A 57,671-nucleotide genomic window follows, 5' to 3' on the forward strand; every position below is an offset into this window, starting at 1 on the left:
CCTACCCAAGCATATTCTGTAGTAAATGGTCCTGTTTGAGAGGTACTAACACCTACATTTAAAGTTCCAATATCATCACCAAACGCATGCATGTAAAACGATAGCTCTGCACCATCTACAGCTGTAGATAAGTCGATTGCTGGTGTGATTGCTGATGCAATAGTTGTTGCGTTTCCTGACGCTTCATATTCTAGATGCATGCCTCCTGCAACACCATCCCAAGTAATGTTTGGTCCTGTACCTGTTGAGTTACCACTTACTGCAGTGATGTCCCAATTTCCATTAGACCCATCAAAACCTGTCCCAGTCCATCCTGACGGGTTGGTGTTAGTGTCAGTTCCAAAGTCTTCTGTAAAAACAAAGGTTGACGCACCACTTGCACAAGTTACTCCTACTGGTGGTGGTGGTGGTGTGTTAAAGGTTGTAAAGTTTACTGGTCCTATCCAATTACTAAAACCATCTGTACCACAATTACCTCTTACATATACTTCATACGCTGTACTTGGTGTTAATCCTGTTGCTGGGTATGGTGCATTTAATGTCGTAACTGTTCCATCTGTAGTTGGCACACCTGTTCCTGCTGGTTGTACCCAAATTTGCCACTCGGTTTCTGTACCTCCTGCATTCCATGAGATGTCTGCAGTACTATCTCCAGTTGTTGTAGCTGTTAAACCTGTAATATCTGGACAGGTTGGAGGCGCTTGAGAGGTTACTGTTGGAGAATTTATACAAAATCCCCATCCCCAAATGCCACCATCATCATAAAATAAACGGTATTTAAATCCTGATAATTGTGTCGCAGTAAAGCCTGCAATGTTTAATTGTTCTGAGGTAAAAGCTTCTGTAGTACCAGAACAAAAATTATCTGTTGGTGCTCCAGCAGTATCGGCTTGTATTGGTGCTCCCCATGGATTCCATGTGCCTGCATCTGCATCCCAATACTCTGCACCAATAGCATCTGCACTTATCCAATTAAAAACATAATCAAAATCTACAAACAACCACGTCTCTCCAGCAGTAAATGCTGCAGTCAAATCTATGATTGGTGATTCTGCTTGGATATTATCCGAACTGGTACTACCAGCATCATCATCGTCAAATGCAAAGTTTGCGGTAGTAGTTGGATCTGCTTCAAAAGCTGCAGGAGCTGTGTTGTAAGTTCCTGTAACTGTCCAGTTGGTATTTGGCCAATTGGCTGGCTGATTAAGTACTTGTGAATTAGCTTGCCAGCCTATTAATGACAGTAGCAAAACTAAAATAAAGGTAGTTTTTTTCATTGTTATGAAATTGATGTGTTAGTTTAAATTTTATATGAAAAATATTGTGTGAAACATTAGTTTAGTCATTTAAAGGTATACTATTAAATAGACTATTATATCACAGATAGATGTAATGCTTTTTTTTTCGATGAAGTGATGATATTTTGTTAAAAAATTATCAGTTCTGTAGTGAGTGAAGATGATTTATTTAGAAATAGTAAGTTTTCTTTGTATTTCGTTGCCATATTCATCAATGATGGTCACTGTATGTTGACCAATTTCAGGAATTATTGCCATATTATGAATATCAGTAGTTTGACCTATGTAAGTTTTATCAATGTACCAAAAAAGGGTGCTGTTTTTTTTAGAATGTGCAACTTTAATAATAAGCTCGTTGACTATTTCATCAAAATCTTTAGGAAGAAAAATGGTGCTTGACTCTTTTGGGTAAATAAACTGCATTCCGACTTCATTTTCACTTAAACAATCAACCCTATAAGGAGGAAGTGATTTATAAAAAGGATTTTTTTTCTTGTAGTAGTATTCTATTAAAGGTGGTAAAACAAACCATGATTGATGATTAATTAGACTAATATCTTCACATGAAGAATTAACTTGATAAGTCAAATTGGCATCTAAATGTATAAGTTTGTGATAGGGACAAGGTTTTGTTTTTAAACCGCTTTGCTGTACAAATTGAAGTTTTTTCTCTAGACAATTAGCAGAAGCTCTGTAACCACTTTTAGAACAAATTTCAATTTCTAGCATTTCATCAAAAGGTTTGTTAAACCAATCACTGTTTGGTAATAAATCAAAAACATCAAATAAAATTGGCGCTGCAGCTTGTACACCAACTAAACCAGGACGACCTTCTCCATCAGCATTTCCAACCCAAACGCCAACCACATAGTCTTTGGTAGTTCCAATTGCCCAAGCATCTCTAAACCCATAGCTGGTTCCTGTTTTCCATGCAATTTGTTTGGAGTCATCAAAAAACTCCCAATTATCATCACCTTCTGGACGGTTAACCTCTTTTAAACTCTCATATGTTAAATAGATAGATGCTGCATCAAACACAGTTTTTTCTGATGATTTTTTTCCAAAGTCTATGATAGTTGAATCAAAAAATGAAGGTTCACAAAATTCATTAGAAAAATACTCAGAAGACGTTTCGTTAAAATGATTAATTGTTGATGAAAATGCTGCATAACTTTTGCATAAATCCCACAAGTTACTTTCTGCACCTCCAAGAATTAATGACAAACCATAATGATTTGCATTGTACCTAATATCTTTTAATTCTAAAGCCTTTAAATAATGATGAAATCTATCCAAGCCAAACTCCTGCAACATTCTTACAGCTGGTACATTTAAAGATCGAGACAATGCACGTTTTGCAGGGACAGCTCCATCAAACTCTTTATTAAAATTTTCTGGTGAATAATTACCAAATTGCGAAGGGACATCTGCCACTAAAGTATTTGGTAGAATATCTCCAGCATCTAACATTGCTGCGTATAAAAATGGCTTTAATATACTTCCTGTACTTCTTGGTTTATTAATAATATCAACACTGTTTTGATGTGCTTTGTCAGTTGGTGCATTGCCAATATAAGTTAAAACTTTTCTGGTTTTTACATTCAGTACTAAAACGGAAATGTTATAAATTTCGTTCTGCTTTAAAGTATTGTAATGATTGTGAACAATAGTATTTGCTTGTTCTTGTAAACGTTTGTCAATAGTTGTTTTTATGCGTTCACCTTTATTAGTTTTAGAAATATTTTGTAATAAATGAGGCGCAATTTGTGGTAAGGCATATGGTTTTTGCGGTAAGCCTTCAGCAATTGAAAGATTATAAGTTAGAGAATCTATAGATTTATTTTCTAATAATTTTTGGAGTAATCTATTTCGTTTTTTAAGTAATAGTTCTTGATTTTTTCCCGGATATATCAAACTAGGTGCATTGGGTAAAACTGCTAATGTCGCACTTTCTGCCCAAGATAAATTGTGCGCCTCTCTATTAAAATAGCGCCATGAGGCTGCATCAATACCAACAACATTTCCACCAAAAGGAGCATGACTTGCATAAAGCGACAGGATTTTTTCCTTGCTATATCTTAATTCCAAGCGAGTTGCAAGTATGATTTCTTTAATTTTTTCAAGATAGGTTCTGGATTGTCCTTTTCTAGATAATCTAATAACTTGTTGTGTAATGGTACTTCCACCACGTTTAATTTCTCCGGAAGTTATATTTTCTTGAAACGCTTTAAAAATAGAAACTGGATTAAAACCAGGATGCCTGTAAAAGTATTCGTCTTCAAAAGCAATAATACACGTTTTAAATTTTTCTGGAATACTGTCATTTTCGGGAAACCTCCATTGACCATCTTTTGCAATTTGTGCTCCTAATAATAGATTATTGCTACTTGTTATTACTGTTGCGGTAGGATCTTTAAAAAGTTGTTTTGGCAAACAGAAAAAATACATAACTAATACTACTAATAGTAATACAGATTTTTTCTTATTCCTTTTAATAAGGTTTATTAGCCTATACATAAACTATACAATAGTGTTTTAGTAGCTTTAATAATTGTGAATTTAAATAAATACATTTATACTTGATAAGTAACTTAATAATAAAACGTGAAAAAACACAAGTACATTCTTAATTTAATCATAATATTTTGTGTTTTTTTTAGCTCAAAGTTAGCATTCGCACAATTAGGGTTTTGTAACGGAAATTCTGGAGACCCTATTTTTACTGAAACCTTTGGGACAGGTACTGTAAATAGTACTTTACCAGCAGGAACAACTACCTACAGCTATGCAAACGGATTTCCAAATGATGGCTTTTACACAGTAGATAATGGTACTTTTGGAAATGTATACGATTGGCATCAAACTGAAGACCATACTCCAGGAGACACAAACGGAAAATGTTTGATAGTTAATGCAGGATTTTCTGCAGGCGAATTTTACAGAACAAACGTTTCTGGACTTTGCGAATCCACTACTTACGAGTTCTCTGCATGGCTACTTAATCTAGTTATTGCAGGAACTTTTTGCTCTACACAACCTTCAGGTTCTATTCCAGTAAACGTGAGGTTTGAAATTTGGGACAATACAGATACCAACCTGTTAGCTTCAGGAGATACAGGTAACATAACAGAAACAGCTTCGCCAAATTGGCAAGAATTTGGTTTAGTTTTTCAGACTTTACCAGGACAAACCGCTGTTATTTTAAAAATGATAAATAATGGAAATGGTGGATGTGGAAATGACTTAGCAATTGATGATATCGAGTTTAAAACTTGTGGCGACTTTATTTCTATAAATGATACGTCAAGTTTTGATACAGTTACTCTTTGTAGTAGTCAAACACCTTACAGTACAACGCTAACAGTAACACCGGACAACTCTGTGTTTAGCTCCTATTTTTATCAATGGGAAACCAGTATAGACGGAACAACGTGGATAGATATTACTGGTGAAACCTCACAAAGTATTACATTAACAGGAATTATTACATCAGGTTATTATAGAGCCAAAGTTGCAGAATCTGCAGTAAATTTAAGTAATACGTCTTGTTATGTCACTTCAGAAATTTTTGAAGTTATTGTCAACCAATTACCTGCAGCTCCAACTGTAGAATGTTGGGAAACCGCAACGGTTAATACTGCAACTTGTTCGTGGGAAGTCACAGGTACCCAACCAATCCAACCTACTTTAGAATGTTGGGAAATCGCAACCTTTAATACTACAACCTGCGTTTGGGATGTAACAGGTACGCAACCAGTTCAACCAACCATAGAATGTTGGGAAACAGTAACATTTAATAATACGACTTGCGTTTGGGATATTACTGGTACACAACCTACCCAACCAACAATAGAGTGTTGGGAAACCGCAACTTTCAACAATTCTGCCTGTTTATGGGAAGTCACAGGTACTCAACCAGCGCAACCAATAGGGTTAGAATGTTGGGAAGTAGCAACTTTTAATACTACATCCTGCGTTTGGGATATCACAGGTACTCAACCAATACAACCCACTTTAGAGTGTTGGGAAACCGCAACCTTTAATAATACGACTTGTGTTTGGGATGTAACAGGCACGCAACCAGCACAACCTACAGGATTAGAATGTTGGGAAATAGCAACTTTTAATAATACAACATGCGTTTGGGATATTACAGGTACACAACCAACCCAACCCACTTTAGAGTGTTGGGAAACCGCAACCTTTAATACTACAACCTGTGTTTGGGATGTAACAGGCACCCAACCAGCACAACCTACAGGATTAGCGTGTTGGGAAACCGCAATGTTTAATAACACCTCTTGTGCTTGGGAAGTTTCAGGAACCCAACCTGTAGCACCAACAGGGTTAGAATGTTGGGAAGTAGCAACGTTTAATGATACAACGTGCCAGTGGGAAGTCTCAGGAGATCAACCAATAGATGTAACAGAAGAAGATGTTGCTTTTTGCGAAAATGAAGATATAGATTTACAAGCAGTTTCCACCATCACTAATCCAATGTATACTTGGAGTACTGGTGAAATGACCGAATTTATAACAGTAGATCAACCAGGAGTTTATACGGTAGAAATCACAGATGGATGTTCTACAACTAATAGTACTTTTAATGTCGAAGAGATTGAAACTCCAATTATTAGCACTATTGAATCAGTTGGAAATTCAATAGTTGTAACAACTAGTAATTTTGGAAATTTTGAATACTCTTTAGATGGTATTTCGTTTCAGTCTTCTAATGTTTTTGAACCTGTTGAAGGTGGACAATATACTATTTATGTAAGAAGTTTTGGCTGCGATACATTTGTGACTAATACTTTCATTCATTTTTATATACCTCAATTTTTCACACCAAATGGAGATACTAAAAATGAAACTTTTAATATAAAAGGTCTGGAATATTATCAGTCTTCTGAAGTCTATATTTTTGACCGTTATGGAAAGCTTTTAAAAAGCATTAAAAACGCACCAGTCTCTTGGGATGGTACGTTTAATGGTAGTCCTTTACCAACGTCTGATTATTGGTATGTTATAATAATTGATGGTCAACGTCGTGTTGGACACTTTACTTTAAAGCGTTAAAATTCCCACTTTCGTGGGAATGTATTACTTGTCCACTTCAACCCATTGTCCTTTATTTCTAACTAAAAAGTCATTATCGTACATGGCTTCCGCTTGTATTCCTGGTAAATAATAAGTTCCTAAATATGATGCATTAAGCATAACATTGAAGGTTTTGGTTTGATTTTTTCCTAAATCGAAATAAAAGTTAACGCGATCATCTCTAATATCTGTAAATCGTGCTTGACTAGACGTAGATGCTCCAAAAGCGGTAAAACGTGTGTTTACAATTTCCCAACCAGAAGGGAATATTTGTGTTAATGCTACATCGTTTACACTGTAGTTTTTAGTATTAGTAACTTGTACTGTAGCTACAAAATCTTGACCTTGTTGAAGGTTGGAAATGTCAATTTTATTGCCTTTTAAATCTTTGTAAACCACATTAGCGGTTAAGCCTCTTTGTTCTTCTAATTCTTGACTTAAAGGTAATTTTCCAGAATTTAAAACAGTAACGTAAACCCTGTTCTCTCTATCGTTTTTAATGGTAATACTATTGTTACCATCATTAACCACTAATGGTCTTACTGCAATTGCACTTTTGGTATCTATACTTTCTGTTTTGCCATTTATGGTAAAATTTAACTTCATTGCTTTTCCGCCATTAGCATTAACCATTTTAGCCATAGCTAATAAGCTGTAAGCTGTACTTTGTGTGCTCATCCAATGGTCGCTAGATAGTGATCTTGCAATGGTTTCTGATAAGTCTTTAACGCGTTTATCCTTGGTTAATATCATAGTTTCTAAAGCCATAGCTCGGTTTCTATCCACAGAACCATAGGTGTAATAATTATATCTTGGTGCTTTAAATTCGATATTAGCTGTACTTGACACTTTGTTACTCGCTTCGGTCTGTCCAGCTAATGCGTAAGCTGCTGCTAAACGCCATTTAGCTTCGTTAGAAATCTCTGAAAATTCTCGTAAGCGGTTCATTGCAGCTAAATCAGGACTTCCAGCCAATGCTAAGGTGTATAATCTATACGCTTGAGCTAAGTCAGAATTATAAGTTCTGTAGCTTGGTCGCCAATTTTGCGCAGCTTCTTTTTGATAGCGCAACCAATTACTTTTAAACGTCAGTGGTAATACAAAGCCTTTCTTTTCTGCTTCAAGCATAAAATGTCCAGCATAACTTGTTCCCCAATCATTAGCATTATTTTCTCCCATCCAATAACTCATGCCACCATTTGGTCTTTGAAAATGCCCCAAACGCTTAATTCCGTTTTCTATATTAGATTGGATATTTTGCTTTTGTTTATAAGGAATATCAAAAATATCCTGTAAAAATAATTGCGGAAATACACTAGACGTGGTTTGCTCCACACAACCATGAGGATAACGAATGAGATACTCTAAACGACGTGTAAAATCCATTGGAGGTAATGTTGAAAACTCTACAGTTGCACTATTGGTTCCTGCAACACCAAAGGTTGAAAAATCTATCGTTTTAGTGCTATTAGCTTCTAAAGTTTCGTTTGATCCTTTAGAGGTCATTGGATTGACATTTTCTACATCTAATTCTACTTTATAGGTCGAAGACTCGCCATTACCATTGGCAATAACTTCAACTGTATTAATCCCATTAGCTTTGCTAACGTCTAATTCAAAATACGCCATTTGTTCATCTGGACGTGCAAATGTTAAGGATTTGGTTTTGTCACCAACCACTGTAATACCGTTACTTAACTTAAGCTTGATTGATACGTTTTTCACTTTAGGCTCCATTGCAAAAACAGTCACTGGAAGTGTTACTTTTTCGCCTGGACTTAATTTTCTAGGTAAGGTTGCTAAAACCATTAATGGTTTTTTGACTTGTACGGATTTGTCTGTACTACCATAAGCTTCGGTGTTGTTATTACCAGCTACAACCATAGTTCTAACAGCACCAACGTAGTTAGGTAGTTTAATTTTGTGGATTTGCCTTCCACCAGCTTTTAGCTTAAATGGACCTAAAAACTTGACTACAGGTTTAAATCTGTTGGCTTTTTTGTTTTTACCAGCAGCAGCATTTCCGTCTCCTCCAATTGCAAACACTTGCTCAATGCTACCGCTATATGCACCAACGACATCATCAAAAACATCCCAAGTTTTAACACCTAAAGCTTCTCTAGCATAAAACGATTGCCACGCATTTGGTGTTTTAAATCGTGTTAAATCTAGTAAGCCTTCCTCAACCATAGCAATTGTATACGTCATGGCTTTATTGTTTTTTTCAGACACAAAAACTTCAAATTCTTGTTCTGGTTTTAAAACACTAGGCATCTTAATTTCTGGCTCTAATTTGGTGTTTGGATCTTCTACTAATATTGGAATCACCCCAAATAAACGCAATGGTAAATCGTTAGCAGTAGACGCATGAGGTTGTAATAAGGAAATATTGACAAACACATTTGGAGCCATGTCTTTGGTAATAGGAATATCTACTGTAGTTTCTCCTTTTTTAGTTTTCACCCATTTGTGTTGTAAAACGTCAGAACCGTTTTCTATACTAACTAATGCACGACCTTCTGTTCCAGAAGGAAACGTGATTTTTGCAGTTTCGCCTACATTATAATTTTCTTTATCTGCTGCAAATACTAACATTTTAGCAGTTTCTTTATCTCCAGAAGGTTGACGTTGCCACCAGTTTTTGTAGAAATAGGCTGTACGACCTGTCATATGTCCAGACACAGGATCTTTAATGGTTATGTAATAACGACCTCCTTCGTTATCTGGCACTTTAATAGTAAAGGACGCTTTTCCGTTTGAACTTGTATTGATTTTACTATTTAAAAAGGGTTTATGGTAACTGCTGGATGTGTATTGTGATAGATTGTCGTAAGACGAATTCCACCACCAACGCCATTCTATTTTATAAACTTTTAATTCTAAATTATTACTTTTTATAGGTTTGCCTTGATCGTCAACTGTCACTAAGTCAAACGTGTGACTTTCATCTGTAAAAAAGGAACCATAGGCTTTTCCTTGAGGCGATTTTAAGCCAACAAAGGACTTGTAAGGTGCGTAAGGCATAGTAAAGGCGTCCATAGAAAAATCACCACCATTTTCAAAAGCACGTACTAAAAATTGTGCGTTTAACATACCAGGAGCATCTTGACCAATGCTGAGGTTTTTAGTAATGTTAGCTAAACCTTCTGCATCTACATTGCCTTCAAAAACGGTAACCTCTTCCGTATTAAATGTTTTAGAAGGGTCTCTAAAAATATAATCTTTGTAATTCTCAAAACCAGAGTAAGATGTGCTAAACTTAGCTTTTACTTCTGCTTTAATATTTTTTGCTGGTGCACCATGCAACCAGTTTACTGCTAATTTTCCGTTTAAAGGCGAGTTGGATTTAAGGACGTCGTCTTCAAAATCTATTTTAATTTTTAATCGGTTTGGTTTAACCGTTTCAACTTTAAGTCCTTTGTAGAATTTTGCACCACCAACACTAACTTTAGCATTCCAATTTCCTGTTTTATCTTCTGTTGCAGTTGGGATAGTAAACTGATAGAAATTATTAACGCTATTATTAGTAATGTTTTTAAAAGCTAACTTTCCGTTAGCATCAGTGACTTCTAATTTAACAGGATGGTTTTTAGGTAATTTATTTGCATTATCATTTAGCATAAACGTTAAATGAATAGAATCTCCTGGTCGCCACACACCACGTTCGGTATAAATGTAGCCTTTTAATCCGCGTTGTAGGGTTGTACCAGACACATCAAATTTACTTAATGAAAGTGAGTTCCCGTCACGTAATTTCACGTAAGTGTAATTATTATTTTTAGAAATGATTGCAAAAGCTGCAAGGTTATTGGTTTTGATTTTTGCTAAACCATCGCTATCAGAATTAGTTGACGCTAATTCTTGTTGCTGAAAGTTATATAGGGTGATTTTTGCTCCAGATTCTGGATTAGTATTTAAAATATTAGTGACTGCAAAGTGATATGTGTTACTGGCACCTTTTTTTACAATTGCACCTAAGTTAGAGCCAATTAAATTTTGAGAAATCACTTTATTAGAGCTATAATACGCCTCATGACATGGGTTATTGCGCTCTTGCCAATTATAGTTATTATTACGATAGCTGTAAGTGATATTATCCCAATATTCTTCTTCTTTTAAGTCTTCATCTTCGGTGTCTGTATAGCTGTAATCACCACCATAATAGTAGTCGTCTTCGTAATAATATTCGTCTTCATAGTATTCGTCTTCATCTTCATTGTTAGATATATTAGTATTTGCTTCGCAATCGTATAAAGAATAGTCTTTTTTATAATCTAATTCTACTCTGTAAATTGCTCCAGGATCTGCCTTAATGTATTTAGACAGGTCAATGCTGTATGTTTTCCATTTACCATCATTTTCTAATGGATTTTCAATCAGTGTTATGGTATGTTTTGCTATACGTCTTCCCACACGTCTAATTTGATTAGAATTATTACTTTCTAAATTATTGTCTTGTAAAAATTGCAAAACATTGTCCTCAAAAATCTTAATAATTCTAACATCTACTGCACTTAAATTAACTGCTTCGAAGTTGAATTTTAATTCTTGAGAGTTTGGTAATATCACACCACTATTAACCAGTTTTACTTGTGGTTTAACATCTTCAAAAGCAATAGTTTCGCTAAATAGTGTTTTTAATTTATAGCCTTCTGTATTTTGGATTCCTTGAAATACATCAACCTGTACATTACCAGTAATTTTAGATTCTGGATAGACTTTTAAAATGTTACCATTGACAATAAACTTTGGATTTTTACTATTTTGAATAGTTACTAAACCGTCAAAATTTTGTTGCTTTTTTATTGGGTCTGAAAAGTTAATAGATAAGTATTGTTCCGGAGTTTGTATAACAGTAACATTAGTTATTTTGAAGTTGTTTTTTCCAGGAATTGCAACTGTATTTTCGCCAGAATTATCTGCTTTTATAGGTTTTCCGTTCCATTTTACTAAAATTTCAGAGTCATTTACCAAACGGTTGATACTGTCTATTTTAAATTGGAAATATTTTGAAGGTTGACTTTTTTCATTCCATTCAATCTTTAAATTTTTACCTTTTTGCGAGGCTTCAATTAATTGTTTTGCTTGGTCTAAAGTAATGACATCAGATGCTTTTACAACTCCTAATAAGTATTGCCATTCTTTAGAATACGATTGCAAATCGTTAGTTTCGATATTAAAATTTGGAGTGATAGTTTTAAACTGAAAGGTGTATTTATCAAACTCTTTTGGAAGGTCATTATACAGTTCGGCTAAATTAATGGTAACAGTATATTCTGTATCTGGTTTTAGGTTTTCATCAGGAACAAATTTTATTGAATGGTCATTAACCACAATTGCTTTTCCTTCTACATAAGGTGAGATTTTAAAAATACCATTTTCTAATATTTGATCCGCTTCCCAGCCTTCAACCACTTTAGATAAGTTAATATTTATGTTGTCTGTAACAGAAATTCTACCAGAAGTAGTATAACTAATATAATCTCTAAATTTAAATAGGTTATCTGTTTCGGTTTCTTTTTGTTTACATGAAATAAATAAAGTAAAGATTAAAAGGGTGGAGAAAAACGATTTTAATTGCATAAGTGGAGAAGATTAAAATGATGAATATATTTAACAGGAAGATACTTGTTAAATAAATTACGTTGGTTTTTCAGGTTTTAGCCTGAAACTGTTTGTTAAAGTTATTATAAAGTTGAAATTACTCCTTGTAAATTCCAATGTACAGCTGGCCTTTATCGTCCATGGATGCCCTGTACATTCCTGCAGTATTAAAGTCCATGACCATGTTACCGTTTTTATCTACAGCAATAATTCCTCCATTACCTCCTAAGTTTGGTACTTTGTTTTGGATAACTTCATTTGCAGCGTCCTGAAGCGTCAACCCTTTATATTCCATCAAAGCAGAAATATCATGCGCTACCGTTGCACGTATAAAAAACTCGCCCCAACCAGTTCCAGAAACAGCACAAGTGGCATTATTGGCATAAGTACCTGCACCAATTATTGGGACATCACCAACACGTCCAAAACGTTTATTGGTCATGCCTCCTGTAGAAGTTCCTGCAGCTAAATTTCCTGATTTATCTAAAGCTACACAACCTACAGTTCCAAATTTTGAATCTTTGATTTCTGCATCATAAAACGCTATTGTTTTTTCATTTTTTGCTTCTCTTTCTTTAACTTTTTTTAGAGAATTTAACCTGTTTTCAGTTTTAAAATAGTCTTGTTCAACCAATTCTAATCCCTGTTCTTTAGCATAGTCTTCTGCACCATCTCCTGCCATCATAACATGAGGAGAGACTTCCATAATTGTTCTAGCCAAATTAATTGGATTTTTAACATGTTTAGTACCTGCAGAAGCACCAGCGTTTAATGTTTTGCCATCCATGATTGAAGCATCCAACTCAATAGTTTCAGAATTGGTAAAAACAGCACCTTTTCCTGCGTTAAATAAAGGCGAATCTTCTAAAACGTTTATTGTTTTTTCTACAGCGTCTAAACTAGAACCGCCTTGTTTTAAAATGTCATATCCAACTCTAATAGCTTCTTCTAATTTAGCTTTGTATTCTGCTTCTTTTTCATCGGACATATTTTGTTTTAAAATGGTTCCTGCTCCTCCGTGAATAACTATTGCAAATTCATTAGTTTTTGTAGCTATTTGCTTAGAAGTTTCTGCTTTGTTTTCATCATTATTTTTACAATTAAATGCAAGAAGAAATAAACAGACTATTAAATGGTAATGTTTCATTTTTTGAAGGTTTTAAAGGTGCATTAAAGTTAGCAATTTTTGAAGTGTATTACGTCTTAAAAATCAAGGAAATATTAGTATCTTCGCTAAAAATTAAATAATTCGTAAAAAATAGAGAAATATGCAAGCAGTTTCAGCTGATTTCGGAATTAAAGACGCCTTAAAACAATTAGGTCTTAAAGATATAAATGAAGGAACCTCTACAGGTTCTAACAACTTTGGAAGTGGAGAATTAATCGCTTCATATTCTCCAACAGATGGTCAATTAATTGGTAAAGTTTCAACAACAACCAAGGATGATTATGAAAAAGTGATACAAGCAGCGCAAGATGCTTTTTTAATGTTTAGAGCTATGCCAGCACCACAACGTGGTGAGATAGTTAGACAATTTGGAAACAAATTAAGAGAGCTAAAAGAACCATTAGGTAAATTAGTGTCTTACGAGATGGGTAAATCATTACAAGAAGGTTACGGAGAAGTACAAGAGATGATTGACATCTGCGATTTTGCTGTAGGTTTATCAAGGCAGTTAAACGGACAAACTATTCCGTCTGAACGTCCAGGTCATGTCATGCGCGAGCAGTGGCACTCGCTAGGAGTTGTTGGAATCATTTCTGCATTTAATTTTCCAGTAGCAGTTTGGGCTTGGAATACCGCTTTAGCTTGGGTTTGTGGCGATACTTGTATTTGGAAAGCGTCAGAGAAAGCTCCACTTTGTGCTGTAGCTTGCCAAAATATTATAGCAGAGGTCTTAAAAGACAACAATTTGCCAGAAGGTATTTCTTGCATCATAAACGGAGATTATAAAGTAGGCGAGTTTATGACTACAGATCACAGAATTCCGTTAATATCTGCAACAGGATCTACTAGAATGGGTCGTATTGTTGGTGCTAAAGTAGCAGAACGTTTTGGAAAATCGTTATTAGAATTAGGAGGAAACAATGCTATAATTATAACACCAACTGCAGACTTAAAAGTCGTAGTGCCAGGAGCTGTTTTTGGAGCAGTTGGAACTTGCGGACAACGTTGTACATCAACACGTCGTCTAATCATTCATGAATCTGTTTACAATAAAGTAAGAGATGCTATTGTTGGTGCTTACAAACAATTAACAATAGGTAATCCATTGGATGAAAAAAACCATATTGGACCTTTAATAGATAAAGATGCGGTAAACACGTATTTAGCTGCAATTGAAAAAGCAAAAGCTGAAGGCGGAAATGTACTAGTTGAAGGAGGCGTTTTAGAAGGTGAAGGTTATGAGTCTGGATGTTATGTAAAACCAGCAATAATTGAAGCTAAAAACGATTTTGAAATCGTACAATCAGAAACTTTTGCACCAATTTTATACTTAATGAAGTATTCAGGAGATGTAGAGCAAGCAATTGCTATGCAAAATGGTGTTGCACAAGGATTATCTTCTGCAATTATGACCAACGAAATGAAAGAAGCAGAAAAATTCTTATCCTTTGCAGGGTCAGATTGCGGAATAGCAAATGTCAATATCGGAACTTCTGGTGCAGAAATTGGAGGTGCTTTTGGAGGTGAAAAAGAAACAGGTGGAGGACGTGAGTCTGGATCTGATGCTTGGAAAATCTATATGAGACGTCAAACAAATACCATAAATTATTCAGATGAGCTGCCTTTAGCACAAGGAATAAAGTTTGATTTATAATATTTTTTCGCTGTAGCGGAAATAAAGCCACATCGTTTTGATGTGGCTTTTTTATTTCCCTCTAGTTTAAGCTCATAATTTATGTAGTTTATCGAATTTTAACCTAAAGATTATTACTTTAATAATATAAGCCTTAAAATTTTATTATTTTTTTAATAACTTGATACTCATTAACTAAAAACCAACTATAATGAGTAAAAAAACCGGTTACCTTCTTGGGATTTTAATAACCATTATTTTAGGTACAATTCTGTATTGGTTTTTCTGTTGTAAACCTTGTCTTGAAACACAAAGTAATACTTTAGTAACTACACCAGAAGCAGAAGACACGCAAGTAGACACAATACCCACACCAGTAACCATTAAGACTTTTAAAATAATGGATGCAGATGGGGATTTAGATTTTAATATTTATGAAAATCTAAACTTTAAAACATCAAGTGCTTCAATACTAACTCCAGTTTCTGCAGCGGTAGATAGTAGCGCAACTATACTTGCTAATTATTATCTAGACAACCCAAGTAAATTATTAGATATTTATGGACATTACCGAAGTGACGAAAGTAATAACTCTGTGTTTCCAACATTAGGATTAGCTAGAGCAAATTCTGCTAAAAATTATCTAGTATCTAAAGGTATGCTATCTAAAACCATTAACACCTATGGTAGATTAGATGATAATTTTAATCCAGATTTAGAAGGCGTGCTTCATGGACCACTTAGCTATGTAGTTAATACTTTAGTGGAAGGTGATACAAGTGGTGAAGCTGAAATGAAACAACTAGGTAGTACCATTAAAGCCAATCCTTTAGTGTTGTATTTTGATACAGCTCAAGCTTCTATAAACCTCACAGATTCACAACGTGAAAAAGTAGCAAACATGATAAGGTATATAGATCATGTAGAAGGCGCATCAATTACTGTAATAGGTCACACAGATAATACTGGAAGCAGAATAACTAATACCAGATTAGGTCTAAACAGAGCTAATTTTGCAAAAAACTATTTAGTACAAAATGGAATTTCTGCAGATCAAATTATTACAACATCCAAAGGACCTGATCAACCAATCGCAGATAATTCAACAGAAGCAGGTAAAGCAAAAAACAGAAGAGTAGTCGTAACTATTAACTAACAAAAAATAAAAAATCATGAATGTATTTTTAGCTATAAGTATTCCTTGCTGGTTAATTCCATTATTAGTAGGAGTCATAAGTGCAATTTTAGGCTATCTTTTAGGAAGGTTTCTTGGAGGTGGTAATAATGATGTAGAAATAGATGTTTATAAAAACAGAATAAGTAAACTAGAAACAGATTTAGCAGCTTGTAGATCCAGTAAAGAGGTAAAGTCTCGCACTTCTGGAGCGGGAAACACTGTAACATCATTAGCTGTAGCAACTTCTAAGTCAAAAAAAGAGACTGCTTTTGATGCAGCAGCTGCTAAAGCAGTTTTTGGTAAAAAAATAAAAGAAAACGACCTTACTGTTGTAGAAGGAATTGGGCCTAAAATTCAAGAATTATTTCATAATCATGATGTAAAAACATGGGCAGCATTGGCTAATTGCAGTGTAGAGAAATGCCAAGATGTTTTAAAAAGTGGTGGTAAACGATTTGAAATGCACAAACCAGGAACTTGGCCAGAACAAGCAGATTTAGCAGCAAAAGGCTTATGGCAAAAGCTAAAAGATTGGCAGGACCGGTTAGATGGTGGAAAGTAAAAGTCTTAAAACAAAAAAAGCCATTAACTAAAATCTTGGTTAATGGCTTTTTTAGTATGTAAAACCCCAATTCAATGCCGAACTTGTATCGGGAGAACTAAGGTTTTTTTGAAGTTGATTAATAGCATACCTAATATAGGAATAAAAACAACAGATTAATCAACTAATTTATAATTGGTAAGAAAAATTGTATAATTGGTCAATTTGCTTACCTCTTTACTTTAACTGTATTTTACTTTTCTCAAAATGCGTAAAACTTCTTTGTATTTAGTATAAATTTCAGGAAACGATTTTAAATAGGGTTTGGCCTCATTTAACTTGTCTATAGCTTCATGAAATAAATTTAAATAACATATTAAATACGTATCAGGTATGTTATTTAGATCATTTAATTCGTTATTATTTAAAACTTGCCCTTTTTTTAGCTTTTCTAAAATAGCATTGTTCGCGTTGTAAATATGATGTAATATTTTTTTATCAAACTGTGGTGGATTAAATATTAACGTGGAGTCTATTTGGTAATTAGCATTGTCACCAAAACTAATAATTGTGCGTTCTAAAGGATAATATTTATAAGATTTTTGAAGTCCAAGCTGAACGTACTCAACAATGGTAAAAGAATCTGCATCATAACTAATAGCAACTTCATCTAAGGTTGAAAAAAATAAACGGACTTGCTCGTTAATAAGTTCAATATCGACTCTGGAGTAAAACGTTTCGTCCTTAACCTGCTTTTTTTCGCCTGACCAACACAACACAAAATATTCTTTAAACACAATGTATTTTGGATTGTAGTCTTGTCGTTTTTGCATAAAATCAAAAACACCATCTAAGGTATATTCAATATTATTTTGTGCATGACTCTCAATAGCTTCTACTATTTTAGAATTTACATCTTTAATGTCGCTTTTAAATACTTTAGGCATGCTCATACTTCCATCTCTAAAAAAGACTGAACCACCATAGTATTTCCAGATATTTTTTCTAAGTGAGGTCAATCCTTCATTAGCACGTATGGTTACTAATCCTACCACTTTATCGTCTGGCAAATGCGGAAATGGAATATTCTCGTACTGTACAATTGGAGGATTGGTTAAATAGGCATTGATGAGGTTTTGGATTTTAGAATCGTCAAAAAAATCCACGCCTATAATCTTATTGTCTTCATCTTCTACACCAATAACGATGTACGAGTTGTTTTTAGGGTTGCTATTGGATAACGCGCAAACATGCTTTAAAAACTTAGCTTTTCCTTCTTTTTGGCTAATATCAATTTTTCGCTTTTTATCATAAAAACTATTCTCATCATTATGAGCTAATAGGTTTTTAATTAAAAGGCGTTTGTTAATCATTGTTTAATTTTTATTTACAATAGTGCTACTAGCCTGTGCAGTACAAAACATCAAAACATCTGCAATATTGACGTGTGCAGGTCGTGATACTGCAAAATAAATAACCTCTGCAATATCTTCTGGTTGTAACGCTTTATAACCTTTATAGACTGTATCTGCTTTAGCATCTCCTTTAAAGCGCACTTTAGAAAATTCGGTTTCTACCAAACCAGGATTTATGGCTGTGACTTTAATACCATATGGATTTAGGTCTATACGCATCCCTTCGGTAACTGCAACTACTGCGTGTTTACTAGCACAGTACACATTTCCGTTTGGATACACTTCTTTTCCTGCAGAGGAGCCTATGTTTATGATTTGTCCTGTTTGACGCTTTGTCATTTGTGGTATTACCGCTTTACTAACATACAGCAAACCTTTAACGTTAATATCCATCATAGCATCCCAATCGTCTAAATCGCCTTCTTGTATTGGGTCTAAGCCATGTGCATTTCCTGCGTTATTTATTAGGATGTCTATTTGTTTAAAGTCTTTAGGTAAAGATTGGATTGCATCAAATACTGCTGTTTTATCGCGAACATCAAAATTTAAAGTGTGGACTTTAGTTTGTTTTTCTAGAGCTTTTTCAATGGTATCTAGGCGTTCTTGTCGTCGTCCACACAGGATGAGGTTAATCCCATGTTTTGCAAACTCGTGTGCAGTTGCGCGTCCTATACCACTAGTTGCTCCTGTTATTAATGCTGTTTTATTACTCATAATTTATTTTTCACTATTCACTATTCACTATTCACTATTAGGGTACTTTATGTCCTTGACAAGCCACTAAAATTAAAAACCAATCTTCTAATTCTAAATCTATGCTAGTAGCTGCATAAGCATCGGTTAATCGTTTTGGATTTGTTGTGCCAACAACAGGTAAAATGTTTGCTGGATGTTTCATAATCCAAGCTAACAATAATTGATCTTCTGTAGCATTGTATTTTTGCAATAATGCACCTAATTGTTTATGTATACGTCTTGTTTGCTCTGTATCTTCTTTAAATACATTACCTAAGGGCGACCAAGACATGGGTTGTATGTTGTGCAGTTGCATATGGTCTAAACTACCATTGTGAATAGCAGTGTGTTGGGTTAACGAAAACTGAATTTGATTCACTTTTACATTAACAGACTTTGACAGTAAATCAATTTGTGATGGTGTAAAATTAGAGACACCAAAATCTTTAATTTTTCCTTGTTGTTTTAATGTAGAAACTGCTTCAGCAACTTCTTCTACTTGCATTAATGGGCTTGGTCTGTGAAGCAATAATACATCTAAATAGTCTGTTTTTAAGTTTTTTAGAGATTGTTCTGCAGACCAAATAATATAGTCTTTACTATAATTATAGTGTTTAACTTTGTTTTCTGGACGCGCTTCACCAAGATATTGAATCCCACATTTAGATATTAATTGGATTTGGTTTCGGTCAATATGGCTTTCCGCGAAAGCGTTACCAAAATCTTTTTCAGTACTATAATCGCCATAGATATCTGCATGGTCAAAGGTTGTTATGTTAGTCTCAACGCAGTGATGCATGAGATTAATCATGTCTTTTTTGCTTAGTTGCTTTCCCCATTTTCCCCAAGTCATTGTGCCTGCAATGATTTTGGAATAATTGTTTTTTGTCATGTGTTAATTTTCTTCTATAAAAGTAAAAAACAAAAAACGCTTATAAGGCTTTTAAATGCTGAATTTTTAACCAATTATTAACACCATAACATCAATTTTTTTTTCAATTTGCACAACTGATTGAAAAAAGATTCATTCCCTTAAAAACAATAGAAGATGGAAGAAACTAGTACAATTGATATCAAATCAATTAATGAAAAAATTGAAAAGGAAAGCGCTTTTGTCGACCTATTAATGCTTGAAATGAACAAGGTTATTGTTGGACAAAAACATATGGTCGAGCGATTACTAATTGGTTTATTAGGACAAGGACATATTTTACTAGAAGGTGTGCCAGGTTTAGCCAAAACATTAGCTATTAATACACTGTCACAAGCTATTGATGCTAGTTTTAGTCGTATACAGTTTACTCCAGATTTATTACCTGCGGATGTTGTTGGGACTTTAATTTTTAATATGAAAGAGAATGATTTCTCGATCAAAAAAGGACCAATATTTGCTAATTTTGTTTTAGCAGACGAGATCAATCGTGCACCTGCAAAAGTGCAATCTGCTTTATTAGAAGCGATGCAAGAAAAACAAGTAACCATTGGAGATGAAACGTTTATTTTAGACAAGCCATTTTTAGTAATGGCTACTCAAAACCCAGTGGAGCAAGAAGGTACCTACCCTTTACCAGAAGCGCAAGTGGATCGTTTTATGCTTAAAACGGTTATTGATTACCCAAAACAAGCTGAAGAGCAATTAATTATGCGTGCTAACTTAAAAGGAAATTGGGACAAGGTTAATCCTGTAGTTTCTGTTGCACAAATTTTAAAAGCACAAGAAGCAGTTAGAGAGGTATATATGGATGAGAAAATTGAAAAATATATCTTAGACATCATCTTTGCGACACGTTATCCAGAAAATTATAAACTAGCCGATTTAAAGCCATTAATTTCTTTTGGAGCTTCACCTCGTGGAAGTATCAATTTAGCTACTGCTGCAAAATGTTATGCATTTATTAAGCGTCGTGGTTATGTTATTCCAGAAGACGTGCGTGCTGTAGTACACGATGTATTACGTCACAGAATAGGCATTACCTATGAAGCTGAAGCAGAAAATGTAACTTCTGAAGACATAATTAACAAGATAGTTAATGAGATTGAAGTACCATAGAATTTTAGATTTTAGAATGTCGAATAACGATTAATAAAAATCGTAAATCAAAAAATCTACTATCGTAAATCAATAAATGGATACTAAAGAATTACTTAAAAAAGTACGTAAAATAGAGATTAAGACACGTCGCTTGTCTGATCATATTTTTGGAGGCGAATACCATTCGACCTTTAAAGGTCGTGGTATGACTTTTTCTGAAGTAAGACAGTACCAGTTTGGTGATGATGTTAGAAATATAGACTGGAATGTTACTGCACGTACCAACCAACCACATATTAAAGTTTTTGAAGAAGAACGTGAATTAACCATGATGCTAATGGTAGATGTGTCTGGTTCAGAATTTTTTGGTACAGAACAACAATTTAAAAACGAAATAGTTACAGAGATTGCTGCAACATTAGCGTTTTCGGCGACTCAAAACAACGATAAAATTGGTTTGATTCTGTTCTCAGATGACATAGAATTGTTTATTCCACCAAAAAAAGGTCGTTCTCATGTATTAAGAATTATTAGAGAATTAATTGAGTTTGAACCTAAAAGTAAACAGACTAATATCGCTGAAGCACTAAAGTTTTTACGAAACGTAATGAAGAAAAAAGCAATTGTTTTTATCATGAGCGACTTTATTGCTGACGATTATAAACAAACGCTTAAAATTGCTGCTGGAAAACATGATATTACAGGAATTAGAGTGTACGATAAGCATGAAGAAAGCATCCCTAACTTAGGAATGGTTCAAATGGAAGACGAGGAAACAGGAGAATTAATGTTAGTTAATACCAGTTCTAAATCAGTCAGAACTAACTATGCTAAGTTTTACAATAGTAAAGTTGACTATTTTAAAGATAGTTTTGCAAAATCTGGTGCTGGAAGTATTGCTTGCAGAACAGACCAAAGCTATGTCAAAAAATTATTAGGATACTTTAAAACCAGAGGGTAATATTTAAGTAAAAAGTAAAAAGTGAGAAGCAAAACGTTTTCAAAAAAAATAAATCAACCTCAAGTTTTAAGGTTAAGCCTTATCGCTTTTGCCTTACTACTTTTACCTTTTATTTCAGTAAGTCAAGTCACTTCATCAATAGATTCTACATCAATAAAAATTGGAGAACAAATTACTTATAAAATTGAAGTAGAAACCGATACCGTCAATCGTGTTGTGTTTCCTGAAGGACAAAGCTTTATGCCTTTAGAGATGATCGAATCTTATAAAACAGATACAACTAAGCAAGATGCTAAATACAAACTCATTAAAAAATACGGGTTAACACAGTTTGACTCTGGACGTTATGTTATCCCAAAACAAAAAGTAATAATTGCTGGTAAACAATTTTTAACAGACTCGTTGTTGGTTGAGGTTAATACTATAGAAGTCGATACCACCAAACAAAAGCTTTTTGATATCAAACCCATGTTAGAGGTCGAAAAACCTGCTAGTAACTGGTGGATATATCTGCTTATAGGATTAGCTATTGTATCTGTGGTAGGATTTTTAATTTATTGGTTTGTTTGGCGTAAAAAACCATTAACAGAAGAAGAGGAAATTGCTTTATTACCTCCTTATGACAGAGCTAAATTGGCATTAAAAAAACTTGATGAAAGCAACTACTTAGAGTATGATAAGTATAAAGAATATTATTCTGAATTGACTCTAGCCATAAGAAAATATTTAGACGAAAAAGTCTATGACAGAGCATTAGAAAGTACTACAGACCAATTAATTACTAGGTTAGAAGTATTAAGCGATGGAAACCAAATAGATTTATCAAGAGACGATATTAAAAAACTAGAAGATGTTTTAAAGCGTGCCGATTTAGTGAAGTTTGCAAAATCTGCTCCAGATAAAGAATTAGCTAAAATTGACAGAACAGTTATAGACCAAGAAATTGATGTGGTAAAAGAAGCTCTTCCAGAACCTACAGAAGAAGAAAAATTACTGGATTTAGAGTATAAAAAACAACAAGAACAAAAAGAGTTTAGACAAAAAATATGGGTAACCATTGCTGCTTTAGTGTTTATGTTAGGCTTAACCTTTGCAGCCTTTAGTTATAGATATGGTTTTAATTATGTAGTAGATACTATTTTACAAAAAGACACTAAACAATTATTAGAAGGACATTGGGTAAATAGTGACTATGGTTATCCTCCAATAACCATTTCTACTCCAGAGGTTTTAAAAAGAGAAGAAGCACCAATTCCTGATGAGTTAAGGGATAAAGTTAAAGTATCAGCATTTGGATATGAGTTAAAAAATAAATTCACAATAGCAACAGCTTCAACCGTATTTTCTGGTATGCCAACCGGAGAAAATGCACCAACTACAGAAGACAATTTGTTAAAAGCAATAGAAGGTAATTTTAAAGCAATGGAAGCAGAAGGTGGGCGAAACATTATCTCTAACAGAGATAAGTTTATAACCCCAAATAATGCAGAGGGTGTTAAAACTTCAGGGACTTTTGAGTTTCCTATAGATGAAGACAAAGAGGACTATGTTAATGGTGAGTTTGTTATACTAAGTTTTGCTAATAAAAATGTTATGCAACAAATTTTAATCACTTATCTAAAAGACGATATCTATTTAGATCAAGTGGTAGAACGTATCTTAGCGTCTGTTGAACTTAATCAAAAAGAAGACTAATGTTAGACGGAATTACATTTTTAAATAAAGAATTTTTCTGGTTATTACTAGCACTACCATTAGCAATTATTTGGTATGTGTTTAAACACAAGCAACAAACAGCAGAACTTAAAATATCTAGTCTTAAAGGTTTTAAAATTACCAACTCTTGGTTGCCTAAACTAAAGCACCTTTTATTTGCATTACGTTTATTAGCTTTAGCGATATTAATTACAGCATTAGCAAGACCACGTACATCAGAAACAAATACCAAAACCAAAACCACTAGAGGTATTGACATTGTTATGGCAATAGATGTGTCTGCAAGTATGTTAGCTAAAGATTTAAGACCAAACCGTCTAGAAGCTTTAAAAAATGTAGCAGCTAAGTTTATTAAGGGTAGACCAAACGACAGAATTGGATTGGTAGAATATGCAGGAGAAAGCTACACTAAAACACCTATAACTAGCGATAAAGCAATTGTATTAAGCTCCTTAGAAGATATTAAGTACAACACCATTATAGATGGTGGAACAGCTATCGGTATGGGTTTAGCAACTTCTGTAAACAGACTAAAAGACAGTAAAGCCAAAAGCAAGGTTATAATTTTGCTAACGGATGGTGTCAATAATTCTGGTGTATTAAATCCAAATATTGCAAGCGAATTAGCTGTAGAGTATGATATAAAAGTGTACACCATTGGATTAGGTACCAATGGGATGGCTTTAACACCTTATTCTATAGACAGAAACGGACAATTTCAATATCAAAGAGCTCAAGTTAAAATTGACGAAGACCTGCTAAAAAACATTGCTAAAGTAACCGGAGGAAAATACTTTAGAGCCACTAATACCCAAAAACTAGAACAGATTTACGCCGAAATTAACAAACTAGAAAAAACAGAAATAGACGAAATTAAATACACCACATATCAAGAACATTTTAGACCTTTTATTTGGGTTGCAGGTATCTTGTTATTGTTAGAATTTTTAATAAGAATCACGCTGTTTAGAAGTTTCATTTAACAGAATTAAGAAGAAGAATGTTTCAATTAGAAGAAAAAATATGGTTTTGGACACTGCTAATTATTCCGGTAATTGTGGTCTTCTTTTTGTTGCTTCAATATTGGAAAAAACGCACCCAAAAAAAGTTTGCTAACAAAACCTTATTAAAGCGTTTAAGTCCTAATCAATCATTATTCAAGTCGGTATTAAAACTTATTGTATTATGTTTAGCATTTGCTAGTTTATCTCTTGCTTTGGTCAACCCTAAAGTTGGTACTAAGCTAGAAACAGTAAAGCGCGAAGGTGTAGATATTGTTTTTGCAGTAGATGTTTCTAAAAGTATGCTTGCAGAAGATATTAAACCTAATAGGTTAGAAAAAGCACAACAATTAGTATCCAAAATTATAGATAATTTGGGCAGCGATCGTGTTGGTATTATTGCTTACGCAGGAAAAGCGTTTCCGCAGTTACCAATTACTACAGACTATTCTGCAGCAAAAATGTTTTTGCAAAACTTAAATACAGACATGTTATCGTCCCAAGGTACTGCTATTAACGAAGCTATTAATTTAGCGAAGACCTATTATGATGATGACGAGCAAACCAATCGTGTATTGGTTATCATTTCCGATGGAGAAGACCACAGCGAAGCTGCAGTACAAGTAGCAGAAGAAGCTAGTAAGGAAGGAATTAAGATTTATACCATCGGAGTGGGAGAAACCGCAGGAGGACCAATACCTATTAAAAGAAACGGAGTATTGCTTAACTACAAAAAAGATAAGGACGGAGAAACGGTTATAACAAGATTAGATGAAGACACCTTAAAAGCAATAGCTAACGAGGCTGATGGTATCTATATTAATGGTGCAATAACAGATAAAGTGGTTAACCAAATGACAGATATTTTAAATAAATTAGATAAAAAAGAATTTGAAGCTAAGCAAGTAGCCGACTTTAAATCTCAATTTCAATGGTTTTTAGGGCTTGCCATTTTATTATTGTTTTTAGATATATTTTTATTAGAAAGAAAAACAGCATGGCTTAAAAAATTAAATCTATTTAACGAGAATTTATAATACTCTTAACACCTACCATTCCAAGCCTTTAGTATATTTACGAGTTATTCAAATACAAATGAAACACCTTTTAGCTTACATATTATTTTTAGTTACTGTAACTACTTTTGCTCAAGATAAAAAAGAAGAAAAGCAAACGTTACAAGCGCAAAGTTATGTCGCAGAAGCTAATGACTTGGCTGTTAACGACGCGTTTATTGAAGCAGAAATGGAATACCGTAAAGCCTTATCTTTAAAGCCAACACAAGTGGCTGGAGCCTACAATTTAGGGCATCAATATTTTAAAAAAGGTAATTTTGAAGAAGCGTTATTTAGACATCAACAAGCTGTTAAAAATGCGACCTCTAAAGAAGAAAAACATCGTGCTTATCACAACATTGGAAACATATTAATGGAAGAAAAAAAGTGTAAAGAAGCTGTAGAAGCTTATAAAAGTGCACTTAGAAACAATCCTTCCGATGACGAAACTAGATATAATTATGCAGTAGCCAAGGAGTGTGCCGTTAATCAAAAAAATGACGAGCCACAAGAGGAGGATAATGAAGGAGATAACAACAAAGATAAAGAAGAAAACAAAGACGAAAACCAGAAAGAGAATAACGAAAAAGAGCAAGAAGATCAAGGCGAGGATGACAAAAAAGAAGGTGATCAGGATAAAGATAAAGATGGAGAACCTAAAGATGAAAAAGAAAATGAACAGAAAGAAGGAGACCAAAAAAACGAACAAAAACAACCACAACCAGGACAGTTGTCGCCTCAACAAATTAAAAATTTGTTAGAAGCCATGAATAATCAAGAACAGAAAGTTCAAGAAAAAATAAATGCCCAAAAAGTTAAAGGAGCTAAATTGCAAACAGAAAAAGATTGGTAGAAAATGCATTAGTGCTAGTTTTTTATTACAAAAAATGAAATTTTTAAAACACATACTCATCCTAATTATATTAAGCGCAACAACTATGGTTATTGCTCAGGACGAAGATGCTGTACAGTTTCAAGCTAAAGTCAGTAAAAAAACGTTAGGACTTAATGAGCGTTTACGTGTAGATTTTCAAATGAATAAAGATGGAGACAATTTTGTGCCTCCAAGCTTTGCAGACTTTATAGTTGTTGGAGGTCCAAATCAGTCTGTTAGCCATTCTTGGGATGGTAAAAGACGAAATTTCACTAAAATATACAGTTATTTTTTAGCGCCTAAACAAATGGGTACATTCACCATTAACCAAGCTAAAATTGAGATAGATGGTCAGGACTATAAAACGTCTCCAATTACAATAAAAGTTACTAAAGCAAAAGAAAAACCTGCAGATCCAAATGATCCGGATTATATCGTTCAGGAATATATCCATCTAGTTACAGAAGTCTCTAACACCAATCCATATTTAAACGAGCCTATTAGTGTAGTTTACAAGCTTTATGTTTCGCCATTAGCCGGAATTAGTAACTACAGAGAGTTAGAAAGCCCAGTATTTAATGGTTTTTGGAGTCAGAGTATGGACGACAAAAGGATTAAAGCACAAAATGGTACGTATAAAGGTGAGGATTATAGATATGTTACCCTTAGAAAAACTATATTATATCCTCAAAAAACAGGTAAACTGGTCATAGAGCCACTTAGTTTAGATTTAACATTAGAAGTTCCAACCAATAGGCGAGATATCTTTGGAAATCAAATAAAAACTCAAGCACACAGAACTGTAACTGCTAGCGTTAGAACTGTTAATGTAAAACCATTACCAGAAGAGGGTAAACCCGAAAATTTTACTGGAGCAGTAGGAGATTTTCAGTTTACTATGGAGACCTCCAAAAATAGTTTAAATGCTACAGAATCGTTACAAGCTAAAATAGAAGTGTCTGGTAAAGGAAATTTAAAATTATTTGAATTGCCAAAATTAAAAACACCAAGTACACTAGAGGTGTACGAGCCAGAACACCAAGAAAACGTCAGAACCACAATGTCTGGGATGCAAGGTAAAATTTCGGACACATATACCATTATTCCGCAGTATAAAGGTAAGTTTCCCATTCCACCAGTCAATTTTTCATACTTTGACTTAAAAACTGAAACCTACAAAGAAATTACATCCGAAGATATTGTAATTAATGTTCTGGAAGGACCTGTTTATGCAGAAGCAGATAACAATTTGCCTTTAACTACTAACGGGAAACAACCTGTAGTATTAAACCAAAATCAATTTGCTTTTATAAAAACCAAAACCAATTTTGAATCGATTACTAAAGATACTTTTTTAAATTCTCCAATATTCTGGACAGGTTTAGTTGGACCATTATTAGCAATACCATTAGCTTTAGTTTTTAGAAGAAAACGTGAAGAACGATTAGCAGATGTTAGTGGTAACAGAGTTAGAAGAGCAGATAAATTAGCTAAAAAATATTTAAGCGAAGCAAAAAAAGCATTAGGCCAAAAAGAAGCCTTTTATATTGCTTTAGAAAAAGCATTGCATAATTACTTAAAAGGAAGATTAAACATTGAAACGTCAGACTTAAGTAAAGATAAAATAAGAACCCTTTTACTTGAAAGACAAGTTGAAAACACAGTTATTAATGATTTTGAAGCTATTCTAGAAAATTCTGACTTAGCACGTTACACACCTATTACTACAGTAACAATGCAGCAGGATTATGACAAAGCAGCAAAAACCATTAACCTAATAGATAAACAAATTAGGTATTAAAATGAAACAGTTCCTTTTCATATTTTTTATTTTTATAGGAAACTTAACAGCGCAAAATAAAACTGTTTTTGATGAAGCTAATATGCTTTATAATAATGGAAATTATACAGAAGCTATTAGTAAATACGAAGCAATTTTAAAAACCAATCAGCACTCTGCAGAGTTGTACTATAATTTAGGAAACGCTCATTATAAGCTTAATAACATTGCACCTAGTATTTATTATTACGAAAAAGCATTACAGCTAAAACCTAACGATAAAGACATATTAAACAATATAGTCTATGCAAAAAAAATGACTGTGGACGATATTCAAACTGTTCCACAATTAGGACTGTCTAAGTTTTTTAATCAACTAACACATGCACTTACTTATGACAATTGGGCAAAATTAGCTATTGGATTAATGGTTGTTTTTGTGGTCTTATTTCTATTCTATTTTTTTACATACAGTACAGTTTATAAGCGTTTAACGTTTGTACTAAGTTTTGTGTTTTTGTTTTTAGCCTTATCTAGTGTTGGATTAGCATTTCAGAAACAAGCATTAGATAAAAAAAATAATCCTGCAATAGTTTTTGCTCAAGAATCTGAGGTAAAAACAGAGCCCAATTTAGGAAGTCCAGAAGCTTTTTTGTTACATGAAGGCACTAAAGTTCAGGTGCTTGATACCATAAACAATTGGAAAAAAATCAAGTTAGAAGATGGCAAAACAGGTTGGATACTAAGTGATGATATTAAACTGTTGAATGTTTTTTAATTATTCCTTAACATTTAATTTCTTACTATGTTCTATATTTGCTTTTCTAACTAAGAAAAATGTTTAAAAAAACAATATCTATATTCTTTACAATATTATTTATGGGCTTAATAACAGCTCCATCTATAATTGTTGCTATTGATGATACTATAGATATTTCTATTTTTTATAGCATTTCTGAAGAAGAGGAAGAAATTAAAAATTTAAAACTATTTCCTTCTTTATTAGATGTAGAATACAATATTTCTGATCGTTTAAATTACAACCAAAATTTAGGATATCATTACAAAACGTATCCTAAACCGCATTTAAATATTATATCTCCACCACCAGAATTCATTTAATAGTTTCAGCAATCGGGACGTCTTTCTGTCCAAACAAATTATTAAAAACTAGCTATTGAGACAACTCAATAGTATTAAATGAATTTATTATATGTTTAAAACATTAAAAAATGACATACCAGCGAGTATTGTCGTATTTTTCGTAGCATTACCATTATGTTTAGGTATTGCTCTAGCAAGTGGTGCGCCACTTTTTTCAGGATTAATTGCAGGAATTGTAGGTGGTATTGTAGTTGGAGCCTTAAGTGGTTCTAAAATTGGAGTTAGTGGTCCTGCAGCAGGATTAGCAGCAATTGTATTAACTGCAATTGGAACATTAGGCGGTTATCAAAACTTTTTGGTAGCTGTAGTTTTAGGAGGTATTATACAAATACTTTTTGGTGTGCTTAAAGCTGGAATTATAGGGTATTATTTCCCATCTTCTGTTATTAAAGGTATGCTAACCGGAATTGGAATTATCATTATTTTAAAACAAATTCCTTACTTTTTTGGACTTGATAAAAACCCAGAAGGAGATTTTGCCTTTTTACAAATTGATGGAGAAAATACTTTTACCGAGTTACTTAAAGCAATCAATGCTTTAATCAGTGGTAATTTTGATCATGGCGCCACACTTATTGCCTTTATTTCATTAGGGATTTTATTATTATGGAGTAACGTCTTAAGTAAAAAAGGAAAGTTTTTTGAAATTGTACAAGGACCTTTAGTCGCTGTAATAGTAGGTATTCTATTTTATGTGATCACGAAATCCAATGACACTTTATCTTTAGAAGCATCACATTTAGTTAGTGTACCAGTACCTGATAGTTTCGATTCATTTATCGGGCAATTCAGTTTCCCAAATTTTAGTGTAATTACAAGCACAGACGTATGGATTGTTGCATTTACCATAGCTTTAGTTGCTAGTTTAGAAACGCTATTATGTGTAGAAGCAACAGATAAACTTGATCCTAATAAAAATGTGACTCCAACTAACAGAGAGCTATTTGCACAAGGAACTGGAAACGTTATTTCTGGTATGATTGGTGGATTACCTATAACACAAGTTATTGTTAGAAGTTCTGCTAACATTCAATCTGGTGGACGTAGTAAATTATCTGCTATAATTCATGGTTTTTTACTTTTAATATCAGTAGTGTCTATACCAAAATTACTTAACATGATACCGCTTTCTGTATTAGCAGCAGTACTATTTATTGTTGGATATAAATTAGCAAAACCAGCATTGTTCAAAAAAATGTATGAATTGGGTTGGAAACAATTTATCCCATTTACAGTAACCGTTTTAGGTATTGTATTTATTGACTTACTTTGGGGAATTGGTTTAGGATTAGCAGTAGGAATTGTTGTTATTTTAATAAAAAGCTACCAAAACTCTCATTTCTTACATATTGAAGATAAAAGTAATGGTAAGCATAAAATAAAAATGACCTTGGCGGAAGAAGTAACTTTCTTTAATAAAGGTGCTATTTTAAAAGAACTAGATAGCATACCTAGAGACACCTATTTAGAGTTAGATGTTAGAAAAACAAGATATTTAGACAATGATATTATTGAAATTTTAGACGATTTTGCTTTTAAAGCTAAAGAGCGAAATATCGATATACAACTTATTTCTGAACGAGGTGTTGAAGAAAACCCAGACAGTTTTATCGAGTTTTTTAAACTTAGACCAAAATCCGCTTAAACTCTCACACCATGAAAAATAATAAATATAAAATATTGGTGTTGTCGGATTTGAAAAAGTCAGCAGAATCAGCATTAAAAAACGCAATTAGTTTAGCCAAATTAGTTGATGGAGAAGTAACACTTTTTCATGTTAAAAAACCAACAGAAGTTGTAGGTAGAGAAAGTCAGTTATCTGCTATGCGATCTATAAATCAAGAGCATATTGACACTAATAAAACTATAGAAAGCTTAATTAATTCAATAACTAAAGACTATGATTTAAATGTGGACTATAAGTTTACAATGGGTAATCTTAAAAATGAAGTTGAAAATTTCATCAATCAATTTCAACCAGATATAATAGTTTTAGGTAAGAGAAACTCTAAAACGCTTAGCTTTATTGGAGATAACTTAATTGATGTTGTTTTAAAAAACCACGATGGTGTAATAATGGTGGCTTCAGATAAGCATCCTTTACAACCAAATCAAGAGATTTCAATTGGATTATTAAATCAAGAACAAAGTACTCCAAATATTTACTTTTTAGATAAATTGATTCATAAAACAAAGCAACCGTTAAAGTCATTTAAAATAGTAGATAACCCAATAACAATTAAAAATACAGATACAACTTCAGAAAAAAACACAATAGTATATGTGTTTGAAAAAGGAGGTGATGCAATTAAAAATGTGTCAAAATATGCATCAAAAAATAAAATAAATTTGTTGTGTGTAAACAATAGTAAGTACCATACAACAAATACTAGTATTAAGGATATTATTAATAACTTTAACGTTTCTCTGTTATTAGCAGGAGACCAAAAACCAGTACTAAACAAATAGAACTGGATTTATAAACTATAAAATATAAAATTATGAAAGCACATACAAAAGAAACTCAAGCTACAATGACCCCTCAAAAGGCATTACAATTTTTAGAAGAGGGAAACCAAAGGTTTCAAGATAATCTAAAAGCAAATAGAAACCTATTAGAGCAGGTTAATGACACCAGAGATGGTCAATTTCCATTTGCAACTATATTAAGTTGTATAGATTCTCGTGTATCTGCCGAGTTGGTTTTTGATCAAGGATTGGGAGACATTTTTAGTGTTCGTATTGCAGGAAACTTTGTAAACGAAGATATTTTAGGAAGTATGGAGTTTGCTTGTAAATTAGCGGGTACAAAACTAATTGTAGTATTAGGACACACGTCTTGTGGTGCAGTAAAGGGTGCTTGTGACCATGCTGAAATGGGCAACTTAACTGCGTTATTGTCTAAAATTACACCTGCAGTAAATGCTGTAAAAGAGCCAACAGATGAAAGCTTAAGAAATTCTAAAAATTTAGATTTTGTTGATGAAGTTTCTAAGAAAAATGTAAAATTAACTATCGACAGGATCCATGCAGAAAGCCCAATTTTATCCGAAATGGAAAAGAATGGTGAAATTAAAATAGTTGGAGCTATGTACGATATATCAACAGGTGCAGTAGAATTTTACAACTAGAAATATCTTTTATGAATATGCTAAAACTGAAAAAGAAAAATTTAATAGCAACACTAGCGTTAGCGTTAGTGTTGCCTTTTTATGGGCTTAGTCAAGATAGTAATTTAGGTAACTGGTTAATTTACATTGGAAGTAAAAAACTAGATAACGGATGGAACTTACATCACGAAGTACAATACCGTAATTACGATGCAATTGGAGATTTAGAACAATTACTGTTACGTACTGGAGTAGGTTACAATTTAACAGAAAACAACAATAATATACTGTTAGGATATGGCTATATATTATCAGAAAACTATGTAGGCGAAACAGATGAAAAAGTGTCAGTTAACGAACACCGAATATTCCAACAATTTACCACTAAACAAAAAGTAGGTAATGTAGGGTTAAGTCATCGTTACCGTTTTGAACAACGCTTTGTAGAAAGTGATTTTAAAATGCGATTCAGATATTTTTTAGGTTTTAAATTACCACTTCAAAACAAGGAGGAAGGTAAAAACCCGCTATATCTTTCGGCATATAACGAGATTTTTTTAAATACAAAATCATCCATATTTGATCGTAATAGATTGTACGGTGGTTTAGGTTATCAATTTTCAGATCATTTAAGACTAGAACTTGGTTATATGAATCAGTTTTTTGAAACATCAAGTCGTGACCAAATTAATATTATTGCATTTGTCAATTTCTAAGAGCTAAAACCTCAAATATTAAAATTTATAAAAAGCTGATACCTTGTTATCAGCTTTTTTAATAAAAATAACTTATTTTAGTAAATCACCATTAAACCAACAACAATGAAGAAATTTTTTGCCCATTTAAAAGGAGACGCTTTTGGAGGAATTACAGCAGGTATAGTCGCTTTACCCTTAGCTTTAGCTTTTGGAGTATCCTCAGGACTTGGTCCTAGTGCAGGATTGTATGGTGCAATTTTTATTAGTTTTTTTGCTGCATTATTTGGTGGTACACCAACGCAAATTTCTGGGCCAACTGCACCAATGACAGCAGTTAGTATGGTGGTTATTGCAGGTATTATTGCAGCAAACGATGGTAGTTTAGAAAAAGCGTTACCTTATATACTAACCGTTTTTTTAATGGCTGGACTCTTTCAAATAGGTTTAGGAGTTTTAGGTTTTGGAAGGTATATAAAGTATATTCCCTATCCAGTAGTTTCTGGGTTTATGACCGCTATTGGAGTTATAATTTTAGTCACACAAATCTTACCTTCTATTGGTTATTATCCAAAAGAAGACGCAGAATATGTCAACCAGTTTAAACCGCAAGCAGAAGAGTTAATTCTAGAAAACATTCTAAAAGAAGAAGCTGGTGAAGATATTTTAGTATTAGAGGATTTTAAAGAAACCATTAGTCGTGCCAGCAAAGTGACAGAAGCAGATATTGCTAAAGAGTCTCAAACACTAGCTAAAAAAGAGGCTTCAGGTGTTTTAGGTACTTTAAAAGTATTGCCTAGAGCTATAAAAAGTATTAATTGGTTAGAGTTAGCATTAGCTTTAGCAACTATATTTATTGTTTATGGCTTTAAACGAATTACCACAAAAATCCCAAGTGCATTAGTCGCCCTTTTAGTTGTTTCTGGGGTTGCGTATGGATTTAATTTAGGGTATAGACCAATTGAAGAAATTCCTTTTGGACTACCTCTACCTAATCTAGAAATTATTACTGGCTTTAGTCTAAAAAGCATTACGCCTTATATATTTACAGCAATTACTTTGGCACTTTTAGGTGCAATAGACTCGTTACTAACAAGTGTCGTTGCAGATAATATGACTAAAACAAAACACAACCCAAATAAAGAATTAGTGGGTCAAGGTATAGGTAATAGTATTGCTTCAGTGTTTGGAGGTATTCCTGGTGCAGGAGCAACTATTAGAACGGTTGTAAACATTAACGCAGGAGGTAAAACAAAATTATCTGGTATGATAGCTGGTGTTATGCTTTTAATAATTACTCTTGGTTTAGGTCCTGTAGCGTCAAAAATTCCTGCAGCAGTATTAGCAGGTATTTTAATTACTGTTGGTATAGGAGTTATGGATTATAAAGGTTTAAAAGCTATTCCAGCTTTACCAAAAGACATAAAAATTGGTCCATTAAAATTAAGTTCTGAGGTGTTAATTATGTTAATAGTATTAGTACTTTCAAGCTTATGGGATTTAATTTATGCTGTAGGAATTGGGTTAGTAATTGCTTCACTTTTATTTATGAAAAAAATTGGCGATTTAACAGCGCAACGGTCTGATGTTAAACCATTAAAAGAAGAAGCTTGGGCAGATGAGGGTGGTTTCCCTGTTAATTTAAAAGAAGAAGTGTTTATTAAGCATATTAAAGGTCCTTTGTTTTTTGGCTCGACTTCAGATTTTCAACAACTTGCACTTCAAATTCCAAGAACAGCAAAAACAGTAATTATAAGATTAGGACGTATGCAATATATGGATCAATCTGGTTTATATGCTATGGAGGATGTCTTGATTGATTTAAAAAAACAAAACATGAATGTCTTGTTTGTTAACCTCTTAAAACAACCAAGATACATGATGGAACGTATAGATATTATTCCAGATTTAATTCCAAAAGAGCACATTTTTAAAGACTTTGACGCTTGTTTAAAATGGGTTAAAGCTAATGTAAAAGACGAGTATTAAGCTTCAGATTCGTTTGTTGGTTCAGCAGGATCTATAATTGGATTATCCTCTTCTTCTCCAGATTTTATGATACTTGGAAATATCATAGGAGCAAGAGATTTTACGGGTTTGTAAAGTATAGAATCCTTAATATCCTCCTCTTCAACAAACGGAATGGTGTTATTCATTTTGTCAAAAACAATTAATAATACGCTTAAAATTAAACCTACTTTTAGCGCTCCAAAAACAGCGCCTAACAGTTTGTTTAAAATTCCTAAAGCTGCAAAATCAGCCAATTTGGTTAAAGCTTTCCCAGCTAAGCTAATTGCAAGTATTATAACCACAAACGTAATAGCAAAAGCGACAATATTAATAGTTTTTTCGTCCCAAGACGTTTTATCTATTAAAAAATTAGCAGCAAAGTAACTAAAATGTATGGCACCATAAACACCAGCAATTAGCGCAACGATAGATGCTAGTTCTACAAAAAGTCCTTTAAATAATCCACGTACTAATCCAAATAAAAGTAAAGCACCTAAAACAATATCTATAACAGCCATAATACTATAATTTAAACAAATATAAACTAACTTTGCAACTTTCAAACTTATACTTTTAACCTAATACATGTCAAGAGACGAACAATTAAAACAACGTTGGGAATTAGTAGTCCAAAAACTATCTAATCAATTTGCAGATGGAGATACTCTAGATTTAGATGCTATAATTTACTTAATTGGTGTGCAGGAACTGGGTCAGTTAGAGCGTAAGTTTAAAAAAGATCACAAATTAGATTTAATGCATATTGCCATTTGTAAACTGTTATCGCCTTATGGGTATTACGAGTTTGATTTTGTGGATGAAGACGGTTGGCCACATTATAAAGTAAAAGAGGCGTTACCACATTTAAAAGCAGGAGAGCAAAGCATTTTAATGAAAGAAGCCATTGTGAACTATTTTATAGAAACCGAATATATAGAGTAGAAATTATTAAATTTGCCAATCATTTTAAGATTATGATAGACAAGATTAAAGAACTAATTGCCGAAGCTGAAGCTTTTAAAGCCCAAACTAAAGAAGAGGTAGAAGCGTTTAGAATTAAATATTTAGGTAAAAAAGGGTTGCTTAACGAGTATTTTGCTGAGTTTAAAAATGTAGCAAACGACCAGAAAAAAGAATTTGGACAAGCCATTAACACCCTTAAAAACACTGCTCAAGATAAAGTAAATGCACTTAAAGCAGAGTTAGAAAATGCATCAGACAATTCGACATCTAATTTAGATTTATCGCGTCCAGGAGAGCCTATTACTATTGGTTCTCGTCATCCTATATCTATCGTAAAAAATCAAATTATAGACATTTTTTCAAACATTGGATTTAATGTTAGTGAAGGACCAGAAATAGAAGACGATTGGCATAACTTTACTGCATTAAATTTGCCAGAATACCATCCAGCTAGAGATATGCAGGACACGTTTTTTATACAAACTAATCCTGATATTTTATTACGTACACATACTAGTTCTGTGCAAGTGCGTTATATGGAAAATAATCCACCTCCAATTCGTACCATATCACCAGGTCGTGTGTATAGAAACGAAGCTATATCTGCTCGATCACATTGTTTTTTCCATCAAGTAGAAGGTTTGTACATAGATAAAGACGTTAGTTTTGCAGATTTAAAACAAACCCTTCAATACTTTACTACCGAGTTATTTGGAAAAGCAAAAATAAGATTACGTCCATCATATTTCCCGTTTACGGAGCCAAGTGCTGAGGTAGATGTATATTGGGGCTTAGAAACCGAAACAGATTACAAAATTACCAAAGGAACTGGTTGGTTAGAAATTGGTGGTTGTGGTATGGTAGATCCAAACGTATTAACTAATTGCGGAATTGATGCAGAAGAATATTCTGGATTTGCATTTGGTGTTGGGATAGACCGTATCGCTATGCTGCTTCATCAAATTAGCGATATTAGATTACTAAGCGAAAATGATGTTAGATTTTTAGAGCAATTTAAATCGGCTTTATAAATTGAAAAAAGACATTCACATCCCAAAAGTTGAAAACGTCTATATAGCAGTTGTTAACGAGTATAATGACATCTATAAGACCCAAGATTGGAATGCCTATATTATAAACGATAAAGACGTTGATTTAGACACGATACTAATTGTAACTAGTGGTTATTCTGAAGATAAAATGACTTCCATATTCAGAAAAAAACTAGATAAATTACCTAAAAAAAGCTACGCTAAGATAGAGTTGATGCAAGAAGACTTATTTGCTTTAAACAACCAGTTTAAAGTGACTTTTTTTGAAGGTAATACGATGTTTGATAAAACCTACACGTTTAGAAAAAACACCATAAATTTAAAAGCGTTACAACCCATACCTTTAATGGAGGCTCGTGGTGTGTTGGTAAAATAAATTCCTGCGTAGGCAGGAATCTCTTGGTAAATAAACCTATATTTTGGTATAAGCAAAAACCTTGGCAGATAATTGCGTTAGGGATTGAACGGTTTGTTTGAGCTCCTCGCAGAGAGCGAGTAGTGAAAGCCCGACCCTTGTGGTAACGCCTAAATAATTTACATTCTATTAGTCAAATTGCTTCACCTTGTTCGCAATGACAAGTCAAAACTAATCCAACCTATCCGTCAGTTTTTTAAATACTTTTTTAGCATCTTTACCTTCGTATAACACTGCGTAAACTGCATCTATAATTGGTGTACGGGTTTTCTTTTTGTTTTTTTCGTTGAGTAGATGTGCAGATTTTGTTGCATAATACCCTTCTGCAACCATACTCATTTCCATTTGGGCAGATTTTACCGTGTATCCTTTACCTATCATATTTCCAAACATACGGTTTCTAGAAAACGTAGAGTAGCCAGTTACTAGTAAATCACCTAAGTAAGCCGAGTTGTTAATGTTACGTTTCATTTTATGCATTTTTTTAATAAAACGCTTCATTTCTCGTATGGCATTACTCATAAGTACGCTTTGGAAGTTATCTCCATAACCCAAACCATGTGCAATTCCTGCAGCAATTGCGTAAATATTTTTAAGCATCACAGCATACTCGGTTCCAATAATATCGTCACTAATTTTAGTTTTGATATAGTCACTAGATAAAACATCTGCAATTGCTTGTGCTTTATCTTGATCTGCACAAGAAATTGTAAGGTAAGATAAACGCTCTAACGCCACCTCTTCTGCGTGACAAGGTCCAGCGATTACACCAATATTTTCAAAAGGGATGTTGTAGTTATCATGAAAATGCTCGCCTAGCAGTAAACCAGATTCTGGTAGTATACCTTTTACCGCAGAAACCACAGTTTTATTAGTAATATCTATGGTTAGTTTTTCTAATTCTGAATGAATAAATGCAGACGGAATAGCAAAAATTAGCACGTCTGCATAAGCAGCCATCTTATTTATATCATTGCTTAGCTTTAATTGTTCTAAATGAAACTCGACAGAGCTTAAATAACTAGGGTTATGTTGTTCTTTAAGTAAATGTTCTTTAGTATATACACTTCGCATATACCATCCAACTTCATTTAGATTTTCACACAGCATTTTTACAATTGCAGTCGCCCAACTTCCAGATCCAAAAACAGCGTATTTTAATTGTTGACTCATATAAAGGATTAATTTCTAGTTCAAAAATACATAAAAATTAACTCTTTAAATTTTACTGATTATCAATAGTTTAACATTTTTGGCACGCCTTTTGAAAATGGTGAAGTATCAATCCTTAAAACGACAGATTATGAAGACGATAAAATTACTTTCGACATTTGCTTTAATAGCAACATTATTTACTTCTTGTTACACAGAAGTGGTAGTAGACAATAATGGGTTTGATTCTGCACCAGTAAGTATTAATCAATTGTTAAATAGCCATGAATTATGGTATGTAGCAATAGATGAAACTATTGGTTTTGGCGAATCTCCTTTTTTACAAATAGCTTTTACCGTATCGTTTAGAAACGGAACACTATATGCTAATAACAACTTAGTTGGTATTGGTAGTCAGGGTAACGGATTTGGTATCCCAATAGGATATTATAATGCTTACGATATGATTTTGGACATTGATCATGACATTGATGGCTATGATAGTTTTGATGTCTATCAAATAGATAATAATACTATAGAATTATATAACCCATTTAATGATACGTCTTATTTTTTACATGGTTACCAGCGTAATAATTTTGATTACGACTATGTATTCTATGACAATATCCAATACTTTTTACAAGAGTATGAAGCTTGGGAAAAAACATACACCAGTAACTATGGTGCTTTAAACGAGTTTGATAACGAAAACTACCTGCAATTTTTATCTGGTGGAAATGACAACACGTTTAGAAGCAGTCAAGATCCAAACGGAATTAATCCAGACAATATATATTGGGATTTTACAGGATTGTATAACGTAGGAAACGTAAGCAATAATATGTATTTAAAAACACTAGTCTTAGATTACGATTATTTTGATAACGAGCAGTTTGAGCTAAGTGTGATAAACGACCAACGTGTTGAATTATATCACCAAAGTTCTGGAACCGTTTATCAGTTTACAGGTAGAGGATACATAGAGTATTTAAAAGTGGGAACAGAAATTAATAAAACTAAATCTTCTGGACTTAAAAAGCGTGTGCAACACACGACAAAAAAAGAAAATACTAGAGAGAACACTAGACAAAACACCAAATCATAAATACATATAGAATTAGTTAGTTAGTTTGTAAAACCGTTTAAAGCAATAGCTTTAGGCGGTTTTCTTTTTCCATCATACTTCTGTTTTTGTATAAAAGTGGTTTAATTATTTAGTAATGTATTAACATAAGAATTGTTAATATAAGTTGCAGTTGGTTTACTAATTTTCTAACTTTAGAACAATATATTCAACATTTAAAACACTAATATAATTATGGGATTATTTTCATTTATTAAAAACGCAGGTGCTAAAGTATTTGGGATCGGGAAAACAGATAAAGAAGAAGAAGCAGAAGCTGCTGCAGCAGAAGTAAAAATGGAAACATTAGCAGCCAGAAAACTGGAACAAACCGCAAGAGATTTAGATTTACACGTAACAGGGTTAAATATTTTTATTGACGATGATGCTGCAACCATTTCTGGTGAAGCAGCAGACCAAGCTACTAGAGAAAAAATAGTTTTATTAGTTGGTAATAGCGAAGGTATTGCTACAGTAGATGATCAAATGACGGTTGCTGAAGTAGCGGAGGTTATATCAGAAGCGCAATTTCATACTGTAGTAAGTGGAGATACATTAGGTAAAATAGCAAAGCAATATTATGGAAATGCTATGAAATACCCAGAGATATTTGAAGCTAATAAACCTATGTTAACAGACCCAGATAAAATTTATCCAGGACAAATGTTACGTATTCCGTCTTTAGACTAAACTAAAAATTTTTAATATTTAAAAACTCAATTAAATTCATTTAATTGAGTTTTTTTGTAGTCTTTTTCTTTGATTTTAATAAATTATTAAGTAATACATCGATTAAATTGTGATACACATCGGATAATCAATACATTTAATAATATTAACCTACTAATTTATTTATTATGAAAAATGTATCCCTTATCTCCTTTGTATTATTAACTTTATTATTTGCAACCAGTTGCGAAACAGAAAAAGTCAACTCTAATGCAGTTAGTAATTTTGAAACTGCAAATCCTAATTTTAGGGTAACTTCTGGAAATGCTTCAATATCTAATTATAGAGCAACCTACGATGACCCTTGTATGACAACAAATTTAATAGCTGGACAGCATCATATTGCTGGGACAGTAACAGTAGATTTTGATGGACAAGATTTAATTATAACCTATGCTACCAATCAAGATTGGTCCATTGAAGGTACTCATTTAAGTATTGGAAATTGTGATGACAGAAGCATACCAACAACTGGGTCTGGTAATCCTAAAATTGGTCATTTTGAGCATTCTACAACACATAGTCAAGATGTGTCAACCGTAAGTTATTATATCGATGCTTCAGTTTTGTCTGAAAATTATTGTTTTGCAGCACATGCTGAAGTAAATGGTCCGACAGGTGGAGAAACTGCTTGGGCAGAAGGATTAGATTTTGATGGTAATAATTGGGCAATGTATGTTGAAGGGTTATTATCGGATTGTAATATAGATGATGATGGTAGTGATAGATAGAATAGCTAACATTAATTAATAAAAAACACCAACTGTGAGGTTGGTGTTTTTTGCTATTAAATTTTCGTTTAACTTATATGATATAAAAACGTTTTAATACTTCGACAAGCTCAGTACAAATGTTTTCAAATCAGTCGTTAATCTAATTTAGTTGAAATTTTTAAAAAAGACAAAATATTGAAAAAAAGTACTTATCTATAAAAATTCATCTCATCCAAATACGACCAAACGTGTTCTGGTAATAATGGTTTTATGTTTTTACCAGCTTTAATACTATTGCGTATTAAGGTTGACGAAATCTCTATAATTGGCGCATCAACATGGTGTATATTTGGGTGATTATCAAATTGGGTTTCTACAGTACCTTCGCTAATTCTTGGGTACACATAAATGTGATGGTTACTTAATATAACTTGATAATTTTTCCATTTATGGAAGCTTTTTAAATTGTCTTCTCCCATAATAAGCGAAAACTCTTTGCTTGGATGCTTTTCGGTTAAATGGGCTAAGGTATTTACAGTGTAATTAGGTTGTGGTAAGTTAAACTCGATATCACTTTCTTTAAGCGTATCGTAGTCTTTGGTGGCTAAATACACCATTTCTAACCGTTGGTGATTATCTAATAGTGAGCTTTTCTTTTTAAACGGATTATGAGGTGTTACTACAAACCAAATTTGATCTAAATCGCTATTTTCAACCAGTTGGTTGGCGATTATTAAATGCCCAACGTGTATTGGGTTAAACGATCCAAAGTATAAGCCTATTTTCATTTGTATTTAATTCTTCTAAAAAGGAAGACTTTTTTAGTTTTAGTTGCACTTTGACTGCGCTCAGTGTGATAATGCAGCTATTTTTTTATAAAATTGCCAACAATAGTTTCTGCTTCTATTAATGCTTTTTCTAGATTATCATTTTCTATAATCACATCAAATAAAGGTGCGGTTGCTAACTCTGCACTAGCTTTAGCAATACGCATGTTTATTTTGTCGTTGCTTTCGGTTTGACGTTTTTTTAGTCTTATTTTAAGCTCGTCAATACTTGGAGGCTTTACAAAAACTGCTAAGGTTTGGTCTGGGAATTTTCGTTTAATACGTAATCCACCAGAAACATCAATATCAAAAATAACATTTTTGCCAAGTGCCCAAAGACGTTCGACTTCTGTTTTTAAAGTGCCATAAAAGTTGTCTCTATACACTTCTTCCCACTCTAAAAAAGCATCGTCTTTTATGTTTTGCTTAAATTGCTTGGCGCTTAAAAAATAATAGTCTTTAGCGTCTACTTCTGTTCCGCGTTTTTCTCTGGACGTTGCAGATATAGAAAATGCTAAATTTAGTTGCTCTTGTTTTAATAAATGCCTTACAATGGTTGTTTTTCCAGACCCTGATGGTGCAGAGAATACAATGAGTTTGCCTTGTTTGGTGTTTTCGTTCATTCTTTAATTAACTTAAGCAGATACTACTAGCTGCTACTGAATACTGCTTACTTTTTACAGCACATTCAATAATTGTTCCTTAATTTTTTCTAACTCGTCTTTCATTTGTACCACCAACTGTTGCATAGGCGCATAATTACTTTTTGAGCCAATGGTATTGATTTCTCGTCCAATTTCTTGAGCGATAAACCCTAATTTTTTTCCGTTAGAATCTTTACTATTTATACTTTCTGTAAAATAGTTTAAATGGTTATCTAAGCGGACTTTTTCTTCGGTAATATCAAATTTTTCGATGTAATAGACTAGTTCCTGCTCAAAACGGTTTTCGTCATATTTTTCTCTAAGCTCTTCAACCCCTTTACGTAAACGCTCTCTAACTCCTTCAATACGCTCTGGATCCATTGCAATAACTTGCTCTAACAAATCTGCAATGTTTTTAATACGGTCGTTAAAATCCTGCTCAAGCACTTTACCCTCGTTTAATCTATAGTCTGTTAAGCTATCTAAAGCAGATTTTATTTCTGTTTCAATTTGTTGCCATTCTTGGTCATCAATTTCCTCTCTAACAGTATTTAAAGCATCAGGAAAACGTACTGCCATTTTTAGTAATTCTTGATCTTCACTAGTATTAAGAAGCTCTCTTAATTGATGCATATATTGCTTTACAACAGGAGCGTTTAATTGAGTAGAGGTATCATCTGCAGTGGTTTCTACGTAGATAGAAAAATCTACTTTTCCTCTTACTAACTGGTTAGCAATAAGTTTACGTAGGTCTAATTCTTTTTCTCTGTAAATTGAAGGCATTCGCGCATTCAAATCTAGGTTTTTGCTGTTAAGCGATTTTAACTCGATTGTTATTTTTTTTGTAGGCAATTGTAATACGGATTTGCCATAACCTGTCATTGAATAAATCATATAAACACTAATTAATTGCTACAAAGGTAAGTAAAATGTTAACGCTTAAGAAATGGAATATTTATTATGCATGCAGAGTAAATAATTGTAATTTTGAAGAAATTAAAACTTATAAAATGTACAGAAAAGATTTTGAAATTAGATGGAGTGATATTGATGCTAACCGACATTTAGCCAACTCGGCTTACATCAATTTTATGTCGCATACGCGTACTGCTTTTTTACAAGATCATGGGTTTTCTTTAATGACTTTAGGAAAAGCTGGTATTGGACCAGTCGTGTTTCATGAACACGTACATTACTTTAAAGAAGCTTTTTTAGGTCAACCTATAACAGTTAGTTTAGAAGTGTCTGGACTAAGTGAAGACGGAATGTTTTTTAAGTTTGACCATAATTTTTATGATAGTAAAGGTCAGAATTTAGCCTTTTGCGAAATTTCTGGAGCTTGGATAGATCTTAATACTAGAAAACTAACTGGTTTGACAGATTCTTTACTAGAACTAGCTAATAAATTTCCAAGAACTAAAGACTTTAAAACCTTAACTAAAGAAGATATGCGTATTCATGGTCGTATGCCTAAGCATTTATCACTTTAGGCTTTTTAGTTACTAAATACACTCCTAAAAAAATAAGTGAAGACGCTAATAGTTTAATACTTGTTAAACTATCAGTTTTCATTATTATAGCAAAAATACCTGCTATTAAAGGTTGCATGTAAATAAATACAGTAACTGTTGAAGCTTTTAAATATTTTAAACCTAATGGATTTAACAAGTAGGTTCCAAAAGTAGCACAGATAACCACAAAAGCAACACAAAACCAAATGTAGTTGGTAAACGAGCTAAAATCTATGGTGGTAAATTCATGATATCCAAATGGTATAACCATAAAAAACCCAAATAAAAACAACCATTTTATAAACGTTAATGGGTGGTATTTTAAGGTTAATTTTTTGACAATAATTATATAAATACTATAGGATGTTGCGTTTAAAAACACCATAATATTACCTAAAAGGACGTTGTCTGCTGGATTGGCAGATTTACCGTAAATAGATAATACTGCAGCTCCTGCAAAACCAAAAATAATTCCTAAAACTTTGATGTTTGTTATTTTTTCCTGTAGATAAAAAGAAGAGAGTATTAGTACAATAATAGGTGCAGTTATCATGATAACTGACGCATGAATAGGTGTAGTATATTCTAATCCTTTAAAAAATAACAACATATTAGCAGCTACACCAAATAACGCAGCAAATACAAAAGTTTTAAAATCTTTTTTCTCAATTTTTTCTTTTGGGCCTAAAAAACTAATTAACCAAAATAGTAGAGCTGTACCACCAACTCTAATTAATATAAAACCAAAGGGTTTAATAAATCCTCCAGCCATGACATCTTTTGCAAACGTGTAATTTAGTCCGTAAAAAACCTGAACAAAAAAGACAGCTAATAAAGCCCAATATCTAGTTTTCATGTAGCGCTTGTTTTGCAGATTCTATGGTTTTTTTAGCACTTCCAATAAATATAGCATTATCAATAACTATAACTGGTCTGCTTAAAAAAGTATAATGGTCTAATAGATAATGTTTGTAATCTTTTTCGGTTAAGGTTTGGTCTTTTAGACCCATTTCTTTGTAAAGCTTTGCACGTCTACTAAATAGGGCTTCATAACTACCAGTTAATGCTTTTAATTCCTCAACTTGTTTGACAGTTAAAGGATTGGCTTTAATGTCCTGTAGCTGAAAATCTGAAGGTAGATTAAGATCGTTTAAGATTCTGGTACAGGTATTACAAGTTTTTAGGTAGTATACTTTTTTCATGGTATCTAAAATTTAGGCAAAGGTCGTTTTTTTTAATAAAAAAAGCATTCTCTTTTTAATGAAAACTATACCTCATAAGGCGAAGCTTCCGCGAAAGCGTTATGCAGTATTGGAAAATTACACGAACGCGCGATAAAACACATCTTGTTGGCTTCATGATGTAATTGATTGGCTTTTTGTATCATGCTTGCATGTGTTACAACCACTTTTGGGTGTAAGGTGACACTTGTAAATTGCCCACTACCATCTTGGTTTTCTTGCATTATACCCTTGGCTTGATCGGTATATTTAGTGACTATTATGTTATTAACAGCGCAAAGATGAAGAAACCAAAGCATGTGGCAAGAGGCAATGGAAGACAGTAAAAGCTCCTCTGGATTATAACGGGTTTTGTCTCCTAAAAAGGCAGGATCTGAACTTGCTAAAATAGGGTTGTCTTTATCAAGAATTGTTATTGTATGATTACGATTATAGCTTTTATAATTAGCAGTTCCGTTACCTAGGTTACCTGTCCAAGTGATGGTTGATTGGTAGTTGTGTGTTTTCATTGCGTTGTTTTAAATCTAAAGTTAAAAATTGAATGCTAATTAGTTTAAGATTTTTTAAATTAGTTTTTTGAATTAAAATTGAAAACTATGGATTTTGCATTTGACACCACAATAAAAAACAGAACATTATTAAAGCATTTTTTAGAAACTTTTACTCTAGAACAATTAAATAAAGTTCCTGAGGGTTATAGCAACAATATTTTTTGGAATGTGGCACATACTGTTGTGACACAACAATTGTTAGTCTATAAATTATCCGGTTTACCCATGATAATTAGTGACGATTTAGTGGATGCTTACAGAAAAGGCACCAAAGTTGTGCGAGATGTTAGTCAAGCAGAAGTGGATTTGGTAAAAGGCTTATTGTTTTCTACTATCGAAAAAACTAAAGAAGATTATAACAATAGGATATTTCAGACATATCATGAATATACTGTAACGACTAAAAGCACACTAACTAATGTTGATGAAGCTATAGCGTTTAACAACTTTCATGAAGGAATCCACTTAGGTTATATTTTAGCCTTAAAGAAAAATATTTAGTAGTTTAAATAAGGATCTACTACAGCAAATGGAACCGTAAATTCTATAATATTTTGGTTTAATTGTCCTAACGCATCATTGCCATAAATAATGATGACACCATCTTCATTAAACCCAATAGTTTCAGGTAGTTTAAATGTATTGGTCTCTTCATTTAGACTAGTATAGGTTGTTAGTAGCTCTTTGTCATAATACTTCTTAATCAAGGCTTTAAATGCTGTCATATCGTTAACTATATCTTCTGTAGATAACGACTTACCATCTGCTAAATCAAAATTAAAAAATTTAGTTTTTAATGTGCTACTTGGTGATCCTGTATTAATACTACCATTCATGGCTATACTAACTATAGTTTCGTTTTGATAAGAGACTTCACCATCTATAAAAGCTTCCCAAGTTGGTAAAATACTGTCAAATTCATTTTCCAATGTCTTGTTAAAATTAACATAAGCCTCATTAAAAGCTTCAGCACTAGCTTCTATAGTTTCTTTTTTACTTTTTGCACTATCAATATTTAGTACATCACAAGCAAAAGTTGTTAGTGTATTATTAATGTTTTTGGCTATTTTAGACGTTCCGTTTGCTTTGGGAATAACCACTTCAACTAAAGTTTCTTTATCTTTTGTGATAAGAGTTTCAGAAAAAGTTAATGGTGCTTTTTTCTGACAAGAGGCCATCATCAAAAAACAAGCAATTACATAAAATAGTAAAGATTTTGGATAAGATAACGTGTTAAACATAGACTAAAGGTATTGTTCTAGTTTTTATACAACGAATTAAAAACTATTTTTGTTGCTAACAAAAGTTTTCAGCATGAAATTTAATACAAAAACCATACATGGTGGCCAATCTCACGACCCAGCATATGGCGCAGTGATGCCTCCAATATATCAAACATCCACTTATGCACAATCTACACCTGGTGGTCACAAAGGATTTGAGTATTCAAGAACACATAACCCTACGCGTCAAGCTCTAGAAAACGCATTAGCGAGCATAGAAAATGGAACTTATGGTTTAGCATTTGCATCTGGACTTGCTGCAATAGATGCAGTGATGAAGCTTTTAAAACCTGGTGATGAGGTAATTTCTACTAACGATTTGTATGGCGGAACCTATCGATTATTCACTAAAATTTTTGAGGATTTTGGAATAAAATTTCATTTTATTGGTATGCAAAATGCTGCTAATATTGAAAATTACATCAATACAAATACAAAACTGATTTGGGTAGAAACACCAACAAATCCAATGATGAATATTATTGACATTATTGCTACTGCAAAAATTGCCAAACAACATCAAGTGCTTTTAGCGGTGGATAATACTTTTGCTACTCCATATTTACAACAACCTTTAGATTTAGGAGCAGATATTGTAATGCATTCTGCTACAAAATACCTTGGTGGACATAGCGATTTAGTTATGGGAGCATTAATTGTTAAAGACAAAGCGTTAGCCAATAAATTATATTTTATACAAAATGCAAGTGGAGCTATTTGTGGTCCACAAGATGCGTTTTTAGCGCTTCGCGGAATTAAAACATTACACGTTAGAATGCAACGTCACTGTGAAAACGGTAAGGCTGTTGCCCATTACTTAGCTGCTCATCCTAAAATTGAAAAGGTCTATTGGCCAGGTTTTGAAACACATCCAAATCATGATATCGCTAAAGCACAAATGAAGGATTTTGGTGGTATGATATCTTTTGTAGCTAATGGCAATAACTTTGAACAAGCTATTAAAATAGTTGAAAATCTTAACGTATTTACTTTAGCAGAATCTTTAGGAGGTGTCGAGTCCCTTTGTGGACATCCAGCAAGTATGACCCATGCTAGCATCCCAAAACAAGAACGCGAAAACATTGGTGTAGTAGATAGCTTGATACGGTTAAGTGTTGGTATAGAAGATGAAGAAGATTTAATAAACGATTTAAAACAAGCCATAGGGTAGGCTAATCTAAAAAGTTGGAAACAAAAAAGCTCAAGTGTACACTTGAGCTTTTGTTATATTTTATTTAAAGATTAATCTAAGTAATAAATGTAACCTACATTTAACCAAACTAACCAATCGTTATATCTATTGTAGTCTTCTAACTTATGGTTTAAACCATCAACCCAATCGCTAAAATAATATTGACCTCTTAAGTCTATCATTAAATCTGAGAGTACAGTTAATTTATACCTAACACCAATACTAGACACGATAGACCATGTGCTTCCGCCACTAACATCAATAGGTACAGGTAAATTGGTTGGGTCATTTACATACCAAGGATTGTAAAAATTATTTAAGTTATTAATATTTCCAGGATCACCTTCTCCAAGATAAGATGTGCTTACCTTTGGGTTAAAAGACACATAGTGAGCTCCTAAACTAATAAATGGTGCAAATTTGTAACCAAATGCTTGAAAAGATCTTATACTTAAAGGAAAATACTCTAATTGCATTCCTATATCTAAATTGTTAGCTTCTCCAGAATGAGCTCTAAGCCTGTCTGCATCTGCACTTGTTTGAGAAGGATCTACAAACTGACCTAAATGGTCTAATCTTGTCTTATTCCAAGAGATTTCTGAACGTAATTTAAAGTGATCATTAAAGTAATTATCTGTTGTGTAACAGTTACAATCTGCTTGATAAGCAAAATTTATATAGTGTACTAAACCAACACCAATTCCAGAGTTACCAGCGTTTGTTTCGTAATCAAAGCGCTCTCCATAGTCAGATTTAAATGCTACAGGTCCAGTAATTATTCCTATTTCATGAGAAAAACCCAATTGAGAATATGCAGTACTAGCACTTAGAAATATAAGTAATGCTAGAGTTAATTGTTTAGGGTTAAGCATAATAAAGCTTTGTTTTTAGAGGCTAATTTATTCAACAAATATATAAAACTACGACGAACATACAAATTTTACAGATAAAATGCAGTGATTAAATGATTTTTTTCTAGTTAGATAAAATTACTATAACGATTGCGAAATTTAAAAAAAAGTAGGTGTAGAATTAAAGATAATGTATCTTTGCCTTACATTTTTATGGATTGTATAACAGTATCGTAATTATTTACATAAATGAAAGATAAAATTGAAGCTTTTTTAGATTTAGTAAAGCAAAAAAATGGTAACGAACCAGAGTTTTTGCAAGCAGTACACGAAGTTGCAGAAACCGTAATTCCGTTTATAGAAGAAAACCCTAAATATCAGGGGAAAATGTTGTTAGAGCGTATGGTAGAACCAGAACGCACTATCATTTTTAGAGTACCATGGATTGATGACAATGGAAACACTCAGGTAAATAGAGCGTTTAGAGTAGAATTTAATTCTGCTATAGGACCTTACAAAGGTGGTTTACGTTTTCATCCATCTGTAAACTTAAGTATTTTAAAGTTTTTAGGATTTGAGCAAGTATTTAAAAACTCATTGACTACTCTACCAATGGGTGGAGGAAAAGGAGGAAGTGACTTTGATCCTAAAGGAAAGAGTGATAACGAGGTTATGCGTTTTTGCCAATCTTTTATGACTGAATTATTTAGACATATAGGTGCTAATACAGATGTGCCAGCAGGTGATATAGGAGTTGGAGGACGTGAAATTGGATACATGTTTGGACAATACAAACGTTTAAAAAATGAATTTACAGGAGTATTAACAGGTAAAGGTTTATCGTACGGAGGATCTTTAATTAGACCTGAAGCTACTGGATATGGCTGCGTCTATTTTGCAAAGAATATGTTAGCAACAAAAGACGATTCTTTTGAAGGAAAAACAGTAGTAATTTCTGGTTCTGGAAATGTAGCACAATATGCTTGCGAAAAAGCAACACAATTAGGAGGTAAAGTGGTTACTATGTCTGATTCTTCTGGATTTATCTACGATAAAGACGGAATAGATGCAGAAAAGCTGGCCTTTATTATGGAGCTTAAAAATGTTAAACGAGGAAGAATTAGCGAATACACAGATAAGTATACTTCTGCTACCTTCCATAAAGGAGAAAGACCTTGGAGTGTTAATTGCGATATTGCAATGCCTTGTGCAACACAAAACGAATTAAATAAAGAAGAAGCTGAAGCTTTAGTTAAAAATAACGTTATAGCAGTTGCAGAAGGGGCTAATATGCCAACTACGCCTGAAGCTATTGAAGTATTTCAAAAATCTAAAGTGTTATTTTCTCCAGGAAAAGCATCTAATGCTGGAGGTGTTGCAACGTCTGGATTAGAAATGAGTCAAAATTCATTACGTTATAACTGGACAAGAGAAGAGGTTGATGCTAAACTTAACCAAATTATGAATGATATTCATGCTTCTTGTGTACAATACGGTAAACAAAAAGATGGTACTGTAGATTACGTTAAAGGTGCAAATGTAGCAGGATTTGTAAAAGTGGCAGATGCTATGTTAGCTCAAGGAGTGGTATAAAACTTTTTAATAAACAATAATAATCCCTCAACTAATTTATTTAGTTGAGGGATTTGTGTTTTATAGTGTTATTTCAATACAATAAATTGTGGTATTTTTGAGTTTTATTAGTTTACTAAAAAAGATGCGCATCAAAAAAGATATACTTAAAATACTAATTTTAATTCTTAGTTTTTCATCTTCAATTAAAGTCTTGGCTCAAGACTTTTCTGATGCTTGGACTGGGCACTTTTCTTATTTAGATGTCAGAGATATTTATCAAGGAACCACAAAGATTTTTTGTGCAGCAGAAAACGCCATCTTTATTTACGATAAAAACACAAACCAAATAGAAACCCTTTCTACAATTAATGGTTTGTCAGGAGAAACCCTTACTACTGTTAGTTATCAAGAAGAGCTTGGTTTAATTTTTATGGGTTTTGAAAATGGTTTAATTCAAATTTATGACGAAGCAGAACAATCTATATTATCTGTTGTAGATATAATTGAAAAACCAACTATAGCACCAAATAACAAAAGAATTAATCATTTAAATATCGTAGAGTATACCTTGTATATTTCTACAGATTATGGAATTTCTATTTATAATATAGACAGATTAGAATTTGGAGATACTTATTTTATTGGACCAAATGGGTCTCAAATTAATATTACGCAATCAACTATTTTAGACGATTATATTTATGCGTCCACTCCAAATGGTGTCAAAAGAGGATTATTAAGTAACCCTAACCTTATAGATTATCAAGAATGGGATCAATTTTTAGCAGGAAATTGGGTAGGTATAGTAGCAATTAATCAAAGTTTATTTATTGCTAGATCAAATAAGACAGTTTATGAATATGTCAATAATACGCTTCAATTAAAAGCGACGTATCAAGATTTTGTAAATGACATTAGAGTAGATAATGGTAAGGTAATAGTTACAACAGAAAGAGAAGCTTATGTTTATAATCCTGTTGGTTTTACAACAATTGCTCAAGTAGTTAACACAGAATTATATGATGTAAAATACACATGTGCAACAGTAGATGAGTTTGATGATATTTTTGTCGGAACTTTTGGTGTAACAATTGATGGGAAAAGAGGATTTGGAATATTAAAAACCAATGCTTTAGATACTTCTATATTTGAAGAAATACATCCAGACAGTCCATTGTTAAATAAGTTTTTTAAAGTTAATACATTGGGTGGGCATATATATGGAGTACATGGAGGTTATAGTATAGACTACAACCCATATTCTGGTGAGGTTTTTAGAAGGACTGGAGTGAGTCATTATTTTGATGAAGCATGGCAAAATATACCATATGATTCTATACAACCACTAGCAGCTTATCCTTGGTCTCTATCTCATATATCAATAAATCCTAATAACCCTAACCTAGCTTACATAAGTTCTTCTGTAGGTGGTCTTTTAGAGGTAGATAACAATGAGGCAACTATAGTTTATGATGGTACAAATAGTACTTTAATTCCGTTTTTTGGTCTTAATCATTTTGTACATGCTTCAACTTATGATAGTGATGGGAGTCTTTGGGTTATGAATAGTAGATACGAAGCGCCTTTAAATAGATTTAAGGATGGACAATGGACCTCTTTTGATTTTTTAGAATTAATTAATCCTGCAACTAGTAATAATGGTTTTTCTAATATAATAGTAGATGAAAATGATAACATATTTTTGGGCTCTTACAATTATGGGATAGTTGGTTTTAACGAAAACGGAGGTAATTATATTTTTCAGAATATAGCTGGAGAAGAAAATGACATGCCAGCAAATAATGTTAGGGGTATGGCATTAGACAAAAACGGACAACTCTGGTTAGGAACTGATAAAGGCTTAAGAGTCATTTATAATACTCAAGAGTTTATGAATGGAACAGGAGAAGTAGATAACATTGTTGTTCTAGACGATGGTATAGCTAGAGAGTTACTGTTTCAGCAGTATATAACAGATATAGAGGTTGATGGAGCTAATAATAAATGGATAGCTACTCTAGATACAGGATTGTATTATTTTTCTTCAGATGGACAAGAAACTATATTTCATTTTACAACAGATAATTCACCTTTACCAACTAACGATATTTTAGATGTAGACATTGATAATGTAAACGGAATTATCTACATCGCTACAGAAAAAGGATTAGTGTCATTTAAATCAGATTCATCAAAACCTAAAGATAATTTACAGAATGCTTTTGTGTTTCCTAACCCAGTAAGACCAGGATTTGATATTGTATCAGAAAAAGTTAAAATTAGAGACATTTCAGATAATGTAAATATTAAAATAGTTGATATTGAAGGAAACTTAGTAGCAGAAGCAGAGTCTAGAACCAATTCTAGATTTAAAGGTTATAATCTGGAAATAGATGGAGGGACTGCTTTATGGAATGGCAAAAATTTAGGTGGAAACATAGTCGCTTCTGGCGTGTACTTAATTATGCTAAACGATTTAGATACCTTTGAAACTAAGGTGCTAAAAGTAATGGTAGTTAGATAATGATAACCACTACAAATGCAATTGTACTTACAAAATTAAGATATAAAGATAACGACCTTATTGTTAAATGTTATACCCAAAAACAAGGTGTAGTTAGTTATTTGTTAAAAGGAATTTTAGCATCTAAAAAAAGTAATAAAAAAGGGGTTTACTTCCAACCGTTATCTCAACTTCAGTTAAATACAGATTATAAACCAACCCGTTCTTTACAGTATATAAAAGATATAAAAACAGAGTTTTTATATACTACATTACACACTCATATTTTAAAAAGTGCAGTTGTTATGTTTCTAGCAGAAATATTGGCTCAAGCTTTACAAGAAGAAGAGCAAAATGACGCATTATATAGTTATTTACAAACCACACTACAATGGTTAGATACAAACGATAAATTTTCTAATTTTCATTTATTGTTTTTATTAGAGTTGACCAAATATTTAGGGTTTTACCCTGATCAGTCTCAGATACAATCCGCTGCTTATTTTAATTTAGTTGATGGCGAGTTCCAGCAAGAAAGCACCTCTAAATATTGCGTAACTGGAGAAAATTTAACACTACTAAAACAGCTCTTAGGCATAACATTTGATGATTTACATAGTATTAAAATTTCAGCAAAACAAAGACAATCATTTTTGGCTCTAATTTTAGTGTATTTTGAATTACATTTGGGCAACTTTAAAAAACCAAAATCTTTACAAATCCTTAATGACGTTTTTAATTAAAAAAATAAAGTTCTTTTTAAGCTTTTGCTTATTGTTTTCTGTTGTTTTTACAGCAACTTCACAAAATATTAAAGTGCTAAACAAAACTACTAACGAGCCAATAGTAGGTGTTGCTATTTACAATAAAGAGCAAAATAAAAGCGCAATTACAGATATTAATGGAGAAGCTAATGTAGATCAGTTTGCTGGAACAGAAATAATCTATTTTCAGCATATTTCGCATCAAACAAAACAGATTAAAAAAAGTAATATAGATAACAATGTCATTTTTTTAATTTCTAGTCAACAAGGTTTGGACGAAATTGTAATTTCGGTTTCTAATTTTGGCCAAAGAAAAAAAGATATTCCAAAAACAATAGCCACCATAAGTGCAAAAGATGTCACTTTTAATAACCCACAAACTAGTGCAGATTTATTAGAAGGTACAGGTCAGGTGTATATTCAAAAAAGTCAATTGGGTGGCGGAAGCCCAATGATAAGAGGGTTTTCAACCAATAGATTGCTTATCACAGTAGATGGTGTACGTATGAATAATGCTATTTTTAGAGGTGGTAATCTTCAAAATGTAATTTCAATAGATCCTTTATCTATACAAAACACAGAAGTTACATTAGGTGCAGGTTCTATAATTTATGGTAGCGATGCTATTGGTGGAGTGATGAGTTTTTATACTAAAAAACCAGAGTTTTCTTTTTCGGATACGTTACATCTTAAAAGTAATGTTTTAGTAAGATATGCAACTGCAAGTCAAGAAAAAACAGCACATATAGATTTAAATTTTGGTCTAAAAAAATGGGCGTTTTTAACTAATGCGAGTTATACAAATTTTAATGATTTAAGAATGGGACGTTATGGTCCTACAGATTATTTAAGACCAGAATTTGTAACAACAGTTAATAATGAAGATGTAATAATTGAAAATAATAACCCTAAAATCCAAAAATATACTGGTTATAGTCAAATTAATTTGATGCAAAAAGTTAGTTATAAAGCTGAGGAAGATTTAGATATTGATTTAGGTGTATTTTACACAGCAACTTCAGATTATCCTAGATACGATAGATTAATACGTTATAGAGGCGAAAATCTACGATCTGCAGAGTGGAATTATGGCCCACAAAAATGGTTTATGTCCAATGTAAGTGTAACTAAACGAAGTAGTAATGCTACATTTTATGACAACATTAAAACCACTTTAGCATATCAAAATTTTCAGGAAAGCAGAATGGATAGAGATTTTCAAGAGGTTGAAAGAAATGTAAGAGCAGAATCTGTTGATGCTTTATCATTTAATATCGATTTTGAAAAAAGCCTAAGTAATAAGTCTTATTTGTTTTATGGTTTTGAATATGTATATAATAAAGTAGGATCTGTAGGGTTTACTGAAAATATTGAAACTAATACTACACAACAAACAGTATCTAGATACCCTGATGGTGCAACTTGGCAAAGTAGTGCAGTATATGCAAGTTATAAGTATAAGCCTAACAGTAAACTTGTATTACAATCTGGTTTAAGATATAATATCATTAATCAAAAAGCAGATTTTACAGAAAACAATCAGTTTTTAAATCTCCCTTTTTCAGAATCAAACAATACTGCTAAAGCGTTAACTGGTACAGCTGGAATGACTTGGTCACCAAATCAAACTTTACAGTGGAAGTTTAATTTGTCTTCAGCTTTTAGAGCACCAAATATTGATGATTTAGGTAAGGTTTTTGATTCAGAACCTGGTTCTGTAGTAGTGCCTAATGATAATTTAGATCCTGAATATGCCTATAGTGGAGAGTTAGGGTTAAAGCTAGATTTTGACAAAGTAGTAGTTTTTGATATGGCAACCTATTATACCTATTTAGACAATGCTTTAGTAAGACGTAATGGCACGTTAAACGGAGAGACACAAATTATGTATGATGGCGAATTAAGTAACGTGCAATCCATACAAAACGCTTCAAAATCTTGGATTTATGGATTTGAAATTGGAGCTTTAGTAAATGTGTCTGAACATTTAAAATTAACCTCTCAGTATAATATTATAGGTGGTACTGAAGAAACAGATGGTATTGAAGTGCCAGTAAGACACGTTGTACCTAATTTTGGTAACACACATGTAGTATGGCAAAAAAACAGTTTTAAAATAGATGGATTTGTTAACTATAATAACGCATTATCTTTTAATCAGTTAGCACCTTCTGAAGCTGAAAAAGATTATATCTATGCATTAGATGATAATGGTAATCCATATTCTCCTTCATGGTATACGTTAAATCTTAGAACACAATACCAAGTAGGAGAAGATGTAGTGATAACTGCTGCTTTAGAAAATATAACAGATCAACGTTATAAAACGTATTCGTCTGGTATTGCTGCACCAGGTAGAAACCTTATTATTTCTTTAAAATATACTTTATAAAAAAAAAGCCTCAATTTAATATTGAGGCTTTTTAATTTTATAAAAGTTGAAACTCTATTTTTTAATAGCTTTCTTACTAATTACTTGTCCATTACTTAATTCTACTTTAGCTACATAAGCTGCTTGAGATAAGTTTGATAGATTGTAAGTTTCGCTACTATTATATCCTTTTAAGTTGTATAATAATCGCCCTAAAGCATCAAATATTTGAACAGACTTAATAGTTAAATCACTACCAGTTGTAAATAATACCTCATTATTCTCTAATTCAATTATTGATAAATTATTCTTGTATAACACATAATCATTTGTTCCTAAACTTGAATTATTAAAGACTACCTCAAAACGATAATTAAACTCTCCCACTTCAGAAGTAAAAGAATAATCAGAGCTTGATAAATCATGAATTGTCGATAATAAATTATCTTTTAAATAAACAGTATTATTGGTTAAGAAATCTCCTTGTACAGACTCTATTGAAATGTTATAAATTGTTGGATTATTTACAGACGTTGAGAAAGCTAAAGGAACAACTTCATTAGTATCTAAAAGATTTAAATCTCTTCCTTGAATAGCAAAGATGTTTGAATTGCTATTAATTGAAGATCCAAATTTAACAGGTGCATTTAATGTAGATGTTTTTGCAGCGTCAAAATATCCTCCATCATAACCATGGGTTGCTTGGTCGCTATAAGCTACAAGTGTTTGACTAAATAAACCTGTGTCAGAAGTTAAGTTTAATCTAAGTTTTTCAATTGTTGTGTTATTACTATTTCTAAAAAATTGGGTATTGTTATCTCTAACACGCATATCGTTATTAAAGACAACCGTTCCGGTTGAAGAAGCTCTAAGATCAGTGTCTACAAATTTTACAAAAAATCCTTGTCCTGAAGGGATATATCTATTTGGTGTAATTCCGTCACCACCTGCAATTTCTCCAGCACCATTAATAATAGCATAATCATCAGAAAAATTAAGTCCTTCATTACCATTAGTTGTTGCACTTGGCGCAGTATTTTGCGACCATAAATAAATAGTCCCATCTAAGGTAGCAGTTGTATTTGTTGAAGTCCAAACATTTTCAGTAAAAAATAAATCTACATCAATAGCTGAAGGGTAAG

The 57,671-nt window shown here is 32.8% G+C and carries 49 protein-coding genes (1 of these 49 running past the window's edge); 31 read left to right on the forward strand and 18 right to left on the reverse strand.

All coding sequences use genetic code 11. The features are described from left to right. Together LY08_RS11525 and pbpC are read right to left on the reverse strand one after the other, a co-directional pair. Positions 1-1,277 (reverse strand): fibronectin type III domain-containing protein (locus LY08_RS11525; RefSeq protein ID WP_317046888.1); only part of this gene is annotated, 1,277 nt, incomplete at its 3' end. 186 nt (positions 1,278-1,463) lie between these two features. Continuing rightward, on the reverse strand, positions 1,464-3,815 hold the full coding sequence (pbpC, locus tag LY08_RS11530) for a penicillin-binding protein 1C (protein ID WP_111660599.1): 2,352 nt from the start codon (positions 3,813-3,815) through the stop codon (positions 1,464-1,466). Positions 3,816-3,902: 87 nt separating this feature from the next. Between pbpC and LY08_RS11535 the strand changes: the two genes are divergently transcribed. Continuing rightward, positions 3,903-6,374, forward strand: coding sequence for a T9SS type B sorting domain-containing protein (locus LY08_RS11535; RefSeq protein ID WP_111660600.1), 2,472 nt, complete (start codon positions 3,903-3,905; stop codon positions 6,372-6,374). A gap of 24 nt (positions 6,375-6,398) precedes the next feature. Here the strand turns inward: LY08_RS11535 and LY08_RS11540 are convergent, their stop codons facing one another. Next, positions 6,399-11,978 carry an Ig-like domain-containing alpha-2-macroglobulin family protein gene (locus LY08_RS11540; protein WP_111660601.1) on the reverse strand — a complete coding sequence of 1,860 codons (5,580 nt, stop codon included), beginning with the start codon at positions 11,976-11,978 and terminating at the stop codon, positions 6,399-6,401. A gap of 118 nt (positions 11,979-12,096) precedes the next feature. Continuing rightward, positions 12,097-13,146, reverse strand: coding sequence for an isoaspartyl peptidase/L-asparaginase family protein (locus tag LY08_RS11545; protein WP_111660602.1), 1,050 nt, complete (start codon positions 13,144-13,146; stop codon positions 12,097-12,099). 121 nt (positions 13,147-13,267) lie between these two features. On the opposite strand from LY08_RS11545, the gene amaB reads away from it, so the two are divergent. From amaB to LY08_RS11560, 3 genes are all read left to right on the forward strand, one after another. Beyond that, complete coding sequence (gene amaB / locus LY08_RS11550) at positions 13,268-14,821, forward strand: L-piperidine-6-carboxylate dehydrogenase (protein ID WP_111660603.1); 1,554 nt, start codon at positions 13,268-13,270, stop codon at positions 14,819-14,821. A 190-nt stretch (positions 14,822-15,011) separates the two neighbouring features. Beyond that, positions 15,012-15,956 (forward strand): OmpA family protein, encoded by a 945-nt coding sequence (locus LY08_RS11555; RefSeq protein ID WP_111660604.1) that lies wholly within the window; start codon positions 15,012-15,014, stop codon positions 15,954-15,956. A gap of 16 nt (positions 15,957-15,972) precedes the next feature. Further along, positions 15,973-16,539 carry a hypothetical protein gene (locus tag LY08_RS11560; RefSeq protein ID WP_111660605.1) on the forward strand — a complete coding sequence of 189 codons (567 nt, stop codon included), beginning with the start codon at positions 15,973-15,975 and terminating at the stop codon, positions 16,537-16,539. 221 nt (positions 16,540-16,760) lie between these two features. On the opposite strand, the gene LY08_RS11565 is transcribed toward LY08_RS11560, so the two are convergent. The 3 genes from LY08_RS11565 to LY08_RS11575 are packed head-to-tail and all read right to left on the reverse strand — an operon-like array spanning position 16,761 to position 19,560. Further along, complete coding sequence (locus LY08_RS11565) at positions 16,761-17,891, reverse strand: ATP-binding protein (protein WP_111660606.1); 1,131 nt, start codon at positions 17,889-17,891, stop codon at positions 16,761-16,763. 3 nt (positions 17,892-17,894) lie between these two features. Next, on the reverse strand, positions 17,895-18,647 hold the full coding sequence (locus LY08_RS11570) for an SDR family NAD(P)-dependent oxidoreductase (RefSeq protein WP_111660607.1): 753 nt from the start codon (positions 18,645-18,647) through the stop codon (positions 17,895-17,897). Positions 18,648-18,684: 37 nt separating this feature from the next. Beyond that, on the reverse strand, positions 18,685-19,560 hold the full coding sequence (locus LY08_RS11575) for an aldo/keto reductase (RefSeq protein WP_111660608.1): 876 nt from the start codon (positions 19,558-19,560) through the stop codon (positions 18,685-18,687). A 156-nt stretch (positions 19,561-19,716) separates the two neighbouring features. Here LY08_RS11575 and LY08_RS11580 point away from each other — a divergent pair, with 156 nt between their 5' ends. The 14 genes from LY08_RS11580 (at position 19,717) to LY08_RS11645 (ending at position 35,045) form a co-directional block, all read left to right on the forward strand. Continuing rightward, a complete protein-coding gene (locus tag LY08_RS11580) occupies positions 19,717-20,718 on the forward strand; it encodes an AAA family ATPase (RefSeq protein ID WP_111660609.1) in 1,002 nt (333 codons plus the stop codon). Positions 20,719-20,794: 76 nt separating this feature from the next. Continuing rightward, positions 20,795-21,661 carry a DUF58 domain-containing protein gene (locus tag LY08_RS11585; RefSeq protein ID WP_111660610.1) on the forward strand — a complete coding sequence of 289 codons (867 nt, stop codon included), beginning with the start codon at positions 20,795-20,797 and terminating at the stop codon, positions 21,659-21,661. Between the two features lie 21 nt (positions 21,662-21,682). Continuing rightward, on the forward strand, positions 21,683-23,356 hold the full coding sequence (locus tag LY08_RS11590) for a hypothetical protein (RefSeq protein WP_111660611.1): 1,674 nt from the start codon (positions 21,683-21,685) through the stop codon (positions 23,354-23,356). After that, positions 23,356-24,360: a VWA domain-containing protein gene (locus LY08_RS11595; protein WP_111660612.1), complete on the forward strand. Its 1,005-nt coding sequence runs from the start codon at positions 23,356-23,358 to the stop codon at positions 24,358-24,360. Before LY08_RS11590 ends, LY08_RS11595 begins: the two co-directional genes overlap by 1 nt. Before the next feature lie 17 nt (positions 24,361-24,377). Continuing rightward, the gene (locus LY08_RS11600; protein WP_111660613.1) at positions 24,378-25,415 is read left to right on the forward strand and encodes a vWA domain-containing protein; all 1,038 of its coding nucleotides are present in this window, start codon (positions 24,378-24,380) and stop codon (positions 25,413-25,415) included. A 58-nt stretch (positions 25,416-25,473) separates the two neighbouring features. Further along, a complete protein-coding gene (locus LY08_RS11605) occupies positions 25,474-26,286 on the forward strand; it encodes a tetratricopeptide repeat protein (RefSeq protein ID WP_111660614.1) in 813 nt (270 codons plus the stop codon). 34 nt (positions 26,287-26,320) lie between these two features. Further along, a complete protein-coding gene (locus LY08_RS11610) occupies positions 26,321-28,108 on the forward strand; it encodes a BatD family protein (protein ID WP_111660615.1) in 1,788 nt (595 codons plus the stop codon). Between the two features lies 1 nt (position 28,109). Then, positions 28,110-28,865, forward strand: a complete 756-nt coding sequence (locus LY08_RS11615) for a tetratricopeptide repeat protein (protein WP_111660616.1) — start codon at positions 28,110-28,112, stop codon at positions 28,863-28,865. A 101-nt stretch (positions 28,866-28,966) separates the two neighbouring features. Then, on the forward strand, positions 28,967-29,209 hold the full coding sequence (locus LY08_RS11620) for a hypothetical protein (RefSeq protein ID WP_245907586.1): 243 nt from the start codon (positions 28,967-28,969) through the stop codon (positions 29,207-29,209). Between the two features lie 91 nt (positions 29,210-29,300). Next, complete coding sequence (locus tag LY08_RS11625) at positions 29,301-30,896, forward strand: SulP family inorganic anion transporter (protein ID WP_111660617.1); 1,596 nt, start codon at positions 29,301-29,303, stop codon at positions 30,894-30,896. Positions 30,897-30,907: 11 nt separating this feature from the next. After that, complete coding sequence (locus tag LY08_RS11630) at positions 30,908-31,720, forward strand: universal stress protein (protein WP_111660618.1); 813 nt, start codon at positions 30,908-30,910, stop codon at positions 31,718-31,720. Positions 31,721-31,752: 32 nt separating this feature from the next. Further along, positions 31,753-32,382 carry a carbonic anhydrase family protein gene (locus LY08_RS11635; protein WP_111660619.1) on the forward strand — a complete coding sequence of 210 codons (630 nt, stop codon included), beginning with the start codon at positions 31,753-31,755 and terminating at the stop codon, positions 32,380-32,382. 11 nt (positions 32,383-32,393) lie between these two features. Then, positions 32,394-33,077, forward strand: a complete 684-nt coding sequence (locus LY08_RS11640) for a DUF2490 domain-containing protein (RefSeq protein WP_245907587.1) — start codon at positions 32,394-32,396, stop codon at positions 33,075-33,077. 105 nt (positions 33,078-33,182) lie between these two features. Then, complete coding sequence (locus LY08_RS11645; RefSeq protein WP_111660620.1) at positions 33,183-35,045, forward strand: SulP family inorganic anion transporter; 1,863 nt, start codon at positions 33,183-33,185, stop codon at positions 35,043-35,045. Here the strand turns inward: LY08_RS11645 and LY08_RS11650 are convergent. After that, the gene (locus tag LY08_RS11650; protein ID WP_111660621.1) at positions 35,042-35,584 is read right to left on the reverse strand and encodes a CvpA family protein; all 543 of its coding nucleotides are present in this window, start codon (positions 35,582-35,584) and stop codon (positions 35,042-35,044) included. The two genes, LY08_RS11645 and LY08_RS11650, sit on opposite strands and share 4 nt — an antisense overlap. 67 nt (positions 35,585-35,651) lie before the next feature. On the opposite strand from LY08_RS11650, the gene LY08_RS11655 reads away from it, so the two are divergent. From LY08_RS11655 to LY08_RS11665, 3 genes are read left to right on the forward strand one after another with little or no spacing between them, the layout of a single operon-like run. Further along, positions 35,652-36,008: a hypothetical protein gene (locus LY08_RS11655; protein WP_111660622.1), complete on the forward strand. Its 357-nt coding sequence runs from the start codon at positions 35,652-35,654 to the stop codon at positions 36,006-36,008. A gap of 32 nt (positions 36,009-36,040) precedes the next feature. Beyond that, positions 36,041-37,060, forward strand: a complete 1,020-nt coding sequence (pheS, locus tag LY08_RS11660) for a phenylalanine--tRNA ligase subunit alpha (RefSeq protein WP_111660623.1) — start codon at positions 36,041-36,043, stop codon at positions 37,058-37,060. A gap of 1 nt (position 37,061) precedes the next feature. Further along, the gene (locus LY08_RS11665) at positions 37,062-37,457 is read left to right on the forward strand and encodes a hypothetical protein (RefSeq protein WP_111660624.1); all 396 of its coding nucleotides are present in this window, start codon (positions 37,062-37,064) and stop codon (positions 37,455-37,457) included. Positions 37,458-37,667: 210 nt separating this feature from the next. Here LY08_RS11665 and LY08_RS11670 read toward each other — a convergent pair whose 3' ends face one another. Then, a complete protein-coding gene (locus LY08_RS11670; RefSeq protein ID WP_111660625.1) occupies positions 37,668-38,669 on the reverse strand; it encodes an NAD(P)H-dependent glycerol-3-phosphate dehydrogenase in 1,002 nt (333 codons plus the stop codon). A gap of 130 nt (positions 38,670-38,799) precedes the next feature. On the opposite strand from LY08_RS11670, the gene LY08_RS11675 reads away from it, so the two are divergent. From LY08_RS11675 to LY08_RS11685, 3 genes are all read left to right on the forward strand, one after another. After that, on the forward strand, positions 38,800-39,756 hold the full coding sequence (locus tag LY08_RS11675) for a nicotinic acid mononucleotide adenyltransferase (RefSeq protein ID WP_111660626.1): 957 nt from the start codon (positions 38,800-38,802) through the stop codon (positions 39,754-39,756). A gap of 213 nt (positions 39,757-39,969) precedes the next feature. Further along, positions 39,970-40,464 carry a peptidoglycan-binding protein LysM gene (lysM, locus tag LY08_RS11680; RefSeq protein WP_111660627.1) on the forward strand — a complete coding sequence of 165 codons (495 nt, stop codon included), beginning with the start codon at positions 39,970-39,972 and terminating at the stop codon, positions 40,462-40,464. Positions 40,465-40,631: 167 nt separating this feature from the next. Then, entirely contained in the window at positions 40,632-41,234 is a 603-nt protein-coding gene (locus tag LY08_RS11685; protein ID WP_111660628.1) for a hypothetical protein, read from the forward strand. 191 nt (positions 41,235-41,425) lie between these two features. Here the strand turns inward: LY08_RS11685 and nadD are convergent, their stop codons facing one another. From nadD to LY08_RS11700, 3 genes are all read right to left on the reverse strand, one after another. Beyond that, a complete protein-coding gene (gene nadD / locus LY08_RS11690) occupies positions 41,426-42,004 on the reverse strand; it encodes a nicotinate (nicotinamide) nucleotide adenylyltransferase (protein WP_111660629.1) in 579 nt (192 codons plus the stop codon). A gap of 77 nt (positions 42,005-42,081) precedes the next feature. Continuing rightward, positions 42,082-42,666: a guanylate kinase gene (gene gmk, locus LY08_RS11695; protein WP_111660630.1), complete on the reverse strand. Its 585-nt coding sequence runs from the start codon at positions 42,664-42,666 to the stop codon at positions 42,082-42,084. Between the two features lie 54 nt (positions 42,667-42,720). Continuing rightward, positions 42,721-43,581, reverse strand: coding sequence for a YicC/YloC family endoribonuclease (locus tag LY08_RS11700; protein ID WP_111660631.1), 861 nt, complete (start codon positions 43,579-43,581; stop codon positions 42,721-42,723). Positions 43,582-43,697: 116 nt separating this feature from the next. Here LY08_RS11700 and LY08_RS11705 point away from each other — a divergent pair, with 116 nt between their 5' ends. Continuing rightward, on the forward strand, positions 43,698-44,177 hold the full coding sequence (locus tag LY08_RS11705) for an acyl-CoA thioesterase (RefSeq protein ID WP_111660632.1): 480 nt from the start codon (positions 43,698-43,700) through the stop codon (positions 44,175-44,177). Here the strand turns inward: LY08_RS11705 and LY08_RS11710 are convergent. The 3 genes from LY08_RS11710 to LY08_RS11720 form a co-directional block, all read right to left on the reverse strand. Then, positions 44,158-45,054 carry a DMT family transporter gene (locus LY08_RS11710; RefSeq protein ID WP_111660633.1) on the reverse strand — a complete coding sequence of 299 codons (897 nt, stop codon included), beginning with the start codon at positions 45,052-45,054 and terminating at the stop codon, positions 44,158-44,160. The genes LY08_RS11705 and LY08_RS11710 overlap by 20 nt on opposite strands. Then, a complete protein-coding gene (locus tag LY08_RS11715) occupies positions 45,044-45,400 on the reverse strand; it encodes an arsenate reductase family protein (RefSeq protein WP_111660634.1) in 357 nt (118 codons plus the stop codon). Before LY08_RS11715 ends, LY08_RS11710 begins: the two co-directional genes overlap by 11 nt. A gap of 65 nt (positions 45,401-45,465) precedes the next feature. After that, positions 45,466-45,948: an OsmC family protein gene (locus tag LY08_RS11720; protein ID WP_111660635.1), complete on the reverse strand. Its 483-nt coding sequence runs from the start codon at positions 45,946-45,948 to the stop codon at positions 45,466-45,468. Between the two features lie 87 nt (positions 45,949-46,035). On the opposite strand from LY08_RS11720, the gene LY08_RS11725 reads away from it, so the two are divergent. Next, positions 46,036-46,491, forward strand: coding sequence for a DinB family protein (locus tag LY08_RS11725; RefSeq protein ID WP_111660636.1), 456 nt, complete (start codon positions 46,036-46,038; stop codon positions 46,489-46,491). Here the strand turns inward: LY08_RS11725 and LY08_RS11730 are convergent. Continuing rightward, the gene (locus LY08_RS11730; protein WP_111660637.1) at positions 46,488-47,231 is read right to left on the reverse strand and encodes a PdaC/SigV domain-containing protein; all 744 of its coding nucleotides are present in this window, start codon (positions 47,229-47,231) and stop codon (positions 46,488-46,490) included. The genes LY08_RS11725 and LY08_RS11730 overlap by 4 nt on opposite strands. Positions 47,232-47,304: 73 nt before the next feature. On the opposite strand from LY08_RS11730, the gene LY08_RS11735 reads away from it, so the two are divergent. After that, on the forward strand, positions 47,305-48,444 hold the full coding sequence (locus LY08_RS11735) for a cystathionine gamma-synthase (protein ID WP_111660638.1): 1,140 nt from the start codon (positions 47,305-47,307) through the stop codon (positions 48,442-48,444). Between the two features lie 71 nt (positions 48,445-48,515). On the opposite strand, the gene LY08_RS11740 is transcribed toward LY08_RS11735, so the two are convergent. Next, positions 48,516-49,337, reverse strand: a complete 822-nt coding sequence (locus LY08_RS11740) for a THC0290_0291 family protein (protein ID WP_111660639.1) — start codon at positions 49,335-49,337, stop codon at positions 48,516-48,518. A gap of 228 nt (positions 49,338-49,565) precedes the next feature. On the opposite strand from LY08_RS11740, the gene gdhA reads away from it, so the two are divergent. From gdhA to LY08_RS11760, 4 genes are all read left to right on the forward strand, one after another. Further along, a complete protein-coding gene (gdhA, locus tag LY08_RS11745) occupies positions 49,566-50,909 on the forward strand; it encodes an NADP-specific glutamate dehydrogenase (RefSeq protein WP_111660640.1) in 1,344 nt (447 codons plus the stop codon). A gap of 124 nt (positions 50,910-51,033) precedes the next feature. Further along, positions 51,034-53,415, forward strand: coding sequence for a type IX secretion system anionic LPS delivery protein PorZ (gene porZ / locus LY08_RS11750; RefSeq protein WP_111660641.1), 2,382 nt, complete (start codon positions 51,034-51,036; stop codon positions 53,413-53,415). After that, entirely contained in the window at positions 53,415-54,137 is a 723-nt protein-coding gene (gene recO, locus LY08_RS11755) for a DNA repair protein RecO (RefSeq protein WP_111660642.1), read from the forward strand. Before porZ ends, recO begins: the two co-directional genes overlap by 1 nt. Continuing rightward, the gene (locus tag LY08_RS11760; protein ID WP_111660643.1) at positions 54,121-56,550 is read left to right on the forward strand and encodes a TonB-dependent receptor; all 2,430 of its coding nucleotides are present in this window, start codon (positions 54,121-54,123) and stop codon (positions 56,548-56,550) included. Before recO ends, LY08_RS11760 begins: the two co-directional genes overlap by 17 nt. A gap of 54 nt (positions 56,551-56,604) precedes the next feature. Here LY08_RS11760 and LY08_RS11765 read toward each other — a convergent pair whose 3' ends face one another. Continuing rightward, a protein-coding gene (locus LY08_RS11765; protein ID WP_111660644.1) for a choice-of-anchor D domain-containing protein crosses the window boundary here: on the reverse strand, positions 56,605-57,671 show its 3' end. It continues 4,360 nt past the right edge of the window; the window shows 1,067 of its 5,427 coding nt (coding positions 4,361-5,427); its start codon lies beyond the right edge, outside the window — the gene reads right to left on this strand; the stop codon is at positions 56,605-56,607.

It is taken from the genome of Olleya aquimaris (assembly GCF_003259525.1).
Taxonomy (GTDB): domain Bacteria; phylum Bacteroidota; class Bacteroidia; order Flavobacteriales; family Flavobacteriaceae; genus Olleya; species Olleya aquimaris.

Bases quoted from the DNA above. Each gene is read 5' to 3' on its own strand.
- pbpC (WP_111660599.1), bottom strand. From the start codon at position 3,815: ATGTATAGGCTAATAAACCTTATTAAAAGGAATAAGAAAAAATCTGTA.
- LY08_RS11540 (WP_111660601.1), bottom strand. From the start codon at position 11,978: ATGCAATTAAAATCGTTTTTCTCCACCCTTTTAATCTTTACTTTATTT.
- LY08_RS11545 (WP_111660602.1), bottom strand. From the start codon at position 13,146: ATGAAACATTACCATTTAATAGTCTGTTTATTTCTTCTTGCATTTAAT.
- amaB (WP_111660603.1), top strand. From the start codon at position 13,268: ATGCAAGCAGTTTCAGCTGATTTCGGAATTAAAGACGCCTTAAAACAA.
- LY08_RS11555 (WP_111660604.1), top strand. From the start codon at position 15,012: ATGAGTAAAAAAACCGGTTACCTTCTTGGGATTTTAATAACCATTATT.
- LY08_RS11560 (WP_111660605.1), top strand. From the start codon at position 15,973: ATGAATGTATTTTTAGCTATAAGTATTCCTTGCTGGTTAATTCCATTA.
- LY08_RS11565 (WP_111660606.1), bottom strand. From the start codon at position 17,891: ATGATTAACAAACGCCTTTTAATTAAAAACCTATTAGCTCATAATGAT.
- LY08_RS11570 (WP_111660607.1), bottom strand. From the start codon at position 18,647: ATGAGTAATAAAACAGCATTAATAACAGGAGCAACTAGTGGTATAGGA.
- LY08_RS11575 (WP_111660608.1), bottom strand. From the start codon at position 19,560: ATGACAAAAAACAATTATTCCAAAATCATTGCAGGCACAATGACTTGG.
- LY08_RS11580 (WP_111660609.1), top strand. From the start codon at position 19,717: ATGGAAGAAACTAGTACAATTGATATCAAATCAATTAATGAAAAAATT.
- LY08_RS11585 (WP_111660610.1), top strand. From the start codon at position 20,795: ATGGATACTAAAGAATTACTTAAAAAAGTACGTAAAATAGAGATTAAG.
- LY08_RS11595 (WP_111660612.1), top strand. From the start codon at position 23,356: ATGTTAGACGGAATTACATTTTTAAATAAAGAATTTTTCTGGTTATTA.
- LY08_RS11600 (WP_111660613.1), top strand. From the start codon at position 24,378: ATGTTTCAATTAGAAGAAAAAATATGGTTTTGGACACTGCTAATTATT.
- LY08_RS11605 (WP_111660614.1), top strand. From the start codon at position 25,474: ATGAAACACCTTTTAGCTTACATATTATTTTTAGTTACTGTAACTACT.
- LY08_RS11610 (WP_111660615.1), top strand. From the start codon at position 26,321: ATGAAATTTTTAAAACACATACTCATCCTAATTATATTAAGCGCAACA.
- LY08_RS11615 (WP_111660616.1), top strand. From the start codon at position 28,110: ATGAAACAGTTCCTTTTCATATTTTTTATTTTTATAGGAAACTTAACA.
- LY08_RS11620 (WP_245907586.1), top strand. From the start codon at position 28,967: ATGGGCTTAATAACAGCTCCATCTATAATTGTTGCTATTGATGATACT.
- LY08_RS11625 (WP_111660617.1), top strand. From the start codon at position 29,301: ATGTTTAAAACATTAAAAAATGACATACCAGCGAGTATTGTCGTATTT.
- LY08_RS11630 (WP_111660618.1), top strand. From the start codon at position 30,908: ATGAAAAATAATAAATATAAAATATTGGTGTTGTCGGATTTGAAAAAG.
- LY08_RS11635 (WP_111660619.1), top strand. From the start codon at position 31,753: ATGAAAGCACATACAAAAGAAACTCAAGCTACAATGACCCCTCAAAAG.
- LY08_RS11640 (WP_245907587.1), top strand. From the start codon at position 32,394: ATGAATATGCTAAAACTGAAAAAGAAAAATTTAATAGCAACACTAGCG.
- LY08_RS11645 (WP_111660620.1), top strand. From the start codon at position 33,183: ATGAAGAAATTTTTTGCCCATTTAAAAGGAGACGCTTTTGGAGGAATT.
- LY08_RS11650 (WP_111660621.1), bottom strand. From the start codon at position 35,584: ATGGCTGTTATAGATATTGTTTTAGGTGCTTTACTTTTATTTGGATTA.
- LY08_RS11655 (WP_111660622.1), top strand. From the start codon at position 35,652: ATGTCAAGAGACGAACAATTAAAACAACGTTGGGAATTAGTAGTCCAA.
- pheS (WP_111660623.1), top strand. From the start codon at position 36,041: ATGATAGACAAGATTAAAGAACTAATTGCCGAAGCTGAAGCTTTTAAA.
- LY08_RS11670 (WP_111660625.1), bottom strand. From the start codon at position 38,669: ATGAGTCAACAATTAAAATACGCTGTTTTTGGATCTGGAAGTTGGGCG.
- LY08_RS11675 (WP_111660626.1), top strand. From the start codon at position 38,800: ATGAAGACGATAAAATTACTTTCGACATTTGCTTTAATAGCAACATTA.
- lysM (WP_111660627.1), top strand. From the start codon at position 39,970: ATGGGATTATTTTCATTTATTAAAAACGCAGGTGCTAAAGTATTTGGG.
- LY08_RS11685 (WP_111660628.1), top strand. From the start codon at position 40,632: ATGAAAAATGTATCCCTTATCTCCTTTGTATTATTAACTTTATTATTT.
- nadD (WP_111660629.1), bottom strand. From the start codon at position 42,004: ATGAAAATAGGCTTATACTTTGGATCGTTTAACCCAATACACGTTGGG.
- gmk (WP_111660630.1), bottom strand. From the start codon at position 42,666: ATGAACGAAAACACCAAACAAGGCAAACTCATTGTATTCTCTGCACCA.
- LY08_RS11700 (WP_111660631.1), bottom strand. From the start codon at position 43,581: ATGATTTATTCAATGACAGGTTATGGCAAATCCGTATTACAATTGCCT.
- LY08_RS11705 (WP_111660632.1), top strand. From the start codon at position 43,698: ATGTACAGAAAAGATTTTGAAATTAGATGGAGTGATATTGATGCTAAC.
- LY08_RS11710 (WP_111660633.1), bottom strand. From the start codon at position 45,054: ATGAAAACTAGATATTGGGCTTTATTAGCTGTCTTTTTTGTTCAGGTT.
- LY08_RS11715 (WP_111660634.1), bottom strand. From the start codon at position 45,400: ATGAAAAAAGTATACTACCTAAAAACTTGTAATACCTGTACCAGAATC.
- LY08_RS11720 (WP_111660635.1), bottom strand. From the start codon at position 45,948: ATGAAAACACACAACTACCAATCAACCATCACTTGGACAGGTAACCTA.
- LY08_RS11725 (WP_111660636.1), top strand. From the start codon at position 46,036: ATGGATTTTGCATTTGACACCACAATAAAAAACAGAACATTATTAAAG.
- LY08_RS11730 (WP_111660637.1), bottom strand. From the start codon at position 47,231: ATGTTTAACACGTTATCTTATCCAAAATCTTTACTATTTTATGTAATT.
- LY08_RS11735 (WP_111660638.1), top strand. From the start codon at position 47,305: ATGAAATTTAATACAAAAACCATACATGGTGGCCAATCTCACGACCCA.
- LY08_RS11740 (WP_111660639.1), bottom strand. From the start codon at position 49,337: ATGCTTAACCCTAAACAATTAACTCTAGCATTACTTATATTTCTAAGT.
- gdhA (WP_111660640.1), top strand. From the start codon at position 49,566: ATGAAAGATAAAATTGAAGCTTTTTTAGATTTAGTAAAGCAAAAAAAT.
- porZ (WP_111660641.1), top strand. From the start codon at position 51,034: ATGCGCATCAAAAAAGATATACTTAAAATACTAATTTTAATTCTTAGT.
- recO (WP_111660642.1), top strand. From the start codon at position 53,415: ATGATAACCACTACAAATGCAATTGTACTTACAAAATTAAGATATAAA.
- LY08_RS11760 (WP_111660643.1), top strand. From the start codon at position 54,121: ATGACGTTTTTAATTAAAAAAATAAAGTTCTTTTTAAGCTTTTGCTTA.